This window comes from Flavobacterium sp. 40-81 (genome assembly GCF_001898245.1).
Lineage (GTDB): Bacteria > Bacteroidota > Bacteroidia > Flavobacteriales > Flavobacteriaceae > Flavobacterium > Flavobacterium inviolabile.
In genome coordinates this window covers 115,343-173,013 of sequence record NZ_MKTM01000013.1, presented here as the reverse complement: position 1 = coordinate 173,013, position 57,671 = coordinate 115,343, and the positions used below count along the sequence as shown (strand labels likewise).

Below are 57,671 nucleotides of genomic sequence, written 5' to 3'. Positions count from 1 at the left end.
ATCCTGTGCCTCACGGTTGTTTTCATTGGTATCGAAAGCATAGATCAGGGATTGGGAAGCCGGAACGTTACCCCAAGGTCCCTGCGGCTGTACCAATATCTGATTTGGTCCTAAACCGTTTTCATAGAACTTTCTTCCGTCTTTTAAAATATCTTCCGAAATTTCTCCTAAGTTGAATGTCAGTTTTCCTTCATTGGTAAACAACGACGGGTTATTGGCGCCGTAATAAGGGTCCATCATCCAAAACTGGATGTATTCCACATTCGACTGTTCGAAGTTGGTCGAGTTAATCGCTCTCATGATACCACCCCAGTTGTTTTGCGGATTCGCCAAAGAGTTATCGGCCGGATTTGCAAGCGTACTAAAGTTATAAGGTCCTCTCTCACGAGGGTAGTATGTTAAGTCTAAAGTGTTCACAACCGTACTTTGTCCCTGGGCAATATCGGTTACCGGGTAAAGTTCCTGGCTGAAAATTCTACGGGTTCTGTTTGAAGAAATATCATCTACAGATAAACCTGCCGGTAATTGTGACGAAGCATAAAATGTGGGGTCAATAGAGTACCATGACAATTTCGCTCTTCTGAAGCCATAGTCCGGAGCAGCTAGTTCATCGCCGTAACCAACCGGTGTACTGGCTAATGACCAGGCCTGGGCCGAACGCATGTCTATAGTTGTTTGTGAACCTTCAAAGTCATCAATATAGGTTGTTGCTTCTCCGTTAAACTGGTCGGCTGTTGAAGCGCCCGGTTGCAGGTAAGCAATTTCTCCTCTAAAGGAAAGGTTGGACGGTACATCGGTATCTACATTCGGAAGCTTGTTTACCAATCGGGTAAAGAATGGTACTTCTGTAGAGAAATTAGTATTTAATCCGAAGATCGTATTGTTAACGGATTCCTGTCCGTAGTTTGATTTTTGCGTGAACGGACGTTCCGATAGTCTCAGGAAGGTACCGCCTACCAGGAATTTATCCGAGAATTTATGTTCTACGTTCAATCCGTAGAAACGTCTTGTCTGCTGTCCGAAGATGGCATTGTTTTCCAAAGTTACTTCAATCGGAATGCTGGATGCCTGTAAGGAAGGGTCCAGAATCTGAACACGACCTCTCTGGTAATCAACTGTAAAATCGACACCTTCCACCAATCTTCTTCCTCCGGCTGTTACCACAACAGATCCCTGAGGAACGTTAAAGGCACCAATTGCAATACCGTCGCCTCCGGAAGATTTGAATTTACCTTTTAACTGGAATTTATTTTTATCGCTATCCTGTAATGCGCCGGCCTGTGTTGTTTTATAGAGGTTTCTAAAAACATATTTTTTCTGGTTCGCATTATAGTCGGATCCACTGTTCGGGTCTCCGGTATAGTTTTCTGTTGGTGATACTTTCAGTTTATCGAATAGGTGTTTACCAAATGGTTCTACCGTGGTAAAGATAATCCGTCCGTTTTGCTGATCTACCGTAATCCCCGGTACAAAGTCGAAGAAACCGTCTCCGCCAACCTGCGGGTCATTGGTATAATTCAAACGATCCAGGTTAAATACTTTAATCAACGGTGTATTTTCCACATCTGCCGGTAAAGGAACCGAAGGTTGTGACACCCCTCCTGCCGGAGCCTGAGTGATATAATTTAACGGGGAAGGATCGGTATATAAAATATTAAAACGGAAATCTTCCTGTGTTAACTGGAAAGCTCCCGGAATCTGGTAGATATTTTTCATCATCAAATTCCAGACAGGCTGACTCACATTGGTCAAACTACTTTTCAACATCTTAAGGATAAGACTCTGTGTGTTTACAATTGGCTGATCGCCCTGGTTTGCTCCCGGCTGTACCACAGTACCGTCAATACCGTCTGTACCGAATTCTCCAACCTGGAAAACCTGATCGCCCATTGTATACTGGTAAGCTACCGCCAATACTTCATCGTTTGCCAAACGCTGGTTTAAGGAGATATATCCCAACTGCGGATGGAAGGTATATTCGTTTGAAGTCAGTTTTCTGGCATTTTCCAGTTTCGCAAAATCTTTTCCTTCAACAGCGGTATAAGCCGGAATATTAAAGGCTGTATTTCCACTGGAAATTTCCCTGATACCCGATCCCAAATAGTTCGTACCGATATTTGCAGGGTTGAATTTGTTATTTTTATTGTCTACTGGCGATCCCGGCGGCTGGTTAAAAAATCCTGCCGAAGGAATACCGATAATATCTGTATCATTAACGCCCATCTGCTGTGCCTCCCCTAAATCCTGCAAGGCCATGATGTTTCTAAGGTTATTGTCTGTAGTACTAACCCTGTTCTGTTTGTTCGTTACCCAAACTTCCACACGGGTAATCTGTACACGGCTGTTGATTTGCGGATAGGGTTTTAAAGCATCGTCATAGCGGTTTCTAAAGTACTGTGACAGGAAGTAGTGTCTGTCTGCATCATAATCCATTGCAAATAACTGGAATTCCTGAATGGTTCCTCCGCCCTGGGCCGTAACCGTTTTGGTTTGCGATTTTTGTTCCGAGAAGACTCCCGTTACAGTTGTTTTTCCAAATTGGAACTGGGCTTTAACCCCAAAAAGACTTTGTGCTCCACGAATCAGGGAGCTGTTTAATGGTAAGCTTACGTTACCAACTTCTATTTTTTTGATGATATCATCTTCACCCGGAGCATATTCCAGTTTGATTAAGTTCTGGAACGCAAAGGTTGATTGGGTATCATAATTGGCATTTACGTTTAACCGGGTTCCTACTTTCCCCTGTAAACTCAAACTGATCCGCTGATCGAAATCGAATGTAAATGTCGATCTGTTTCGGGGTGAGAAAGCCGGATTATCCTGTTTGGTGTACCGCATTCCCAAATCGACTTCTACGGAACCTAACGGTTTCACATCGATGGTATTCCCTCCAAAAATGGCTTCGAAGAAGCTTGAATTCACATAATATCTTGGTAATAAATCTTTTTTAGCATTTTCACTTCCGGCTTTCTTGCCGTCAATCGCACTTGATTTTTGCTTGAAATAATCCCGCATTGATTCTCTCAAAACCAATTCTTCATATTCCTGTGGCGTTAGTATAATAGGGTAGTTAATATTAAAACCGTCAAAAGTTTTGGTATAGATATACCGATTCGTAACCGGATCATAGGTATAAGCCTCCAGAATGCTTTTGGGATTCGATATATTAAGTTTCCCTAAGGATGCCCCAGTTTTAATAGAATCTTGTTCTTCTTCGTCTACCTGAGCTTGGATAGAAAAACAAAAGAATAAAACCAAAATTGTAAATCCGGTCTTTGTCTTCTTAAAAAAATCATGAGAGTAAAATGTTTCCAAGAATTATAAGTTTTTTAAGGCTAGTTTAATGATTGACTCCACAGAAGCATCGGGATTGTCCTTTACAATTTTATCGACCACTTTTTCGGCTGATTTTCTCATAAATCCTAAAACCTCCAAAGCTGATAACGCTTCATTTTTATTTGTATTGCTTTCTACAGCAGAAACTTCCTCCAGATTATAGACTTTTAGTACTTTATCTTTCAGGTCCAGTATGATACGCTGCGCCGTTTTAGCGCCAATTCCCTTAATGGACTGAACGGTAGCGACATCATTACCGGCTATGGCATGAATGATTTGCTGAGGTGTTATGGAGGACAGCATGGTTCTTGCTGTACTTGCTCCCACTCCTGAAACGGAAAGTAATAGTTTGAATAGTTCTCTTTCGGCTTTTTCCATAAACCCAAAAAGTGTATGGGCATCTTCTTTTACCTGTAGAAAAGTATAGAGCTTTATGTTTTCTGAATTTGGCAATAACGAAAACGTATGGAGCGAGATATTTATGTGATACCCTACACCATTACAGTCTATAATTACCTCTGTTGGCGACTTTTCAGTTAGTCTCCCTTGAATATGTGCAATCATAATTACGTATTCGTTATTACCAAAAATAAGAAAAATCTTTTATTATCCTAATTTAAAAGGGATAAGTGTCAATTTATCCGATTTAGACCAAATTATCGTTTGGCTTGTTTTACCCTTTTTTCTTTTTCCTGAGCGTCCACTACAGCTACTGCCGCCATGTTTACCATTTCTTCCACACTGGCACCCAACTGGAAAATATGTACCGGTTTGTCCAAGCCCAGCATGATTGGTCCGATAGAAACCGCTTTATCCAGCTCTTTCAATAGTTTATAGGTAATATTCGCAGCATCCAGATTAGGGAAGATTAAGGTATTCACCTTCTTATTCGCTAATTTAGAGAACGGGAATTTGCTTTTCAGCATGTCGGAATTCAGGGCAAAATCGGTTTGTATTTCCCCATCAACAATTAAATCCGGGTAGTTTTTATGTAAATAGGAAACGGCCTCACGAACTTTGGAAGCACTTTCGTTTTTAGACGAACCGAAATTCGAGAAGGACACCATGGCAATTACCGGTTCCATTCCGAACATTCTTACTGTTTTTGCAGTCATTAAGGCAATTTTCGCCAGATCTTCCGATGACGGATTCGGGTTAATTGCCGTATCGGCTAAGAAAAGCGGTCCTCTTTTGGTCATCATCAGGTTGGTAGTCGCCACTCTGGAAACACCATGTCCTTTTTCGATAAGTTCCAGCATTGGTTTTACAACCGTTGGGTAACTTCTGGAATATCCGGTAACCAAAGCATCTGCCTCGCCTTCGTTGATCATCATCGCGGCAAAGTAGTTACGCTCTCTCATCCATTTCTGAGCATCCAGCAAGGTTGTTCCTCTTCTTTGTCTGCTTTTCCAGTATGCTTCTGCGAAACGATTTCTTCTGGCTTCTTCTTCTTTTGTTTTCGGATCAATGATCAGTACTTCCTGTTCAAAACCAATTTCTTCCATCAGTTCCTGAATGGTTTCTCTGTTTCCTAACAAAATAGGTTCACCGATTCCTTCTTCCGAAACAATTTGTGCTGCTTTCAATACATCCAAATGGTCCGCTTCTGCGAAGATGACTTTTTTAGGATCTATTTTAGCACGGTTAATCAGCAATCGCAGCATTTTATTATCGGATCCCATTCTTTCCAGCAATTCCTCGCTGTATCTGTCCCAGTCGGTGATTGGTGCTGTGGCCACTCCGGATTCCATAGCAGCTTTAGCTACTGCCGGCGGTACCTGCGCAATCAATCTCGGGTCGAATGGTTTTGGAATGATATAATCCCTTCCAAAGTTTAGTTTTGTTTCGCCATAAGCGATATTCACCTGCTCCGGCACCGACTCTTTCGCTAAATTAGCAAGAGCGACTACCGCAGCTTTTTTCATTTCTTCATTAATTTTAGTAGCACGAACGTCTAAAGCACCTCTAAAGATAAAAGGGAATCCTAAAACGTTGTTCACCTGGTTAGGATGGTCCGAACGTCCGGTTGCCATAATAATATCTTTACGGGTTGCAATCGCCAGGTCATAATTAATTTCCGGACGCGGATTAGCCATCGCAAACACAATAGGGTTTTCGGCCATACCTATTAACATATCCGGCGTTACGATATCGCCTGATGACAGTCCGATAAATACGTCAGCACCCAGCATCGCATCTGCTAAAGATGCATATTCTTTATCTGTAGCATACACCCGCTGCATTTCCGAAATCTTCGGATCGTCTTTACGCAAGGCTCCTTTACTGTTAAACATGACAATATTTTCCTGCTTCACGCCAAAAGAAACGTATAAGTTAGCACAAGCAATTGCTGCCGATCCCGCACCGGAAACAACCACTTTTACTTCGTCCATTTTTTTCCCGGCAAGTTCAACGGCATTTAATAAGGCGGCACTCGAAATGATAGCCGTTCCATGCTGGTCATCGTGCATAACCGGAATATTCAATTCTTCCACCAGTCTTCTTTCGATTTCAAAAGATTCCGGTGCTTTAATATCTTCCAGGTTGATTCCTCCAAAAGTCGGAGCAATATTTTTTACGGTTTCAATAAATTTATCAACGTCTTTTGTATCAACTTCAATATCAAAAACATCAATATCTGCAAAGATTTTAAACAAAAGTCCTTTCCCTTCCATTACCGGTTTTGAAGCTTCCGGTCCGATATCACCCAAGCCCAAAACTGCTGTTCCATTTGAAATTACAGCTACTAAATTTCCTTTAGCGGTATACTTATAAACATTATTTACGTCTTTCTCAATTTCCAAACACGGTTCTGCTACTCCAGGAGAATAGGCTAAAGCCAGGTCTCTTTGTGTTGCATATTTTTTAGTTGGTACCACCTGGATTTTTCCCGGTGTCGGTTTAGCATGGTATAATAAAGCCTCTCTTCTTTTGCTGTCTTTATGCATAGTTTTTTATTTTACTAACAGACAAAGATAACGGTAAGTGTATAATTTTAGAAACTTTTAACAGCGAATCTTTTAAAAAAACACAACCCTCAAAAAAGCACAAAGGGCTGCCTGAAAAGACAACCCTTTGAGATACAATTAACTAAAATATTAATTAACAGTCATTCCAATCACTTCTTCTACATAAATAACGCATTTTGCCGTTGGTAATGTCGCTACCGTGCCGCCCGGATTAATGAACATAAATTCCACTCTCCAGAATTTATTGTAGTTCACATCGTCAACGGTAAGGGTGTATTGCCGTTTTTCACTGGTGCTTCCGCCGCCCGCCTGGATAAATCCGGATTCACCCCACCATGCCCAGGAGTTAGCAGGCAATGTCCGGGTATTGGGATTCGCCAGATTCGCAGCGGTATTGATAACCGTTCCGGAAGTATAGTTAATGGTTCCGCTGCCATTTCCGTAGTTCATGGCAGCAAAACCTGTTAAGTCGATATTCGATACCGTGTTATTCCGGATCTGAGGTGAAACATTTTCACTGGTCGTTCCACTTACAATATTGGGACTCAACAGTATTCTGAAAGAGAAATCACCAACATTGATACCGTTAGTACTTTGACCGGAGTACGGCCCGACATAGGCATAGGTTTTGATTTTAGCATTACTGCCGTTTGAGTTGGATGTTTCTGCGATATTGACCCATTTTGTACCGTTCCAGTAATGGTAGCCAACCGGCAGTTCATCATCTGTTCCAACGGCAACTGCTGTTGTATTATACACCATCAGGCCTACAGCCGGGTTGGGTATCGTGGCAATATCGGCATTCCCGGATAGGGATACCCGTGATAATAATGTTCCTTTGTTGTTTCCGGCAACATCCAACATAGCCGACTGATCCGGTGTTGCTGTTCCGATTCCTACCTGAGCAAATACGTTTACACAAAAAAGTATTAAAAGGGATACTAAAATTTTGGGGGGACTTTGTTTCATAGGATTATATTTATTAAAATTGCTAAAAATTGCTTATTTCTCAAATTTTAGAAAATAAAGCAAGCACATTATTAATAAATACAACAAAAAGCAGACCAATAATGTCAAGTTTTCATTAATTTAACAAATACTTATGCTATCCGTTTAGTCTTTCAGGAATTTCAGGTTCCGAACCAGTCCCTGGTGTTTTGTTCTTTTAACGGCGGAGTTTTTAAATACTTTTCTGAAGGTGTCTTCCGTTATTTCTTCCCAATCTTTTTTAGAAAAAGAGAGTATGTCGCGATTGGGCTGCAATAGCGGTTCGTTATGAGGTTTTGAGAAGCGGTTCCACGGGCATACATCCTGGCACACATCGCAGCCAAACATCCAATCGTCAAATTTTCCTTTGACTTCCGTTGGAATGTTTTCTTTTAATTCGATGGTAAAATAGGAAATGCATTTACTGCCATCTACAACATAGGGTGCTACGATTGCCTGGGTAGGACAAGCATCCATACAGGCGGTACATTTCCCGCAATGGTCGGTAGTGGCATTATCATATTCCAGATCAAGATCCACAATGAGCTCTGCGATAAAAAAGAAGGAGCCCACCTGTTTGGACAACAGGTTACTGTTTTTTCCAATCCAGCCCAAACCGCTCTTTGCCGCCCAGGCTTTGTCTAAAACCGGAGCCGAATCTACAAAAGCCCTGCCGGACACTTCCCCGATTTCTGTTTCGATAAAGTGCAGCAGTTCCCTGAGTTTTTCTTTTATCACAAAATGGTAGTCTTCCCCGTAAGCATATTTTGAAATTTTATAGCTTCCGAAGCTTTGCTGTTCTGCCGGATAATAATTCAACAGTAAGGAGATAACACTTTTGGCATCATCAACAAGCAGTGTCGGATCCAGTCTTTTATCAAAGTGGTTTTCCATATAGCTCATTTTTCCGTTTCTGTTGTTTTTCAGCCAGTCTTCCAGGCGGGGTGCTTCTTCTGCTAAAAAACCGGCTTGCGAAATACCACATGACAAAAAACCGAGGCGTTTGGCTTCGGTTTTGATGAGATCTGTATATTTTGCTTTATTGTTAATCATGGTCTTAAAACAACCCTCCCTGAATATTGGTTCTTATTCTTCCCAGATGTTTATAGGCTTTATCGGTCACTTCCCGTCCCCGCGGTGTCCGGATGATAAATCCTTCCTGAATTAAAAAGGGTTCGTACACTTCTTCGATTGTTTCCCCGCTTTCCGATACGGCTGTTGCCAGGGTGGACAATCCCACCGGGCCGCCTTTAAATTTATCGATTATAGTAGTTAAGATGCGGTTGTCCATTTCATCCAGTCCATGGGCATCGACATTCAGGGCTTTTAGTGAGAAACGGGCAATTTCAATATCAATTTTTCCGTTTCCTTTTATCTGGGCAAAGTCACGAACACGTCGCAGTAAAGCATTGGCGATACGCGGTGTCCCGCGGCTTCTTCCTGCAATTTCAATGGCCGCTTCCATCGTGATAGGCATCTTCAAAATAGAAGAGCTTCTTTGCACAATGGTCGTGAGCAGTTCGGTATTGTAATATTGCAGCCTGCTCTGGATTCCAAAACGGGCACGCATTGGTGCTGTTAACAGTCCGGAACGTGTGGTTGCGCCTACCAGTGTAAACGGATTCAGGTTAATCTGAACCGTTCTGGCATTCGGACCGCTTTCGATCATGATGTCAATTTTGAAATCTTCCATAGCCGAGTACAGGTATTCTTCAACTATAGGGCTCAATCGATGAATCTCATCAATGAACAAAACATCACGCTCGTCCAGATTTGTCAGCAAACCGGCTAAATCTCCCGGCTTGTCCAAAACCGGACCGGAAGTAATTTTAATGTTCACATCCAATTCATTGGCCAGAATATTAGCCAATGTTGTTTTCCCTAATCCCGGTGGCCCGTGAAATAAGGTATGATCCAGTGCTTCTCCACGCATGTTGGCAGCCTGAACAAATACTTTCAGATTTTCCAGTACCTGATCCTGTCCTGTAAAATCGCTAAATGACAGCGGTCTCAATTTTTTTTCTAAATCGAGTTCCTCTGCATTATATTTTTGGTTTGTTGGATCTAAATGTTCATTCATGCGGCAAAGATAGAAAATGTTTACTTGCCAAACCGTTTATTCGTTCTTCATACTGCTTTACCGTATTAATGTGCCACAATAGTTTCCCATTCCGGATGCCGTTTGATATAGGCCGCCACAAACGGACACAAAGGGACTAACGAAAAACCATTGTCTTTAATATAGTTCAGTGTTTTGAGCACAATTGCATTCCCCACTCCTTTTCCAGCCAGTTCCGGCGGAACTTCGGTATGGATGAGGTATATTTTTTTGTCTTTTATTTTATAATCAATAAAGGCCGTGTAGCCTTCCACTTTCAGTTCAAAGCGGTTTTTTTCCTGATTATTGACTAATTTCAAATGATCATCCATTGTTTTCTTTTTTATTGTAATAAAACGATAAGGCACCCGAAGGACATTGTTCGATCTGATGGATTATTTCTCCGGAACTGGCCTTACGGACTTCGATCCAGGGGGTAATTTTAGGACGGAATACTTCCGGAAGTCCACGAACGCAATTTCCGGAATGTTCACATAATTGTTGCTTCCAAACCACAGTAACTTCTCCGTTGCTGTACTCTTTTACGTTTTCCATAATGTTTTGTTTTTGTCTTTATGAAAGTTACAAAAAAAAGAGCAACAAAACTCATTTTTCATATCTTTAACCCTAATAAATCATTAATTCTATATGCATAACGAAACCCCAACTTTAAAACGAGAATTAGGTCTTCTGGACGGCACCATGCTTGTGGTAGGCTCGATGATTGGTTCCGGAATTTTTATTGTGAGTGCCGGAATCACTCAGAACATAGGCAGTGCCGGATGGCTGATTGCGATCTGGATTGTTTCTGCTTTAATAACCATAACGGCTGCCGTTAGCTACGGAGAGCTGAGTGCTATGTTTCCGCATGCCGGCGGGCAGTATATTTATTTAAAGGAATCCTATAATAAGCTGATTGCTTTTTTATACGGCTGGAGTTTCTTTGCGGTCATACAAACCGGAACCATTGCCGCTGTTGGCGTCGCCTTTTCAAAGTTTACGGCCTATCTGATTCCTGCGGTAAGCGATGAGAATATCCTTTATGAAATCGGTTCATTTAAGCTTAATGCAGCGCAGCTGGTTTCTATAGGAACCATTATTTTCCTGAGTTATATTAACAGTAAAGGGGTTCGAAACGGAAAATACATCCAGACTATTTTTACCATCACGAAGATCGCCTCCCTTTTCGGTTTGATCATTTTCGGTTTTATCCTGGCTGCCAAAGCCGATATCTGGAATGCAAACTGGACGGATGCCTGGAATGCACAGTCTTTCCAGAAAGACAGCAATTCATGGATTCCTGTTTCCGGATATGCCTTAGCATCGGCTATCGCTGCATCCATGGTAGGCTCCTTATTTTCCAGTGATGCCTGGAACGGGGTTACCTTTATTTCCGGAGAGATTAAAAACCCGGAACGCAATGTCGGCTTAAGCTTGTTTTTAGGGACTTTAATTGTGAGTGTCATCTATATCTTAGCCAACGTGATGTATCTTGCCGTAATGCCGTTGCAGGAAATTGCCTTTGCTCCATCGGAAAGGGTTGCCGTAGCCGCATCGCAGCACATTTTTGGCGCGACCGGAACCATAGTCATAGCGATCATGATCATGATCTCGACTTTTGGCTGCAACAATGGTTTGATCATGGCCGGATCCCGCGTGTATTACACGATGGCAAAAGACGGTTTGTTCTTTAAAAAAGCCGCCGAGTTAAACAAAGCCAGCGTACCGGGCTGGGGATTATGGATCCAGTGTATCTGGGCTTCCTTTTTGTGCCTGACCGGAAAATACGGGGATTTACTGGATTATGTAATGATCATTGTAATCATCTTTTACATACTGACGATATATGGTATTTTTATTTTAAGAAAGAAAATGCCGGATGCCAACAGACCGTATAAGGCTTTTGCCTATCCGTTTTTACCGGCTTTGTATATTATCGTAGCATCAGCTATATGCATTGCTTTACTGATCGACCGCACCAGTACGTGTGGTTGGGGCGTACTGATCATGCTTGCCGGAATACCGGTTTATTATATCACAAGACCAAAAGATACGGTATAAAACCATTCAATACAATACAAAAAGCGGTGCTGTAACACCGCTTTTTGTATTACTAAATGACCATTGGTATTATTCTCAATCAGCCAACCACAACCGGAACACTAATCCCATTAACAGCGGTCAATAAAGGCGCTGTAAGGCAGCCAATTCCCCGCGATGGCAAATCCTCCTGCTATGAAAACAATGTCGGTCAAACAGGGCAGAATATTAATCCAATAAAAAAGCCTTTCCGGATTGGAAAGGCTTTTTTAGTATCTTGAATTTTGATAAATCCTAGTGATGTAATTGTTCTTCACCCGGCTTCATTGGTACATTCTGAGGAACGAAATCTTCATCATGTCCTGGTTTGCTATAGTCATAAGACCATCTGTAAACTTCAGGAATTTCACCTGGCCAGTTTCCGTGAATGTGCTCAACCGGAGTAGTCCACTCTAACGTGTTTGATCTCCATGGGTTTTGCGTTGCTTTTTGTCCTTTGAAAATGCTGTAGAAGAAGTTCCATAAGAATACTAACTGGAATGCTGCTCCGATTAAAGCGAACATTGTGATTAATACGTTTACGTCTGCTAAATCATCAAATAAAGGGAAAGCGGTGTTGGTATAGTAACGTCTTGGTAAACCTGCCATACCGATAAAGTGCATTGGGAAGAATACTCCGTAAGCACAAACTGCCGTTACCCAGAAGTGAATATAACCTAAGTTTTTATTCAACATTCTTCCGAACATTTTAGGGAACCAATGGTAGATTCCGGCAAACATTCCGTAAAGAGCAGAAATACCCATTACCAAGTGGAAGTGTGCAATAACGAAATAAGTATCGTGAACGTTAATATCTAATGTACTGTCTCCTAAAATAATCCCGGTTAAACCTCCTGTGATGAATGTTGAAACGAATCCGATACAGAATAACATAGCAGGGTTTAACTGAAGGTTACCTTTCCAAAGTGTTGTAATGTAGTTGAATGCTTTTACAGCCGATGGAATTGCAATTAATAAGGTTGTAAAGGTAAATACAGATCCTAAGAACGGATTCATACCCGATACGAACATGTGGTGACCCCAAACGATAGTAGATAAGAATGCAATTGCTAAGATTGATGTAATCATCGCACGGTAACCGAAGATCGGTTTACGGGCATTCGTAGCAATAACTTCCGATGTAATACCCATTGCAGGTAAGATTACAATATATACCTCAGGGTGACCTAAGAACCAGAATAAGTGTTCGAACAATACCGGAGAACCTCCCTGGTAATGTAAAACTTCTCCGGAGATAAAGATATCCGACAAGAAGAATGATGTTCCGAAGCTTCTGTCGAAAATCAATAATAATGCAGCAGATAATAATACCGGGAACGATACGATACCAATAACAGCCGTAACAAAGAAAGCCCAGATGGTTAACGGAAGGCGTGTCATGGACATACCTTTTGTTCTCAGGTTAATAACTGTAACTACATAGTTTAGTGATCCCATTAATGAAGAAGCAATGAATATTGCCATAGAAACCAACCATAGTGTCATACCTGTTCCAGAACCTGGAATCGCTTGTGGTAAAGCACTTAAAGGCGGGTAAATTGTCCAACCTGCAGATGCCGGTCCGGATTCTACAAAAAGAGAGATAATCATGATAACGGAAGAAAGGAAGAACAACCAGTATGAAACCATGTTCATAAATCCGGATGCCATATCTCTTGCTCCAATTTGAAGCGGAATTAAAAGGTTACTGAAAGTACCGCTCAATCCGGCTGTCAATACAAAGAATACCATGATGGTACCATGGATGGTTACCAATGCCAAATAAATATCATTTCGCATAACTCCTCCCGGAGCAAATTTATCGCCTAAAAGGATTTCAAAGATTTTGAAAGACTCTTCCGGCCATGCAATCTGCATACGGAATAATAGCGACATTATAATACCGATGATACCCATAACAATACCTGTAATTAAGTATTGCTTCGCAATCATCTTATGATCTATACTAAAGATGTACTTTGTGATAAAAGTATCTTTATGGTGATGTTCGTGCCCGTGATCGTGTTCGTGACTGTTATCGTGTCCTACTGCTGACATATTTTTTAATTTATATTAAAAGCAATTATTTTTTTACTACTTGTGCTAAAACTTTAGTTGTATCAGCTACAGGAGCAGTCGCTTCCGGAGCTTTAGCTTCAGATGCAGCAGCCGGAGCTTCCGTTTTGTTAGCATCTTTAATAGCACTAGCTAAAGTAGGTTTCCCTTTTAACCATTTTTTGTAATCTGCTTCGCTTTCAACTACAATTTTCATTTGCATGTTGTAGTGAGAAGGACCACAAATTTTATTACATAATAATAAGTAATCGAAAGTATATGGATCTAAAGCGGTTTCACCTTTAGCAACAAGTTCAGCACTTCTTTTTGCTCTAATCTTATTGATGTTTGCTACTTTTTCAACGATAGCAGGATCCTGACGCATCTGATCTGTAGTTACAGAAGGCGTGAAAGCAAACTGCGTCACCATACCCGGAACACAGTTCATCTGCGCTCTGAAGTGTGGCATATAAGCAGAGTGTAAAACGTCCTGAGAACGAATCTTGAATACTACTTTTTTACCAACCGGCAAGTGTAATTCATTAACTACTTTATCATCTTGTGCATTTGGATCAGCCATGTCAACACCTAAAGTATTCACACCCTGAATGAATCTAACGTTTGCTTTACCTAATGAGTTGTCTTCACCGGCATAACGTGCTTCCCAGCTAAACTGTTTTGCATATAATTCAACGTAGATCACTTCTTCTTCTTCATCAACAAACATGATGTTTGTCCATGCATATAATCCGTAAAGGATTAATCCTGCCAATACAATTACCGGGATAATTGTCCAGATAAATTCTAATTTATCGTTATCAGCAAAATATAATGCTTTTTTGTCTTTACTACCTCTGTATTTGAATGAGAAGTAGTGCAATAATGCCTGGGTGATCGTTTGAACGATGAAAATCAAAACCATTGAAATCATCATCAGGTTGTCATAATGTGTTCCGTGTTCCGAAGCCGGAGTTCCCAGAACCAAATGTCCCCATTTCAATAAAGAGTAGATAGTGAATATATAAATAAACCCTAAGAACCCAAACATTAAATACCCATTAACATTATTATCTCTTTCGTTGGCAATTTCTGATTTTTCAACAGAAGACTGTCCAATTTGAGTTAAATCGAATATCTTAGTCAATTGCCATATAGCAACTCCTAATAAAACTACAACTATAAGTACCAATAAACCTGTCATTTGTTTATTACTTTAAATATTAATAATGAAAATGTTTACTTTCTTCAATTAACGGATTACGTTTTGCCAGTAACGGTGCTTTTGTTAAAGCTGTAAATACTACAAAGATGAATAATCCAAAGAAGAATAATAATGAACTGATCTCAGATACTCCAATAAACCACTGATCTCCAACAGTTGCAGGCATAATCATATTAAAGAAATCAATATAATGTCCAGTTAAAATAAGAATACCAGCCATTACTACAACCCATGTCAGACGTTTGAAATCTGTATTAATTAAAATTAATATCGGGAATACAAAGTTAAGCGCTAACATACCGAAGAATGGTAATTTGTAGTTCTCAATTCTTGTAATAAAATAAGTAACCTCTTCCGGTATATTAGAATACCACATTAACATAAATTGTGAGAACCATAAATACGTCCAGAATACAGAGATACCAAACATGAATTTTGCTAAATCGTGGATGTGGCTTGTATTTACATATTCTAAATGTCCTTTTGATTTTAAGTACAAAGTAACGAATGCAATAGTCGTAATACCGCTTACAAAGAAACTTGCAAACACATACCATCCGAATAATGTACTATACCAGTGTGGGTCTACAGACATAATCCAGTCCCAGGAAGCAATAGATTCTGTTACGATGAAGAATACTAAGAATCCAGCCGCTAATTTGAAGTTCTTTTTGTAGAAAGAATCATCATTAGCATTGTCCTGTGCAAGGGAATTTTTTCTTGACAAGAAACGGTAAAGATTCCAACCTGCTAAGAAAATAGCAGCTCTGATCAGGAAGAAAGGAACGTTTAGGAATCCAACTTTACCCTGAATCAATTCATCGTGTTTTACTACTTCCGGATCCATCCAGACAAACAAGTGGTTTAAATGCATTCCGCTTGCAATTAACAGGATAAAGAAAATGATCGAACCCGGTAATAAATAACTGGTGATCCCTTCCATAACTCTGAAAAGTACCGGAGACCATCCTGCCTGTGCAGCCCATTGGATTGCATAGAAAGCAAGTACTCCAACAGAGATTAACATGAAGAAGATACAGGCAACATATAAGGCAGCCCATGGTTTGTTTTGCAACTGGTGTAAAACGTGTTCTAAATGTTCTTGATGTTCAGCATGTGCATCAGCTCCCTCATGTCCATGAGCAGCTTCAACTTTGTGATTATCGTTATGGTGCTCGTCAACTACAGGTGCAGCTGCGGCTTTAACAGTATCTTGTGCTGTTGTTTTTAATGAATCTGAAACTACCGCTTCAGTTTTAGCAGCCTCGTGGTGTGCCACATCGGTTGCAGCATGCTCATCGTGCGATTCATGTGCTACAGCCTCTGTATGATGTCCACCATGATGACTATCGGCTAAAATTTTCTCTACGTCTTCAACGGTCTTAGGTGCAGTCAAAAAACCAAATGCAATCCCTACTAACCCTAAAGCCATTAAGACAAATGCAAAAGTTTTTAATTTGCTTGAAAATGTGTACATATCTAATACTTTCAAATGTGTTCTACAATTATAATCCTGCTTTTAATTTCAACACGTGATCCACAACTTGCCAGCGTTCTTCCTGGTTCAATTGGTTTGCGTGAGATCCCATGGAGTTCAAACCATAAGTAATTACATGGAAAACACTTCCCTCTGTAACTTGTCTGTCAGCGTAACTTGGTACCCCTAAGAATTTTTCTCTTTTAACCAATTTCCCTTTTCCGTCTCCGTTTTCACCATGGCAAATTGCACAGTAAATATTAAAAAGTTGTGTTCCTCTTTCAGAATCAATGGTTGTAGAATCCAAAGGAGATTTCAGGTTTGCTTTAGCTAATTCATAGCCTGCTGTTGAATTTTCATATTCATAAGGTGTAAATCCTCTTGGGATAGAACCTTTTGCAGGTAACTGACCTTCCTTACCATTTTTGAAAGCTGCAGATTGTGAATACGTTTCATAAGCTACAGACTCGTACATATTTGGAAAGAACTGATAGTTAGGCTTTGATTTGTTAAAACAAGATGTTGTAACAATCGATACACCTACTAATGCTACTATTTTATATAAGGCTTTCATATCTTCTATTAATGCTTATCAATTACTTTAACTTCTACAGCACCCGTGTTTTTGAAGAAAGAAACCATATCTTCTTCGCTTCCGTGAAGTGCAACTTCCATTAAGAAGTGATCATCTGTAGTTCTTACATCAGGGTTTTCAGCTGCTTTGAAAGGCCATAATTTACTTCTCATATAGAAAGTAATAACCATTAAGTGGGCAGCGAAGAACACTGTTAATTCAAACATAATAGGCACAAAAGCAGGCATATTATCAATGAAGCTGAAACTTGGTTTTCCACCAATATCTTGTGGCCAGTCTACAATCATTACATAATTCATTAATGATGCAGCAACAGATAGACCAACTAAACCGTAAAGGAAAGAAGCGATAGCAATTCTTGTAGGTGCTAATCCCATTGCTTTGTCCAACCCGTGAACCGGGAATGGCGTGTAAACTTCTTCAATATGATGATGAGCGGCACGTGTTGCTTTAACAGCATCCATCAGGATGTCATCATCATTGTATATAGCATGTATAACTTTATTACTCATGATCTATTAATGATTATGTGAATTATGTCCTTCTTGTTCTCTTTGTCTCTTGTAATTATCTCCGGATGTTTTCAAGATTGTTTTCACCTCTGCCTGAGCAATTACCGGGAAGCTTCTTGAATACAATAAGAATAATACAAAGAAGAAACCGATTGTTCCGATATAAATACCAGCATCAACAAATGTTGGCTGGAACATTGTCCAAGATGAAGGAAGGTAATCTCTGTGTAACGAGGTAACGATAATTACGAAACGCTCGAACCACATACCGATGTTTACAACGATAGAGATAATGAATGAGAACATGATACTTGTTCTTAGTTTTTTGAACCACATGAACTGTGGAGAGAAAACGTTACAAGTCATCATCAACCAGTATGACCACCAGTAAGGTCCTGTTGCTCTGTTTAAGAAAGCATATTGCTCATACTCTACTCCGGAATACCAGGCAACGAATAACTCTGTAATATACGCGATACCTACGATAGATCCGGTAATCATTACAACGATATTCATTAATTCGATATGCTGAACAGTAATGTATTCTTCAAGATTTGAAACTTTTCTCATGATGATCAACAAGGTATTAACCATTGCGAATCCGGAGAAAATCGCTCCTGCAACGAAGTACGGAGGTAAGATTGTCGTGTGCCATCCAGGAATAACTGAAGTAGCAAAGTCAAAGGATACGATCGTGTGTACAGAAAGTACAAGTGGTGTTGCTAATCCGGCTAATACTAAAGATACTTCTTCAAAACGTTGCCAGTCTTTTGCTCTACCGCTCCATCCGAAAGACAGGATAGAATAAACTCTTTTAGTAAAAGGTGTTACCGCTCTGTCACGTAGCATGGCAAAGTCAGGTAATAAACCAGTCCACCAGAAAACCAATGATACTGATAAATACGTTGAAATCGCGAATACGTCCCAAAGTAACGGTGAGTTAAAGTTCACCCAAAGAGATCCGAACTGATTCGGGATTGGTAATACCCAGTATCCTAACCATGGACGACCCATGTGAATAATTGGGAATAAACCTGCTTGTACTACCGAGAAGATAGTCATCGCTTCCGCAGAACGGTTAATTGCCATTCTCCACTTTTGACGGAATAACAATAATACTGCAGAAATTAGAGTTCCGGCGTGACCGATACCAACCCACCAAACGAAGTTAGTGATATCCCATGCCCAACCTACTGTTTTATTTAATCCCCATGTTCCGATACCTGTAGTAATGGTGTAAGTCATACAGCCAACTCCCCAAAGGAATGCTGTTAAAGCGATAGAAAAAACTATCCACCATTGTTTGTTTGCTCTACCTTCAACCGGTCTAGCCACATCTACTGTTACATCGTGATAAGTTTTATCACCTATAACCAAAGGTTTTCTAATGGGTGCTTCGTAATGAGACGACATAATCCTTTATATTGATTCTTAATTAATTTATTTTACTTTTTTAGGTATTTCTAACTTTTACGTGATAGAATACATTTGGTTTTGTTCCGATGTGCTCCAATAAATGATACATTCTGTCATCTTCAGCTAATTTAGCTACTTTGCTTTCTTTATCATTTACATCACCAAAGATCATGGCACCACTTGAACAAGCTGCAGAACAAGCTACATCAAATTCATCTTTACCTACTGCTCTGCCTTCGCGTTTCGCTTTAAGGATAGTAGCCTGAGTCATTTGGATACATAGTGAACATTTTTCCATTACCCCTCTTGAACGAACGTTAACATCCGGGTTCAATACCATACGACCTAAATCGTCATTCATGTGGTAATCGAATTCGCTGTTTTTGTTGTATAAGAACCAGTTGAAACGACGTACTTTATAAGGACAGTTGTTTGCACAATAACGAGTACCAACGCAACGGTTGTATGCCATGTGGTTTTGTCCCTGACGACCGTGTGATGTTGCCGCTACCGGACAAACTGTTTCACAAGGTGCGTGGTTACAGTGCTGACACATTACCGGCTGGAATGCTACCTGTGGATTTTCTGACGGATCTTCCATACCTGTAAAAGTATCGATAGAGTTCATTAATCCGGAAGCACCTTCTTTTAATTCCACATCACCTTTGAAGGTATCCTGAGAAGAGTAGTATCTGTCAATACGCAACCAGTGCATATCACGGCTTCTTCTTACCTCTGATTTACCAACAACAGGAACGTTGTTTTCAGCGTGACAAGCAATAACGCAAGCTCCACATCCTGTACAAGCATTCAAATCGATCGATAAGTTAAAGTGGTGACCGATAGAACGGTCGAAAGAATCCCAAAGATCTACTTTAGTTGCAGGTGTTTCTTTGTGATCTAAAGATACCATTGGAACAATATTCCACTCTGCAGCATCTTTAGTATTGAATATTTCAAGGGTAGTTTCTTTGATGATATCACCTCTACCCATTAATGTTTTTTGTAACTGAACACAAGCAAACTCGTGATCTCCGTTAGCTTTAGTAACCTTAGCTACCTGGTCGGATTTCATACCTGCATAAAGCGCATAAGCATTAACCCCAACCTGCATTTCCTGCTTCATTGCTTCTTTACGGCCATAACCTAAAGCAACTCCGATTGTTCCAACAGCCTGACCTGGTTGAATAATTACAGGAACGTTTTCTAACTTAACACCGGCAACTTCAATAGTTGTATAACTTCCGTTCAAACCTCCGTTTGCAACATTGTAGTTTACCAATCCTAATTTTTCAGCATCTTTTTTAGCTACTGTTACATAGTTATCCCAAGACACACGGGTAATCGGATCCGGGAACTCTTGTAACCAAGGGTTATTTGCCTGTTGCCCGTCTCCCATTCCGGTTTTAGTATACAATACTAATTCTAATCCGCCAGCATTTTTAGCTTGTGCTAATTTTCCGGCAGCAGAACCGAAATCAGCAGCAGAACCTGCAAGAGGTGCTACTTCCGAAACAAAAACACCATCGTGTACCAAGCTATTCCAGGTTGTTCCTGTAGCGATAGCAGCGCTGGTTGCTTTTAGGAAATCATAATAAGAAGCCGGATTTCCTGTCCAGGACAATAATGCTTCCTGGAATTGTTTTGTATCAAACAACGGACGAATTGTTGGCTGCGTAATACTGTAGTGACCTTTGGCGATGGTTACATCACCCCAGGACTCCAGGTAGTGCGGCACAGCAACTGCGACAGCTGATTTTGAAGCTGTTTCATCTTCTTTTAATGAAAATGCAACCGATAATTTTACTTTATTAAGTCCTTCCAAGAAGTCTTTTGCATTTGGTAAAGCATAAACCGGGTTAACACCGTTCATAATCAAAGTATGAACTGCTCCCGATTTCATATCGTTAACCAATTGCGCTACCGCTTTAGCATCCCCCTTACGGATTAAACGGGTTGCAGCCGTGTTGAACGCTTCAGAACTTAAAGCTCTGTTAATAGCCAATACTAATAATTGTGCATTAACATCGTCCAATCCTGAAACTAAAACTCCTTTTCCTGCAGCAGCTTTTAATTGCTGAGCAGCTTTCATTACCGCTTCTTCATTGGCAATTTTTGAAGTTGCAACAGAAGCACCGGTAACTACATTGAATATTTTTACTAAAGCAAGTTTTTGATCTGTAACAGTCAAAGGAATACGCTTGTCTGCATTTGCACCCGCTAAAGACATGTTTGCCTCAATCTGGATGTGTTTCGACATTTTCCCGTTTTTAGGAATACGTCCTTTTGCATAACCTGCATCATATCCTCCACCTTGCCAATCTCCTAAGATATCAGCACCAACAGAAACAATAACATCTGCTTTTGAGAAATCATAATTTGGTAATGCTCTTTCTCCATAAACCATTTGGAAAGCATCAAGAGCATCAGAGCTAGACACTGCATCATAAACAACGTGTTTAGCCGTTGGATTTTTTGCAATGAAATCAGCAATCAATTTATCTGTTGACGGGCTTGCCATAGTTCCTGTTAAAAGAACGACCTGACCACCTTTAGCTTTTGCGTCTGATAAAGCTGCTCTTACTTTCGTATCTACTTCAGACCACGAAGCATCTTTACCTGCAATTTTTGATTGCTTTAAACGAAGACTATCATACAGTGACAATACAGAAGCGTGAACTCTTGCATTAGCACCGGTTATAGCATTTGGTAAGTTATTATTTTCTACTTTAATAGGACGACCTTCGCGGGTTTTGATCAGGATGTTTGCAAAATCAAAACCATCAGCGATAGTAGTTGCATAAAAATCTGCAACACCAGGGATGATTTCCTCAGGTTGAACTACATAAGGAATAGACTTGATTACCGGACCTTCACACGCAGCTAAAGAAGCTGCTGCTGTAGAAAATCCTACGTATTTCAAAAAGTCACGACGAGTAGTTGATGAAGTCGATAAAGTATCTTTATCTCCTAAAAATTCATCTGTTGGAATTTCTTCAACAAACTCATTGTTTCTTAGCGTCTCAACAATAGAACTATTTTCGTTTAGTTCTTCAACACTTTTCCAGTATTTTTTGTTTGATGCCATTGTATATAGATATTAGCTTCTTAATTTATTTATTAATAGTGACATTTACCACACTCTAAACCTCCCATTTGTGCAGCAGTCAATTTATCTACACCGTATTTTTTAGAAAGTTCTTCGTGTATTTTTTTGTAGTATTCGTTACCTTCAACCTTAACATTGGTTTCTCTGTGACAGTTCACACACCATCCCATTGTTAACGGAGAATGTTGTCTCATAATTTCCATAGTCTCAACAGGACCGTGACATTTTTGACATTCAAGACCAGCAACAGAAACGTGTTGTGAGTGATTGAAGTACACAAAGTCAGGAAGATTATGAACACGAACCCATTTAACAGGTTTCACTTTTCCTGTATATTTTTGAGCTGTTTTATCCCAACCTACCGCATCGTAAAGTTTTTGAATTTCAGCAGTATAGAATTCTTTTGTATGATCCACATAAGTAGAATCTGCATCCCCCTGGAATTCATTAATATTTTTATGACAGTTCATACAAACATTCAACGAAGGAATACCTGAAGTTTTACTTACTCTGGCAGAAGAGTGACAGTATTTACAATCAATACCGTTATCACCAGCGTGAATTTTGTGAGAGAAATGGATTGGCTGAATCGGCTCATACCCCTGATCTACACCTACCTGCATTAAATATCCGTAGATAAAGTAAGCTCCTACCAAAAGCATAAGTATTACAGAAACAAGCACTAAGAACTGGTTTCTGGCAAAAGCAATCCATAACGGAATTGATTTTTCTTTTACCGGCAGCTCTACACCGTTAGCCTTTGCAATCTTGTTAAGTACATTCTTAACAAACAGCAACATCGCTACCAACATAGCCAATACTACACCCAATACTCCTAAAACCAGATTGTTAGAAACTCCGCCTTCCTGAGCAGCTCCCGTAGCTCCTGCTGTTGCAGCAGCCGCTTTAGGCTCTTCTTTAGGCTGAGAAGTATACGCTAAGATATTATCAATATCCGCATCTGACAATTGAGGGAAAGCAGTCATCGCTACTTTTCCATTTTCTTCAAACACTTTGATAGCCTTAGCATCACCTGATTTGATTAATTCCGGACTGTTTTTAATCCATTTATGCAACCAGGCTTTATCATATTTTTCCGCAACATTACGAAGCGCAGGCCCCGTCATTTTTGCGTCCAGCTTATGACAAGCGGCACAGTTAGAATTAAAAAGCGCTTTACCTGCAGCCGCATCCTGAGCTTTTGAGGTAAAAGAAAAAGATAGCACAAATGCTAAACTGAACAATAAAATCTTTGAAAACGATTTATGGTTACCCACTTTTTTCATAGTTAAAATGATTATCAACTAAATTTGGCATGATTTTATCAGAAACCTAATTTCAGATAAATAAATACCTTATTTATAAACTCCGACAAAAATACGACTTATGTATTATTCTAAAAACCTTAAATTTGTCTTAATTGTAATTTATACCCATTCTAAATAAACCTGAGAAAATTCTTTTAATTATATAATTGTATTTTTGCAGTAAACAGACTTCATTATGAGAATCTTAAGAGTAAACAAAAACCACTTCCTTCCTTTAATAGCACTATTTTTAGGATACACTTCCAACGCGCAGACCGCAAAAATTAACATTGATCAGGACCCGAAATTTGAGCAACTCCTGAATGAGAAAAGAAAAATCAATTCCTCTATAACCGTTAACGATCGCTATAAGATTCAAATTTTTTACGGCACTAATGAAGAAGCCAAAAAAACACTGGCGAGTTTCAGAAAAGAATTCCGGAATATAGACGGTACGATCGTTTATAACAATCCAACCTACAAAGTATGGATTGGCAGCTTTAAGACCCGCATAGAGGCCGAAAAGAACCTTAACGACATTAAAAAGAAATACCCGAACGCTCTTTTAATACGTCCGAATAAATAATGACCAGTCTAAAACAGGCTGATATGTTTTACAATATCATTTACAGTAACCAGTCAGGATTTCCCGGCTGGTTTTTTTAATGCATAACGTTAGGTGTTTGTACAGATAAACCCCAATGAGGTCATGTATGGTTTTAACAGTTATAATCTGCTTCAGGGATTTTAACCGGCTTTTTCGTCATTTGCTTCAATTGCTTAGCAAACGGATCAAAGAAATAAGTGTCGTCCTCAATAAAAATGTCCCGATAATTTTCTGTTTTAAGATGAACAATAAAAACTGCATATCCGGATCCTTTTGCAGGAAGAACATTCTGAAATGTAAAATATTCAATTTTTTCAAGGTCCAGAATCAATGCAGTGTCTATTCCTGCAAATCCGATTTTATTATTAGCACTATCGAGCCAGATACCACTTTTCTCTTTCAGTAATGCTTTTACTTTTTGTGGAATATGTTTAACGTCATCATTATCAATATACCTGACTTTCAGATCCAATTTATTATGGAAGGATATTAATCCGGATATTTCCATTACTTCTTCATACTCTTTATTTTCCAAAAAATACCTGTATTCCCGTTTGTTATAAAAATGAAGCGATGTACTGCCATCGTCATAAGCAGACCCTTTATCGTAGGTATAACAAATAGAAACATCTATACCTTTTGCCAAAGCAAATTGCAGATAACACTGGTCTTCTCTTTCATAGCCGTATTGATTAATATTAATATCAACATCGTCACCGATCCAGAGTCTGCGTAGTTTTTTATAGCTCTCATCGGTATTGGTTGCATCATACAGGTATACGAAAAACTCCTGTACAGGGCGATTAGTACTGGCGTTGCCTGCATATACTTCTAATTGATCGATAAGAATACCTTCTATTCTAACCGGATATTTGAATCTTAAATATTTAGCGCCGTAATCGGTAAAATAAACTGCGACACAACCCGATGCTTCCAATTGCTCGTAAGTAGTATCCCAGGATATCATCTGTCTGGGCGCTGCATATACTTCGTAGCCAGAATCACCATCATCCGGATATTCGTCCAGAATCTGATAATTTTGAGGCATTTTTTTTGCCCAGATTTTTACTTTCTCATCTTCTTTTCTTGCTTTGCATACTGCAAAAAAGGTTTTGTCATCAAAACAAAACCGATCTGACAGTTCGCGATACACCTCTTCAAATCCCTGTAATTCAGTGGATATATAGTGTTGATAATCTGCAACAACAAACAGAAAGGCTATATTTCCTAAAACCTGTACATAAGCATATTTTAGTGAATTAATATTTGCTTTTTCGATGTTGCCATGATATTTGTAAAAAAGTGTATCTCCTTCTATCCAGGTTTCTTTATTTACCATTTACTGTTCTTTTATATATTTAGTAAAATCATTATCAACATCTTTATTAATAAGCACCACTCTATAGCCTGTGCTTTACAGGAAAAAAGGAGAGAAACTAACAGTATTGTGAATATAGTTTTCATTACGGTTGTTTTATCAAAACATATTCACCGTATGGAACACGCATTTCATCCGGAGAGCCTTCTGGTTGCATGATAGAATTATCACTCTTATATATTTTGGCTATTATTTTTTCGGTTCCATTGTCATTTTTATATCGCAAAATAACAGAGCTGCTTAAATATCTTCTTTCAGGGTCATAAATTGAAAGCTTAATACGACGTTCATTCTCCGCACAATCACTACATACAGGGTATAGATTTTTTGTCCAAATCAAATTTCCGGAAATACTATGATCGTCGCCACTTAGCGAATTATCAGCAAGTAATGATAATGTGTTTATGATTTCAGTCCCGTTGTTGATGTATTTGTATTCACCAACTAACAAATCCTGATAGTAATTTTTATATTCGAAGTACTCGAATGTTATTTTGGCAAAAGAAATTGTAAGTGATGTATTTCCGTTTTGGTATTTCCATGTACCAATATATTTAATGAAATCATTATCAACATCTTTATTATAAGTACCACTGGTATATGCCACATCGCTATCTTCGGCAATTGGCACTACAACCTGTGCTTTACAGGAAAAAAGGAAAGATACCAACAGGATTGTGAATATAGTTTTCATTACGGTTGTTTTACTAAAATATACTCTCCATAAGGAACACTAAAGCTATTTATGTTTGTTGAAGGACCATCCATTGTGTTTAATGTTTCAAGACCGTGTCCGGTATAGACAAATTGTACTTTTAGTTTTTCCTGTCCGTTTTCAACAAATTTTCTGATCACAAAGTTATTGCCTATCCCATTCCAAATATTTCTACGCGAGGGCTCATTAAAAAACATTAACAGCCGCTTTTCATTCTCCCCACATTCCGGGCATAAAGGGTATGAATCCTTTTTCATCATAGCCACCGAATACAAATTATAGTCCCTAATATTTGAATAAGAATTACTTAAATTAGCTAATGTGTTAACCTTTTCAACTCCATTTTCTATATATTGAAATTCTCCGGCTAAATAGTCCTCGTAATAATTTTTAAAACTTGACACATACATCATCGGTTTTTTAGCAAAAACAACTTTAAACATCTTATTACCGTTAGAATAAATCCAGGTTCCGACGTATTGATTCAGAAAACCATTAACATCTTTATAGTACGCATTTTCAACCATACCTAAACTCTCGCTTCCAAATCTATCAATCACCGGGCTTTGAGCGCACCCGTAAAAAGTGATCATACCTGCTATTGAACTATATAAGTATTTTTTCATTTTTCTCATTTTTAAAAGGAACAAAATTTTCTATTATGGACATGGTGTGTTTGCTATTTTCCCTTTGCTTATTGACAATTCACCCCATTTAAAATTAGTACCGGCTAAATCACTAACCGTTAAACCAGCACTACCCTCATACAACCCGATTCCATCCCGGGGCAGGAAGATGGTTTGGGAGAAAACTTTTTTCGGATCTGAGTATCCTACAGAATATCCGATATAGCTATCAAGGCGTTAAAAATCTTATTCTTAAGCTTCTCATCAGCCAGTTCTTTCTCAAGTCTTTTGGATAAACTGAACAGGAGTTTATTTAGATTTAGACATGGTTTAAGATAGACTTTTCAAATAAGACAGCCTATGGCTGTTTTATCAAAGTGTATTTATCAATAGGTACGGGCTCATATCCGGCCGGCATTGCTGGCAATTCTCCTGTATGAACATAAGTATCTGGTTTTAGCCCGATTTTTATTTTTTCAACACCATTTTCGATAAAATACTTTACACTCATTTGAGAGTTTAAATAACTTACGACCGGGTCATTAAAAAATAGAAATACCAAGTTTTTTGCGCCTGCAGGACATGCATCACATTTACCTAATGTTGTCCCGTAGATGTTATTATTACCATAGTCCGCCGAATTTGCTTCCATTAAACTTATGGTATTGGTCTGCTGAATACCATTGTGAATATAGCTATACTCACCAATGAGCATATCTGTTGTAAAGTTGCGGAAAGGATTAACCACCTGTGTTTTTTTTCTCAGTACAATGGTTAATGAAGTTGAACCATTAGTGTACTTCCACGTTCCCTGAAATTTATTCAGGTCATTATCTATATCTTTGTAGTATTTTCCAGATTCCTGACTGTGTGCCAGATATAAAGGTAAAGTTTGTGAACAACCGGAAATTGATAATAATAAAATCGTTATTATAAATATATTTTTCATTACGGTTGTTTTATCAAAACATATTCACCGTATGGAAGCCGCATTTCATCAGGAGCGTTATCAGGTGGCATAAATGAAGTACCGTTTTTAAAGATTTTTGCAATTATCTTTTCAACACCATTTTCATTTTTATAACGTAATACAATTGCATTATCCAAATACTCTCGTTCAGAATCATTTATAAAAAGAATAACTCGTTTTTCATTTAAAAGGCACTCAGGACATTGTGGATATACTCCCCTATGGACAATACGATTCCCATATATATTATATCCTCCCGTGGTTGATGGAGGATTGCTAAGGATACTTAAAGTATTAACTTTCTCTATTCCATTTTCTATATATTTATATTCTCCAATCAGTAAGTCCTCGTAATAATTTTTCTTTTGGTAGTAGTCAAAAATAATTTTCTTAAACACAATAGTTAAAGTCGTATTCCCTTGTTGAAACTTCCATGTACCTGTATATTTATCAAATTCATTATCAACATCTTTAGTGTAAGTATTCGATTTATGATACATATCACTATGATCTTGTGAAAGAGGTACGATGGTTTGCGCCTTGCATGAAATAGCAATAAAAAAATAAACAGTAAATACAAATATATTTTTCATGATAATTTAATTACAGTTAGTCTTTATTATAGGTTCGTTGGTGTTGGTATTCGAATCATTATTAAGAGATAATTTAGTCCAACCAGTTAAATCATCATTGGCATTATATAATGATATATTCAAATCATTTTCTTTTAAAAATTCTAAAAAAGTTTTCTGATAATTCTGTAAATAACCTATAGGTAATAATGTATTTTCATCAGCTAATTTATCATATCTTTTTCCAATATCGTTAATAAATTTCTTTCTTGAATCTTTATTCGAATAAATATCTAATAACTTTTGTATACTAACATGATCATCTGCACTGATAGCATAAATTCCTTGATTAGTTACTACAATATGTACTGGAATCGTTGGATCTGCAACTCCATTATTCCCTATAAAATTATGACGGGTATAAAAACCACTTAGTATAGCAACATCGTCATGAGAAAACATGGGAGCATGGCTACGGAGATGACAATGAATCCCTCCAAAAAGCATGGCAGACTGAGAATACCGAACAGAACTCTCTCCTGTACTCTGATAAGGCACTTCGGTTGCTATTAGTTTATTTTGCGGGTTTAGCGCCAGGTTATAGCCTTTTTCTTTAGTGCCGCCAAAAACCTGTTCACTATTCAGGGCACGAATAGCATTTTTAACAGCTGCACTTTTTAAAAGCCCTTTTAATTTGTCACAATGCAAAGGCGGCTCTGTCCATTCCTCAACTGGTGTCGTCACAAAAACAGGACATCGCGGGCAATGATTAGGAGGTGTAAGTCCCCCTCCTGTTGAAGGATCACCGTCTCCGCCACCGCCGCCACTGCCGCCGCCATCGTCACCAATAGGAACAGTTACCCCCGGATCACCATCACCGCCGCCACCAATATCGCCATTAGTAGTATAACAAGTCGTAACCGGAGAGTAAAATAAATGGTTCTGGTCATTACATTCATTGGTAGCAACGTGTACACCGGTGTTGTCCGGACTCCACGCCTGGTCGCACATCAATATTTGTGCGGTAACACAAATGGTGGTTTTATCCATTTCCGAAGCATTATAAACAATCGGCGTAATTTTTACCTGTCCTTTGAATGCAAATGAACCGTGAGCGCTCAGAGATAATGGTTCACTTGGTGTGTACTTTAGGACATAGGCACTTGGCTGTCCTAAACTGTCTACGTTAATTACAAGGTTTTCAAAATAGTCCGGGTTAGAGATTTCTCTTGTAATCTTAAACGTATAAGAAGTTTTACTGCCATCTTCAATGACTTTCGCACCGTGTGGTACAATTGTAAAATTATACTGTCCTTCCATTACCGTACGGGATTTCTCTCTGTTCGCATAAACTGCGTTATAGGCATTTACAAACTTGTTTTCACGAAGCAGTTTTTCAAGTGATGCCTCCCTGATATTGATTTTATTCGTATCGCTTTCCCTACGGATTACTTCCTCGTTCAGCTCACAACTAAAAAGAGCAAACAGCATAAAAATTAAAACAGGAAAGCAGGCATGTAATTTACTATTCTTCATATTGCCACATTTTATTACTGCAAATCTTGCGATTTTATCGTAATGACAATTACAGAAATCCACAAAAAACAAAAATTGAGTATAAGTGCGTATATAACACCCATATTTACACTCACATAATACAGGGAATAGCATAAGTATTATTATGCCTCAAAAACAATTTGAGTATGTTTTGTGGATATCCATAAACTTACTTTACTTAAAATTTCTTCAAAAAAAGAATAAAAATACAAACCCATATGAAAATGCTATAGCAGAAAGGGTCAAAATGGAATATTGAAAAGATGCGTTCTGACCATAGGATAAATGTGAAGCCATCAAACAAGCAGGAGAGCCCGCCCGGGAGAGTATTGAGATTTACAACCACTAAGGCCGCACATGGGTTGTTTGGTCCTTACACCAAACCAAATGCATCAGCAGCACAGAATACAACGAATATCCTTTAAAAAGAAAAAGTTCAAACATTTTAAAAATGTTTGAACTTTTATCAAATTTATAGAATCAAAAATAGTCAGCCTATTTTAGAACTCGTTATTATAAAATCAACTATTTCAGTTTCTTTTTAACTTCTACTTGCTGGAATCCTTCAATAATATCCAATTCTCTGATATCATTGTAGTTTTTGATCTGCATACCGCAATCGTATCCTTTGGAAACTTCTTTCACATCGTCTTTGAAACGTTTCAGTGTTGACAATTCACCGGTGTAAATTACAACGCCTTCACGGATTAAGCGTATTTTAGAGTTTCTGAAGATCTTACCATCGGTAACCATACATCCTGCAATAGTTCCCACTTTCGAAATCTTGAATGTTTCACGAATTTCAGCTGTTCCGGTAATTTCTTCTTTCATTTCCGGAGACAACATACCTTCCATTGCATCTTTCAGATCATCAATTGCATCATAGATGATGGAGTAGCTTCTGATATCGATTTCTTCCTTGTCTGCCAATTGTTTTGCACTTCCGGAAGGACGAACGTTAAATCCGATAATAATCGCATCGGAAGCAGACGCTAACAATACGTCCGATTCTGTAATCGCTCCAACTCCTTTGTGAATAATTCTGATTTGAATTTCTTCTGTAGACAATTTAGAGAAGGAATCCGATAAGGCTTCTACCGAACCATCCACGTCTCCTTTAAGGATAATGTTCAATTCCTTGAACTGACCTAAAGCAATACGTCTTCCGATTTCTGCAAGGGTAATGTGTTTCTGAGTACGAACAGACTGCTCACGCATTAATTGCGTACGCTTAGCAGCAATTTGTTTCGCTTCTCTTTCGTCTTCAAAAACATTGAATTTATCACCTGCTGTCGGCGCTCCGTCCAAACCTAAAATAGAAATCGGGGTTGAAGGACCTGCCTCTTTAACGTTATGACCTCTTTCATCATGCATCGCTTTCACTTTACCATGATGCTTACCGGCCAATACGTAATCTCCGATTCTTAAAGTACCTGCCTGAACCAATACTGTCGAAACGTATCCGCGTCCTTTATCAAGGAATGCCTCTACTACTGTACCTACAGCTGGTTTATTAGGGTTTGCTTTTAAATCTAAGATTTCAGCTTCTAATAATACTTTTTCTAATAGTTCTTTAACTCCTAATCCTGTTTTTGCAGAAATATCATGGGATTGGTATTTTCCACCCCAATCTTCAACCAACAAGTTCATACCTGCCAGTTTTTCTTTAATTTTTTCAGGATTAGCCGTTGGTTTATCCACTTTATTGATTGCAAAAATCAAAGGTACACCTGCTGCCTGAGCATGGCTGATAGCCTCTTTTGTTTGTGGCATGATATCATCATCCGCCGCAATCACGATAATTACAATATCCGTTACCTGAGCTCCACGGGCACGCATCGCCGTAAAGGCCTCGTGACCCGGTGTATCCAGGAACGTAATTTTCTGACCGTTGTCTAATCGAACACCATACGCTCCGATGTGCTGCGTAATACCTCCGGACTCACCCGCAATAACGTTTGCTTTACGAATGTAATCCAATAAGGACGTTTTACCGTGATCCACGTGACCCATTACCGTAACAATCGGCGCTCTGTGGATCAGATCTTCCGGTCTGTCTTCAATAATTTCAATTGCTTCTTCAATATCCGTGGTAATGAATTCTACCTCATAACCAAACTCGTCTGCAACGATAGAAAGCGTTTCCGCATCCAATCTCTGGTTCATGGTTACCATGATACCCAAAGACATACACGTTCCGATAACTTTGGTAATTGGCACATCCATCATGGTTGCAATTTCACCAACCGTAACGAATTCTGTTACTTTCAGTACTTTGCTTCCTTCTTCGATAGCTCTTTGCTCATCATCCGATTTCTGACGGTGAGAATCTCTCTTGTCTCTTCTGTACTTCGCCGCTTTCGATTTATTTCCTTTACCCTGAAGTCTTTCTAAAGTCTCCTTGATCTGGTTTTTAACTTCTTCTTCCGTTGGCTCAACTTTTGCTACGATAGCAGGACGGTTTCCTTTCTGGAATGACGGCTTGTTCGCCGTAAATTTACCTGGTCCTCCCGGTCTGTTAGCATTGTTGCCACCCTGGTTGTTATTACCGCCCTGACCCTGGCCCGGTGTACCCGGAGCTCCCGGTTTGGTCGGAATACGTTTTCTCTTGTTCTTATTATTATTCGAATTGTTCGAATTCTGACCCTGACCTTGTCCGGCATTCTGGTTGTTACCAGTATTCGGCTTGTTTCCGTCTTTCTTAAAGTCTTCTTTCTTCTTTTTCGGTTTATTGAACTGAGAAAGGTCAATGGTCTGACCTGTAAACGTAGTACCGCTTAATTTCTGGTACTGTGTTTCGATTCTCTCTTCTTCCACTACAGGCTCTGCAGTTGCTGCTTTTTCAACCTGAGGTTTCTCTACAGGAGTGATTTTAACAACTTTTTCTTCACGAATAACCTTCTTCTCTTCTTCCTTAGGTTTCACTTCCTCTATTTTTTCAACAGGTTTCTCTTCAACAACAGGTTTCTCCTCCACAACAACAGGCTTCGTTTCCGGTACTGAGACTTTCTCCTCTACTACTTCTGAAGATGGTTTTTCAGTAACAACTTCAGCTTTTTTAGGATTCAGGTCAATTTTACCAATAGCTTTCGGACCAGACAATGTGGCTTTTGCTTTAATGATTTCTTGACGTTGTTTCTCTTCCTCTTGTTTGCGTTTCTCTTCAATCTCGCGCTCTCTTTCTACACGTAATGCCTCTTTTTCTTTCTTTTTCTCTTCACTCACCTCCAGAGAAGCTACTTTTTTACCCTTATCAGCAGAGAATTGACCGCACAAGATAGAATATTCCTCATTAGAAATTTTAGCATTCGGACTTGATTCAATGGTATGCCCTTTTTCTTTCAAATAGTCCACAGCTCTATCCAGAGAAATGTTTAATTCCCTTAAAACCTTGTTTATTCTTATTACTCTTTCTTCAGACATATAATCTTTTTAATATTATCGTAATGCGTGTTGTGTTGTTGTTGTTTGTTGTAATACTTAGGTTATTCTTCGAACTCTTCTCTCAGAATTCTGATAACTTCTAAAATTGTTTCCTCTTCAAGGTCAGTTCTTCTCACTAAATCGGCAACATCCTGATTCAATATGCTTCTCGCAGTATCCAATCCAATTTTAGCAAACTCCTCGATTACCCATCCTTCAATTTCATCTGAGAATTCTGTTAATTCAACATCGTCCTCTTCCTCTGCAATATTACCTTCACGAATTACATCCAGCTCATATCCTGTTAGTAATCCTGCCAGTTTTATATTATGTCCTCCACGTCCGATAGCTTTTGAAACTTCTTCCAGTTTCAAGAACACTTCTGCAGATTTACCTTCTTCATCAATTTTAACCGAAGAAACTTTAGCCGGGCTAAGCGCTCTGGTTATATACAATTGTGTATTGGTTGTATAGTTGATAACATCAATATTTTCATTTCCAAGCTCACGAACGATACCGTGAATACGGGAACCTTTCATCCCCACACAGGCACCAACCGGATCAATTCTGTCATCATACGAATCTACGGCAACTTTCGCTTTTTCACCCGGGATTCTCACAACTTTTTTAACCGTGATCAAACCGTCAAAAACTTCCGGAATTTCCTGCTCAAATAATTTTTCCAGGAATTTCTCTGAAGTTCTGGACATAATGATTTGCGGCTTATTCCCTTTCAACTCCACATTCTCAATAATTCCTCTAACGTTATCTCCTTTACGGAAGAAATCGGAAGGGATTTGTTTTTCTTTTGGCAATACAATTTCATTTCCTTCATCGTCCACCAAAATAACTGCTTTTGGACGCACGTGATGTACTTCTGCTGTATAAATATCTCCGATTAAATCTTTAAATTGCTTGTAAAGATTTGTATTATCGTGCTCATGAATTTTAGAAATCAGATTTTGACGCAATGCTAAAATAGCTCTTCTTCCTAATTGAATTAATTTTACTTCTTCAGAAACTTCCTCTCCCACCTCAAAATCAGGCTCAATTTTTCGCGCTTCCGATAACGAAATTTCAGAATTTGAATCTTCCACCTCTCCATCAGCAACTACAATACGATTTCTCCATATTTCCATATCTCCTTTATCCGGATTTATAATAATATCGAAGTTATCATCTGAACCATATTTCTTTTTCAATGCATTTCTAAACACATCTTCTAAAATTGCCATTAAGGTAACTCTGTCGATTAGTTTATCGTCTTTAAACTCTGAAAACGATTCGATTAATGCAATATTTTCCATGCAAACTCTTTATTTAAAATGTTATTATAACAATTGCTTCCTTGATATCTGAATAAGGAATTTCTACCTTTTTGTGAACTGTTTCTTTACCTTTCCCGATTTGTTTTGGCTCTCTTGCTGTCCATTCCAAAACAATAAACGCATCTGTTGCTGCTGTCAATGCGGCTTCGATTTTCTCGGTAGCCGTAGTTACTTTCAGCGTTCTGCCGATATTCTTTCTGAACTGTCTTGGCAATTTCAACGGACTGGTTGCTCCCGCAGAAGCTACTTCCAATGAAAAATCCTGTTCTTCGCGATCCAAATTATGCTCTATAGCACGGCTAATATCAATACAGTCCTGAAGACTAACACCGTTATCACCGTCTAAAGTTACAATAATTTTATAAGAATCGGTTATTGCCAAATCAATTAAAAAAAGAGACGGTTTCTGCGACAACCCCTCATTCAGCAACGCGCTAACTTTTTCTTTAAATGCCATATTAGTATAAAAAGAGGGGACTTATTGCCCCCTCATTATTTAGTTCATTAATAAATAACGGCGCAAATATAGTGTTATTTTTTAAATATTGAAAATCAATTGTGTATTGTAATTTAAATTCCTACCTTTATAAAACAGATTTTAACAAATAAACCACAGCAAATCACTACAAATTATTTATTATGAAAAAGATTTTAGTACCAACTGATTTTTCCGATCATGCAGAATACGCCCTAAAAGTTGCCGCTCAAATTGCAAGAAAAAACGACGGAGAAATTGTTTTACTTCACATGCTTGAACTACCACATGAAGGAAGCGACGCTATTGGCAGCGGCCACGAAATCCCTGAAATCATGTTCTTCAAAAAGAAAGCAGAAGAAAGACTAGACGAAATCGCAAATTCTTCCATTTTATCCGGAATAAATGTAACACAGATCACCAAACTGGAAAGAGCTTTTGACGGTGTTCTGGACATCAGCAATAAAAACGAAATCGACTTAATCGTTATGGGTTCTCATGGCGCCAGCGGTTTCAAAGAAATGTTCATTGGTTCCAATACCGAAAAAGTGGTACGTCATTCAGAAGTTCCGGTACTGGTAATCAAAAAAGAATCTGACAATTTTAATGTAGACAAATTTGTTTTCGCTTCCGACTTTACAGACGAGGTTAAAAAACCGTTCGAAAAAGTAGTGGAGTTTGCCAATCAGTTCAATGCTAAAATACATCTACTGATGGTCAACACGCCGAACAACTTTAAATCTACAGCTGTTGCCGAAAAAATGATGGCTGATTTCATCACTCCTTTCAGCATTAACAACTACAGCACACACATTTATAATGATGTAAACGTTGAAAAAGGTGTTTTACACTTCGCCAAAAACATTGATGCCGACTTAATCGGAATCAGCACACACGGAAGAAAAGGAATTTCCCACTTCTTTAACGGAAGTATCAGTGAAGACCTGGTAAACCACGCGAAACGCCCGGTAGTAACTTTCAAAATATAACAAAAGATACCTAAAAGAAAAACCTCTCCGATCGGAGAGGTTTTTTTGTTGGCCTACTAGGACTCGAACCTAGAACGACTGAACCAAAATCAGCTGTGTTACCATTACACCATAGGCCACTAAATCAGTATTGATTTTTTCAGAGGGGCAAATGTAAAATATTTTTTTTATTCTCCAAACAAAGCCGGAAAATTTAACCCGGAAAATCCACTTTCAAAAACACACAAATCCCACACCCCTTAAAACAAAATAACCTCTCAAAATTGAGAGGTTATTTGTTGGCCTACTAGGACTCGAACCTAGAACGACTGAACCAAAATCAGCTGTGTTACCATTACACCATAGGCCACTAAAACCGGCATCATTACTGATTTCCGGGTGCAAATGTAGGACATTTTTTTTACAATCCAAATTTTTGATAAAAAAATATTAAAAAAACATTTTCAGCTTTCTTTCTCCAAAAAAATAGTTTCTTTGTAAAAGAAATTAATCCGAAAAAATAGACAAGTATATATGGTAACATTTAACTTTAAAAAATGGAACACGATCTTAGGATGGTCAACATTTGCAATTGCCTTAATTACTTATTCGCTAACCGTTGAACCCTCGTTAAGTTTCTGGGATTGCGGTGAATACATTGCCACTTCTGCAAAACTGGAAGTAGGTCACCCGCCGGGAGCTCCGTTATTTCAAATGATCGGTGCTTTCTTTGCGATGTTCGCAACAAGCCCTCAAAAGGTCGCTTTAATGGTGAACATGATGTCTGTTTTTTCGAGTGCTTTCACTATTTTATTCATGTTTTGGTCAATGACCATCCTTTTAAAGAAAATTGTTTCCGGCTTTACCGAGTTTGACAAAAACAATGCAATCGTTGTTTTAGGAAGTGCTTTTGTCGGTTCCCTTGCCTTTACCTTTTCAGACAGTTTCTGGTTTAGTGCTGCCGAAGCAGAGGTTTACGCCATGGCATCACTGTTCATTGCAGTATTGTTCTGGCTTGGCCTGCGATGGGAAGAAGACATGCACAGCCCGAGAGGAAACAGATGGCTTTTATTGATTTCGCTAATGATCGGACTTTCTTTCGGTGTCCACTTCATGGCTTTATTAACCATTCCGTCTTTAGGATTACTGTATTATTTTAAAAATTACAAAACCGTTACCATAAAGAACTTCATCATTGCCAATGTGGTAATTGTGGTGATCTTATTCTTTGTCTTTAAGTTCCTGTTACCGTACACACTGGCTTTCTTCGGAAAAATGGAGATTTTCATGGTAAATTCTTTAGGATTGCCGTTTAACTCCGGAACCATTTTTGCAGCCTTGTTAATCATTCTTTTCTTCTATTTCGGATTGCGTTATACAAAAAAGAAGGAAAAACCGCTTTACAACACCTTATTACTTTGTGTCTTATTCGTTTTAATCGGATTCTCTACCTGGTTAATGCTGCCGATTCGCGCCAATGCCAATGTGGTTATTAACGAAAACAGACCTTCGGATGCTGCAGAGGTTTTAGCCTATTACAACCGTGAGCAGTACGGAGAACAAAAAACATTCTACGGTCCGTTGTTTACCGAAGCCTATGTTGGACTGGACGAAGACAAACCGTATGAAGACGAAAAACCAAACTACGAAAGAGATTATAAAACCGGCACCTACAAAATTGTAAACAACTATGTTAATGCCCGACAAAATACCAGCGACACCCAGAAAGGCTTCCTGCCAAGAATGTGGAGTCCGGACAATGCGGTGAACTACATGACTTTTACACAGCCTGTAAAATTCACCATCAACCCGGAATATTCCCATGAAGACGAACTGGTACAGGTGGTAGCCGAATTCCGTAACGCTTACAGTTCCGGAAAATTAGGGATTGAGGAATATGATAAATTCTTAAAATCTTACGGCGAATACCTTATCATCGAAAAACCGTCCTTTGTTGACAACATGAAATTCATGTTCGAATACCAGTTTGGTTATATGTACTGGCGTTACTTAATGTGGAACTTTACCGGTCGTCAAAACGACATCCAGGGTAAATATGACACCCAAAACGGAAACTGGCTGAGCGGTATCAAGTTTATAGACGAAATCCGTTTAGGCTCTCAGGACAATCTTCCTGCTGATGTATTAAACAACAAGGCAAGAAATACCTATTATTTCCTTCCTTTTATCTTAGCCGTTATCGGTATGATTTTTCATGCCAAAAAGGACCTTAAAAGCTTCTATGTATTACTGGTTTTATTCTTATTCACCAGTTTGGCACTAAAAGTATTCCTGAACGAAAGACCGTTTGAACCGCGTGAAAGAGATTATGCGCTCGTAGGCTCTTTCTACATCTTTGCCATGTGGTTAGGATTCGGGGTTTATGCGATATACGACGGAATCAAAAATTATTTACAGCCAAAAATTGCAGGACCGGTTGTGATAACTGCCTGTTTACTGGCGGCTCCGGTTTTAATGGCCAAAGAAAACTGGGACGATCACGACCGTTCGAACCGTTATACGGCTGTAGCAATGGCTAAAGCCTACCTGGATTCCTGCGAACCGAATGCGATTTTATTCACCATTGGTGACAACGACACCTTCCCGCTTTGGTATGCTCAGGAAATCGAAGGCTACCGAACAGATGTGAGGATCGTAAACACCCAGCTTTTCACACAAGACTGGTACATCGACCAGATGAAATCGAAAGCATATAATTCCGATCCGCTGCCTATTTCGTTCACACACGACCAATATGTAAAAGGAAAACGCGATTATATGTTCTTCCAGGAATTAACAAAAGAACGCATCGACATCAAACAGTTCATTGACTTTATTAAGAGTGACGATGAGCGAACGCTGTTTACAATTCCAAGAAGCGGACAAAAGATCCACTTCTACCCTACCAATAAGATCCGAATTCCGGTTAACAAGGAAACCGTTATTAAAAACAAAGTGGTAGCGCCACAGTTAAACGATTCTATTGTTTCGGCAATTGATGTGGATATCGAAGGCAGTGCTTTATACATTAACCGTTTAATGATGCTGGATCTGGTTTACAACAACAACTGGAAACGCCCTATCTATTTTACAGGCGGTAGTTTTGGTGACGACGATTATATCTGGATGAAAGATTACCTGCAGCTGGATGGAATGGTGTACAAACTGGTTCCGGTAAAAACACCGATACCGAAAAACGGAAGTCCGCTGGATATGGGTAATATCGATACGGAAAAAATGTACAAAATTGTAATGTCATGGGATTGGGGCAACAGTGGTGATCCGAAAATCTACCACGATCCTGAAACCCGTAAAAACAGTATTTCCTACCGCACGAATTTAGCCCGTTTAACAGAGAAGTTAATCGCAGAAGGCAAAAAGGATAAAGCGAAAAATATTATCGATTTAGCAATGGCTAAAATGCCGATTGACGAATTCGGATTCTATACGTTCGTAGAACCTTTCGCTTCCGGGTATTATGAAATCGGAGAAGTAAATAAAGCCCGTGCGATCTTAACCAAGTTAGCCGGAAAATACCAGGAAAACATCCGTTACTATAAAGGATTAAAGAGTGCCGAACAAAACGATATGTATGTAGACATCGTTACCGACATCGAAAGATACCGTGCGCTTCTGGACATCATGAAACAATATGACAAAACGTTTTACGAAACCAACAAAGTCAAATTCAACAGTTATAACAAAATGTTTGAACGTTTCGCAAGAGACATGGAATAACAACCCGATACAATATGCCAATGAGATCCATTGGCATATTGCTTTTATACCATCATTACAATGAGTTTCTGGATAAAAACGAACCGCTTTATAAAAGCCATTTTCTTTAATCAGGTTTGGGATGTCCCGAATACAGAGAACAGGATATACCTTACTTTCGACGACGGACCTACTCCCGAAATAACGGAATGGGTTTTAGCTGTTTTACAGGAACACCACATCAAGGCCACCTTTTTTTGCATTGGCAACAACATCGATAAACATCCTGATATTTTCAGGAAGCTCATCGCTCACGGGCACACGATTGGCAACCATACCTACAACCACCTGAAAGGATGGCAAACAAAACAATCGGAATATATTGAAAATACGGAAGCCTGCCGTAAAGCCATACTAAAGCACTCCGGCACCAAAACAGCCTCCTGCCTGTTCAGACCGCCTTATGGCAAAATAAAGCCGTTACAATCGCGCCAATTGCGAAAATCAGGCTACAAAATAATCATGTGGGATGTGATCAGCATGGACTTTGACAAGACCATTACACCGGAACAATGTCTCGAAAATGTAGTTAAAAACACGACACCGGGAAGTATAGTCGTATTTCACGATAGCGTAAAGGCTTTTAAAAACCTCGAACATACGCTGCCAAAAGCCATACAGCTTTTAAAAGAAAAAGGATTTGAATTTGGTGTATTAAATTAGTATTGCTCCTGAACCAGCGCAATGATCGTATTGGCATCCAGCTCACCGGATTGTCTCCATACCATCTGTCCGTCTTTATAAATCATTAAAGTCGGTAGCCCTTTAATACGTAGCGCTTCTGCCAGTTCCTGGTTTTTATCGATATCAATTTTAATCACTTTGGCTTTATCACCCAAAGCGGCCGCAACATCTCTGATAACCGGATGCATCGAAACAGAAGGTTCGTTCCAGTCCGTATAAAAATCAATCAGCACTGGTACTTGTGCATTGATAAGTTCTCCAAATTTTGACATAGCTTACAAGTTTAATATACTTTAAAGATACTTTTACAATCTATTATCTATACAAATGTAGCATTTTTAACGAATTACGCTACTTTTTCGCCTTTTTTTAGTTCGATAACCGTTATTTCCGGCCAGATGCCAACCCGTCCCGGATAGGCGTGGAATCCGAATCCGCGGTTCACATAAACATATTTACCAACCTCTTCATACAATCCGGCCCATTGTTTGTAAACGTATTCAATTGGACTCCATTTAATTATACCCGGAATTTCAATTCCGAACTGCAAACCGTGCGTGTGTCCGCTCAGCGTTAAATGGAAATGTTTGTCATGTTGTTTCACCTCGGCATCCCAATGCGACGGATCATGGCTCATCAGAATTTTAAAGTCCTCTTTTACCAATCCTTCCGAAGCTTTGTTTAAATCGCCCGCCTGTTTGAACTTTACACCCCAGTTTTCAACACCAACAAGCGCTATTTCATCGGAACCTTTTTTGATTTTTACATTTTCATTAAGCAACAGCCTGAAATCAATTTGACGGTGTAAATCCTTAATCGCCTTGAAATTTTCATCTTTGGCTTTTTGCGAAGGCCAGTCAACATATTCCCCGTAATCATGATTCCCCAAAACGGAATATTTCCCTAATGCCGGTGTTTTAATTTTCCGGAAAGTCTCAATCCACGGATGCATTTCTTCGGCATGTGTATTCACAATATCCCCGGTAAACAGGACAATATCCGATTGCTGTTCGTTTATCAGATCGATCGCATAACTGATTTTTTCAGGATTATCAAAACTGCCGCTGTGCACATCCGAAATTTGCGTGATCGTAGTCCCGTCAAAACTATCCGGAAGATCCGGGAAAAATATCGTCTGGCGGATCACCTTGAAATTGTATTTCCCTTTCGTCATACCATACAGCAAAGAGCTGAAAGGAATCAGCGCTACCATAATGGCAACCTGGCTTACAAACTTTCTTCTTTCCGGAATGGCTTCTTTTATATTGTCAACCTGAGTGAAATAGTTGATCACGGTGGCGAACATACGGAAAATATCTTCTCCTAATAATATGATCGCGATCAGCAGTTTGGGTAAAAGCGTTATCAAAAGCAGTCCCATCGTAAAGAGCGTCTGTCTGTTCTGCCCTGTTCTTTTATCAAACTGGCTGAAGGAGTAAATCAGATACACAAAAATCAGCAGGCTTATCACCTGATAAGCAATCAGTATCCATCGCTCTTTTGTAATTGTTTTAAATGCCTGGAAAGCATACAGCTCAACCAGTAGTAAAATTATCCCTATAAAAACTAAACGCATCATCATAAATTAATAAACAAAGTAACAAAGAATGCCCTTACTCTTGGTTTTATATTAGCAATATTTTAACTATACCCCATCATTACTCCGGACTTATCAAAATACCCGCAAAGAGACTATCAATATACATTTTGTTTTAACAAAAATCAAACCGATTAATCAGCATAAGCCAAAATGATTATTTTTGCCGCAAACTTTACAAAATGAGAAAAATCCTATTTTTACTTTTTGCTTTTAGCCTGACTTCAGCCTATTCGCAAGAAGTATTGACCGCACAGTCCAGAGGACGTGTTTTCAATGCCGGCAACCAGCGCCTGACCACAAGTGAAGTCCGCAACCTGATGCAGACCAATGCAGAAGCATTAAAATTGTATAATGCCGGAAGAAATAAAAAAACATTCGGAAACATCCTGATTGCTGCCGGATCCGGAATGATTGCCGGAAACCTTTTGTACAACCTTACCACCGACAGCGATTCTAAAGTGACCCAGCATAATTTTGGTGCCGGGCAAGTCACTACCGTTGAAAAAGAAAAACAAAAGTTCACAGTAGCCGCCATTGGTCTGGCCGCCATAATTGTGGCCATCCCGATAAAAATAGGCTATACCAAAAAAGTCAAAAAAGCCGTAGATATGATGAATACTGATCTTAAAAATCCAAAACAGGGTTTTATCGAATCTTCTGCTATTATTGCCAATGGCAACGGATTGGGTATTCAGCTTTCCTTCTAAGCACACACTTTTCAATACAAACGATACAACCAGAGCATTTTGCTCTGGTTTTTTTATACAATCCGTTCCTGCCCAATCCAACCAAACCAAAAATATTAACCTATAATTTTATTCAGAATACAATCTAACCGTTAAATAATTCCGCATCCCAAAAATATATTTCCAATATTATCACAAAAAGCTAAAAAATGGTCTCTGTTATTTTTATTTAATCTAAATAAATAAATTTGCAAAGACTTAATTAAATGATTTATGAAGAAAATATACTTACTCTTTACTGTCGTTTTCCTTTCCCAGCTGGATTGTAAAGCACAGTTATTAACGCAAAACAGTGCTGTGTTTACCGGAGTATTTTATGGCGACTGCGTGGCAGCCGACTTTAACGGTGACGGTAAAAAAGAAATGCTGGTAACGGGTGCCTTACCCGGTTATGACAGTTTTACAGCCTTATACGAATTGGGTCCTGACGGATTTGTAATGAATACAGCAAACAATTTTACGCCAATAATGTATTCTGCAGTAGCTGTTGGCGATATCAACAACGACGGACACCTTGACTTTGCCATTACCGGTACCGAGTCTATTAACGAAACCCAGGTTTTTGAAATTTACTATGGCAACGGTAACAATACATTCAGCAAAGTAGCAATACCTTCCATAGTCCCTACCAATTACGGTTCTATCGGATTAGCCGACCTGAATCAGGATGGTCACATGGACATCCTGGTGAACGGTATCAACGATACAGACAGTGTCACCAAAGTGTACTTCCAGACCGGAAATACCGGTGTTTTCGAACCGTCAAACATCAATTTATTAGGAACAAACTTTAGCGCGACCAAAATATTCGATGCTAATTCAGACGGATTACCAGACATATTGGTAACCGGATACAGTACAGCCTATGTACCGGAAACAAAACTATACATCAATCAGGGAAATGGTCAGTTTACCAGCCATAACAGCAGTTTAAACTCGGTTTATTTCTCTTCAATTGATACCGCAGACATTAACGGCGACGGTCATTTAGATATCTTATTATCCGGAATGAGCGACACGTTCGAACCGATACTGCACGCATATTTAAACGACGGAGCCGCACATTTTGCACCAATTGGCTCCTCTTTCTTAGGAACTTATTACGGCAGCTCCCGCTTTATTGACTACAACAACGACGGTCTTCTGGACATCTTTACCATGGGTTCCAATGCTGACGGAGACAACAAACTGGCTTTATACAAAAACAACGGCGACGGAACATTCAGCCAGGATGTTACAAACGCTGCTCCGCTGAATCCTTTAACCATGTCGCGTGCTTTATGCTTTGACTATGACAACGACGGCGATACCGATTTGTTTATCATGGGATATGAAGACAATGATCTGGCAAAATCGATCCTGTACACCAACAATTCCGTTCAGGACTGTACTCCGGTATTCCAATACAATGCCGACAGTAATATGATTACCAATGTTACATTCGGTACGATTAACAATACTTCTCCTTTCCAATCGGGAACAACACCGGTATATGAAGATTTCACCAACATCAGCACACCGGTTATCAAAGGACAAACCTATCCTATCGCAGTAAAAGGGCCATCCAGTTCTTTTCCGAGCGATGTAATGCTATATATCGATTTCAACCAGAACGGCAACTTTAATGATGCCGGCGAAGGTTTCTATATTGGCCAGCTTGCTCCGGCAAATCCGGCAAATGCCAATACCCTAACGGCCAATATTGCTATTCCGGCGAATGCCGCAACCGGAACTACGAAAATGAGAATCATCAAGAATACGAATGTAGCGGCATTGGGCAATCCAGCTGCGCCAAACACCATTAACGATCCTTGTGACACCACATTAAGAGCCGGGCAAACAGAAGATTACAGTATTGCCATTGAAAGCGCTGTGGTTTGCCAGGAACCGGCAGAACCGGTAGGATCATTAGGCTGCGTAACGTTTACTTACCAGGGCAATACGGTTACTTATACTACCGTTAGAGGTGCCGACAGAAACATCTGGCTACAGCAAAACTTAGGAACGCCTGCTGTAGCAACTTCTTCGACCGATGAAAACTCTTTTGGAGATTTATTCCAATGGGGACGTTGGGACGACGGACACCAATTGAGAACTTCTTCAACGGTTTTATCGCCGGCAGCAAACAATCCTTCAGGAATCGGAACCGGAACCCCGAACTTCTTTACATCCGGACCGGCATGGTGGAACGGCAACATTTTGACAGATGAGTGGACTGCCGCAACACCGGCAGCAGCAACCAGCACAAAAGGTTGTGACCCTTGTAAAGCATTAGGTAACGGATGGCGATTGCCAACACAAACAGAATGGGAAGAAATTGCCGTGAAAGAAGTGATTACATCACCCGGAAAAGCGTATGACAGTAATTTAAAACTAACCGTAGGCGGAAACAGAGATACCAGCGGAAATGCTAACTATAAAGGACAAAGAGGTTATTACTGGAGCAGTACCACAAGCAGTATCGGAGCGAAATACTTCTATTTCAGCAGTGCGATAATCAACCCGTCTGCCGGAGGACCACGTGGTCAGGGATCGGCAGTGAGATGTTTCAAACAAGGTACTAATTTAGGCCTGCACGAAACCGCTAAAGCCCGTTTCACGGTTTATCCGAATCCGACAAATACAATCGTAAATATCGATACGGAACAAACGGATATCACTGTAAAAATATTCAACCAGCTTGGACAGCAGATCATCGTTGCAAAATCGAAATCAATCGACCTTTCCAGTCTGGCAGCAGGAATATACATCCTGAAAATAGATGGTGAAAACGGTGAAACCTACTCCCAGAAAGTAGTAAAACAATAAAGGTGAAAGAAAACACCTCAAATAAAAGAGGCTGATTGTACAATCAGCCTCTTGATATTTTATAGCGAGAAAAACGATTATTTTTTCTCTGATTTCATTTTTGAATTCTCTGCTTTAGCATCCGTTTTTTTAGCCTCTTCTTTTTTAGCTTCAGCTTTCATTTCGGTTTTAGCGTGTTTGTGTGTTTTAACTGTTTTTGCTGGTTCAGTTTGAGCGAAAGTCATTGCTGCAGATCCTAGTAATACAGCAACTAGCATTAATTTTTTCATGATATAAAAGTTTTAATGATTAATTTATGAGTCAAAGTTATATCGCGAAAATGAAGCTAAAATGAAGATTTACCCTTCCCTGAAAAATTAACTTTTATTTAGCTTTTTGCCGGTAAATGGAAAAGCAGTGAAAAAGTACTGCCGCTATCCGGCTCTGAGGTTACCGCAATCTCAATATGATGAAAATGCGCTATCGTATGCGCAATAGCCAGCCCAAGTCCTTGTCCTTCCACTTTTAAATTCATCCGGGCAAAACGATTAAAAAGCTTCGAAACCTGTTCCGGATCAATTCCGCAGCCGGTATCGGAAACCGAAAACCGGTATATCCCGGATTCAAAAGCATCCGAAAGAATTATCTTTCCGCCTTCTTTATTATACTTTATAGCATTCACCAGTATATTGAACAGTAAGATATGAATAAGTGTTTTATTCCCCTGGAATGAATAGGACGTACTCATTGTATTTATAACGGTAATGTTCCGGTCCCTGATCCGGTCCTCCAGTTCCAAAAGCAATTCTTCCAGCAATTCCTGCAACGCGATCGTTTCATCGGCCTGAAACTGATTGTTCTCAATCCTCGAAATCAGCAACAGATTGTTGATAATCTTTTTTAAGGTATCCAAAGTCCGAAGCGAACTGACTATTTTGTCGAGCCCTTCATCGTTAATCGATTCGTTTACCAGCAGGTTTTCAAACCGGCTTCTCAGGATCGCGATCGGCGTTAGCAATTCGTGCGACACATTCGCAATAAACTGTTTCTCTTTATTAATAACATCCTGCATTCTGCCCATCATCTGATTCAAGGCCGTATCCAGTTCTTTAAAATCATCGGAATGGGACGGAATCATTTCATAATTAAACGCTTCCGGATTATCAATATACCTGATTTTTCTGTCGATAATACGGTAAAACGGCCGTAGCAGGTAATCAATAAAAAAAGCCTCAAACAAAAAGGTCAGCAAGACCAGACCTATCAGTACGGCTACGGTAAAAGAACGGATCACAAAATACAGATCCTTTACCTGAGCCAGGTTATTCCCTATTTCCAGCAGATATGATTTGCCTTCATATTTAAAAAAATACTGCAGTATGCGGTATTCGTTCTTTTCCTTTTCAATAATTCTGGGTGCCGTTATAAAAACCGTTTTCGGTTCCACCTTTACACTGTCGGGAATACGGGACAGCTGCAAAAACTCGCTGTGCAGGTTGGAAAAACTCGCATAGGTATCGTCCATTGTATTGTTCGACAAAAAATCATTGATCTCCTCATTATTAAGGTTCTTGATAAACTTCTGCTTTTTCTCCGTTAAGCTGGTCGTGATATGCCGGAAAACCACTTTTTCAACCAGTATCGGCAAGGCAAACCACAACACTACAATAAGTGTAATTCTGGTGAGAATACTAAAGGTCGCGATCTGATGTTTAAACTTCATCGGCTGTTCATTCGTTAATGCGATATCCTACATTCCGGACCGTTTCAAACCAATCCAGCTTTTCGTGTTTTTCCAGTTTTTTTCTCAGGTTCCGGACATGCACGTCTATAAAATTAGAATCGGAATTGATTTCCAGTATATCGCCCCAGATATGCTCTGTGAGCTGCAAACGGGTAACCACCCTGTTTTTGTTGAGCACCAGGTACTGAAAAACGTCAAATTCCTTTTTTGTTAAGCTAATCGACTGTTCCCCGTGCCGGACTTTATAATCCTGCAACTGAATCCGGAAACCGTGAATAGGCAGTTCATTCATTGTAAAACCGTGTATCCGGCGGATCACGGCAAACAAACGGGCGCTCAATTCCGTCAATGCAAACGGTTTGGTCAGGTAATCGTCTGCTCCCAGATGAAAACCATTGATCCGGTCATCCAGTTCTCCTCTGGCAGTGATTACAATAATGCCCATCTTCGATTTATTCTTCCGGATGGTTTTTAGCAAATCCAGACCGTCGCCGTCCGGCAGTCCTAAATCCAGCAACATCACATCATATTCGTTTCTGTCAATTTCATCGAGTGCCGCTTTGCAGTTCTTTTTTACCGTACAGATATAGCCGCTATCGGTCAGGAAACGCATAAGCTCCCCGGCTAATTCCTGATGGTCTTCCACAACAATAATATTCATACGGATAATAGCATTAAAATCTATTAAAATTACAGAATAATCCCCATAATAAATGCAGTTGCCAATAAAATTTCCGGGGTATTGAATCCTATAAATATTGGATTCCTTATTTTTACATTCAAATATCATTATCATGTCACAACAAAAACGCCTTTTTCTTCTTGATGCTTATGCATTAATCTTTCGCGGCTATTATGCTTTTATCAAAAATCCCCGCATAAACTCCAAAGGATTAGACACTTCGGCTGTTATGGGATTCATGAATTCCCTGATGGATGTTATTAAAAGAGAAAAACCGGGTTATCTGGCTGTTGCTTTTGACAAAGGCGGAAGTGATTTCAGAAACCAGATGTTTCCGGAATATAAAGCCAATCGTGATGAAACTCCCGAAGCGATAAAAATTGCCGTTCCCTACATACAGGAAATATTAAGAGCCATGCACATTCCCATTATGGAATTACCGGGTTATGAAGCCGATGATCTGATCGGAACACTGGCAAAACAAGCCGAAAAAGAAGGCTATACGGTTTATATGGTTACGCCCGATAAAGATTTTGCACAGCTGGTTTCCGAAAATATTTTCATGTACCGTCCGGCACGAATGGGGAATGATATCGAGATCTGGGGTGTTCCTCAGGTACTTGAAAAATTTGAAATTGAAAGACCGGAACAGGTAATCGACTTCCTGGGCATGATGGGTGATGCTGTCGACAATATTCCGGGACTACCGGGAGTGGGCGAAAAAACAGCCAAAAAATTACTGAAAGAATACGGTTCTATGGAAAACCTCTTGGCCAATACCCATGAGCTGAAAGGAAAAATGAAAGAGAATATCGAAGCCAATGCCGAAAAAGGGATCATGTCCAAAACACTGGCAACGATCCTTTTGGACTGCCCGGTAACTTTTGATGAAAAAGACTTTGAACTGTCCCGTCCGGATGTTGAAAAAACGGAAGCCATATTCCAGGAACTGGAATTCCGGAGAATGAAAGAACAGTTCGACAAACTATTTGCCGACGGATCGGAATTTGACGAAATCAATACCAATAATTTAGAACCTTCGGCATCGACAGTTTCCAAAACCACTCGGAAATCGGCTAAAAACGAAGACCAGTTCTCATTATTTGGTGAAGCGGCTCCGGCCGAAACAGCAGCTGCGGCACACAACAGTTACTACAATACATTAGAAAACACCAGTCATAATTACCAGATTGTACAAGGCGATCTGGGCATTAAACTAATGCTGCAAAACCTGCTACAGCAATCGGAAGTATGCTTTGATACCGAAACAACAGGCCTCGATGCCTTACATGCCGAACTGGTTGGAATTGCCTTTTCTTTCGAAAAAGGAAAAGGATTTTATGTACCGTTTCCGGAAAACCAGGACGAAGCAAAAGCACTGCTTGAAAAACTGCTGCCGTTCTTTGAAAACGAAAACATTACCAAAATAGGGCAAAACCTGAAATACGATTTAAAAGTATTGTCCAATTATGATGTGGTTGTAAAAGGAAAACTTTTTGACACCATGATTGCCCATTACCTGATCAATCCGGATATGCGTCACAACATGGACGTACTGGCGGAAACCTATTTAAAATATTCGCCGAAATCCATTGAAACCCTGATTGGTAAAAAAGGAAAAAATCAAAAATCCATGCGCGATGTGGAACTGGAAGACGTTAAGGAATATGCTGTGGAAGATGCCGATATTACGTTGCAGCTAAAAGAACTATTCTCGGAACAGCTGGATAAAACAGGTACTAAAAAACTGTTTGACGACATTGAAATCCCATTGGTTACCGTTCTGGCAGCTATGGAACGCGAAGGAATCCGTCTGGATGTTGATTTTCTGAAATCGCTATCGAAAGAACTGGATAACGATATTAAAGTTTTTGAACAGCAAATCTATGAAACTGCCGGGGAGAAATTCAACCTGGCTTCTCCGAAACAATTAGGAGATATCCTTTTCGATAAATTAAAGATTGGCGGAGCCAAACAAAAGAAAACCAAAACCGGACAATATGCAACCGGTGAGGAAGTACTGAGCTACCTTGCCAACGAACATGAAATTGTCAAAAACATTCTGGACTGGCGCCAATTGGTTAAACTTCAGAACACCTATATTGATGCGTTACCAAACCAGGTAGACAAAGTAACCCAGCGGGTGCATACTGATTATATGCAAACGGTTGCCGCAACCGGCCGATTGAGTTCGAACAATCCGAACCTGCAAAACATTCCGATCCGTACCGAAAGAGGCCGTCAGATCCGGAAAGCTTTTGTAGCAAGAGATGAAAACTACACACTGGTTTCTGCCGATTACTCTCAGATAGAACTGCGCATTATCGCGGCCTTAAGCGGAGAACAAAACATGATCAATTCGTTCCGGAACGGAGAAGACATTCACGCTTCCACAGCTGCAAAAGTATTCAACGTGCCTCTGGAAGAAGTAACCCGCGAACAGCGTAGCCATGCCAAAACCGTTAACTTCGGGATCATATATGGTGTATCTGCTTTTGGTTTGAGCAATCAGACCTCTCTGAGCCGTTCCGAAAGTAAGGAACTTATCGACACCTATTACCAGACCTATCCAAGACTGAAAGCCTATATCCAGGAACAAATGGAATTTGCCAGAAATCACGGTTATGTACAAACCGTTTTGGGCAGACGCCGTTATTTAAAAGACATCAATTCTGCGAATGCCGTTGTGAGAGGTGCCGCCGAACGAAATGCCGTTAACGCCCCTATTCAGGGTAGTGCTGCCGATATTATCAAGATAGCGATGATTAATATTCACAAACGCCTGATTGCCGAAAACTGGAAAAGTAAAATGCTGCTGCAGGTACACGATGAGCTTGTTTTTGACGTGCACAACAGTGAACTGGAGAAAATTCAGCCAATGATCAAACACGAAATGGAGAACGCTTTTATACTCGAAGTTCCTTTGGAAGTAGAATTAGGTCACGGAAAAGACTGGCTACAAGCCCATTAGAACAATCCCTTGCCGTTTCCCAATTATTTCATACCATATCATCAAAAAATTAATATTTAATAAAAGATTTTGCTAATTTTAATACGGTTCAACAAACATATTATTAATAGCAAAATCTTTTACTTTGAAGATATTAAAGCCTATTCTCTATTTTTCGATTTTTAATCACCCTCTGAAATTAGAGGAAATCTATTCTTTCTCCGATCATGAGAACAGAAATGATTTTGACTGCGAAATAGAACAGGCTTTAGCAAGCGGAATCATCACCAAAACCGATTCCTACTACCATATCAACCTGACTTCCGAACACATTAAAAGACGCGAAACCGGGAACCGGAATGCCGTCAAAGCACTGGGAACCGCACAAAAAAAAGCCCATTTTATCAGTTCGTGGTTTCCTTTTGTAGAAGCCGTTGCCATTTCCGGATCGCTTTCAAAAGGATATTTTGACAGCAAAAGCGATATCGACTATTTTATAATCGTTAAACCGGAACACCTCTGGACCTGCCGGACTTTCCTGGTAGCCTATAAAAAATTATTCCTGTTCAATTCCAGGAAATATTTCTGTATGAATTACTTCATTACAGCCGACAATCTTGAAATAGAAGAAAAAAACAGGTTTACAGCCACCGAAATTGCTACTTTAGTACCGTTACACGGAAAAGAAATGCTGACCGCTTTTTTTGAACAGAACCGCTGGGTAACCGACTATTTTCCAAACCATCAGAAAAAAGACGCAGAAATAAAACCCGTTGTTAAAAAACGAATTGTCCGCGCCGTTGAAAACCTGCTTTCCGGTTCCTTTGGAAAGAAAGTAGAGAAAATGACCTTTACCACTACTTTTTCATTTTGGAAAGTGAAATTCGAGAAAAAACTGGCTTCCGAATTTTCCATCGCTTTCAAATCATCAAAAAGAGTGTCCAAACACCATCCTTCCAATTTTCAGAAAAGAGTCATTGACGCTTTAAACCGGAAATACGAAGAATTATATACCGCACACAATATCCAATTAACCAAAGAACATGTCTAACATCCTTTTTTCGCATTCTTATTATTACAGGCTGGATCCGAAGCAATGGAAAAACAAAACGCCTTTTCCGCCTTTGGGAACGCTTTATGCAGCTTCGTTAATGCGACAGAACGGCTATAAGGTTGACTTGTTCGACACCAATTTATTAGACAGTCCGCTGTCTGTCATTCCCAAATTACAACAGTTTCAGCCCGATTACCTGGTTATTTATGACGACGGTTTCAATTACCTGACCAAAATGTGCCTCACTAAAATGAGAGAAGCCTGTTTTGAAATGATCGCCATCGGGAAACAACATCACGCCATTGTGATTGTCTGCAGTTCCGATTCGACGGATCATTATGAAAAATACCTGGAAAAAGGCGCCGATTATATTCTACAGGGTGAAGGCGAATACAGCCTGCTGGAGCTTATAAAAGCTTTAGACAGCAAACAAACGGCTGCCAGCCTGAACGGGATTATTTTTAAAGATCCCGACACGCAGCACACCCGTATAAACCCCAAAAGAACAGTTATTCAGCACCTGGACGAATTGCCGCAGCCGGCATGGGACCTGGTAAATATTCCTGACTATAAAGCCATCTGGCAAAAAAGCAAATATCCTTTTACCCTGAATATTGCCACCACCAGAGGCTGTCCGTATAAATGCAACTGGTGTGCCAAGCCAATTTACGGCAATCGCTACAATGCCCATTCGCCGGAATATATCGTGCAGCAGATCGCTTATTTAAAAGAACAGTTCGGGGTTTCCCGATTCTGGATGTGCGATGACATTTTCGGATTAAAGCCCAATTGGGTACAGGAATTCGGAAAAGAACTGGACAGGCAGAAAATCACCATCCGCTACTACATACAGAGCCGGGTGGATTTATTATTAAAAGAAGATACGATTTCTGTCCTGGCAAAATCCGGTCTGGAAGAAGTATGGGTAGGTGCCGAAAGCGCTTCCCAGAAAATCCTGGATGCGATGGACAAAGGCACTACGGTAGCCCAGATATATGAAGCGACCCGATTGCTCAAAAGCAAAAAAGTGAGCGTGGCGTTCTTTCTCCAGTTTGGCTACCTGACCGAAAACCAGCAGGACATTCAAAAAACCATTGCGATGGTTAAGGAACTGCTGCCGGACAATATTGGCATTTCGGTATCCTACCCGCTTCCGGGAACGAAATTTTACGACAAGGTTAAAGATGACCTGAAACTCAAATCCAACTGGTCCGATTCTGATGATTTAGACATGATGTTTCACGGCACCTACTCTTCCGAATATTACCGGAAACTGCAACGCCTGGTGCATAAGGAATACCGCATCAGTCAGGGCATCAGTTTTCTGAAAAATATATTTAACGATTCCGTAAACCGGACACAACTCAAATCCATATTAAAATTAGGGTATTATATCCCCAGTACCTATATTGATCGTTACCGGATAAAAGCATTGGCAAAATCATGAAGGCAACATTCGACATAGCCGCATCAACCTATGATGTAACGTTTACCAATACGGTCATTGGCAAATTACAGCGCAGTTATGTTTACGGTCACCTCAGCAATTGCTTAAACAACCAATCTGTCCGGTCTGTTCTGGAAATAAACTGCGGTACCGGTGAAGATGCGTTCTGGCTTGCCGGGCAAGGTTACCGGGTTACGGCTACCGATATTTCGGAGAAAATGATACAGGTTGCCCAACAAAAAAAGCAGGCTGAGAATATCACTTTCCGCCAGGCCGACATTAATGCGTTGCCGGCGGTTTTCCCTTCGTCACAATTTGATTGTATCTTTTCCGATTTTGGCGGTTTAAACTGTTTGTCGCCCGGAGAATTAAAGAATTTCTTTGCTAATGCAGCATCCTTATTGCCCCGAAACGGAAGCCTGTTTCTGGTGATCATGCCCAAAAACACCCTTTGGGAGCAGGGCTATTTTCTTTTAAAAGGGCAATCCGGCAATGTTTTCCGCAGAAAACAGGAAAAGGTTCTTGCCAATGTGGACGGAGAAAAGATTGCCACCTATTATTATAATCCAAACGATATTAAAAAACTGTCGGAAGAACATTTTACCATAACCACGGTAAAACCGGTTGGGTTGTTTGTTCCGCCTTCTTATCTGGAAACATTCATAAGCGGTAAGCCCAAAACAACCGCCTTACTGAACTATCTGGAAAACAAGGCAAAGAACCTCAGCTTTACCGCCCGTTATGCCGACCATTATTTTATAGCATTACAAAAGCGATGAGTATTCTGCTGACACATGGGTACTATCTTACCGATGACCCGAAAGAACAGAAAATAATGAAGCCCTATCCGCCGTTAGGGCTGCTCTATATTTCTGCCTATTTGTTAGAACGCGGCATCGACAACAAAGTGTACGACAGCACTTTCTATACCCAAACAAAACAGCTTCGCTTTATTGCCGGAATGCAGCCGAAGGTCATTGCGATCTATACCAATCTGATGACCAAAATTGAAGTCATTCAGTTGATCCGGATCTTGCTTACCGATTCCCGCTACGGATTCCCGAAAATCATACTGGGCGGTCCGGACATTACCTATAACTGTGAGAACTACCTGAATACCGGGGCTCATTTCCTGATCATTGGCGAAGGAGAAGAAACCGCATACCAGCTCTACAATGCGATCATGGACAACACCGGTTATTCCGGTATTGACGGCATTGCCTATCTGGAAAACAATGTCGTAGTTAAAACCAAAGCCCGGACAAAGTTCAAAGAGCTTAACGAATTGCCGATACCCAACCGGGAAGCCGTTCCTATTGAAAAATATTTAGAAACCTGGAAAACAAATCACGGCAAAAGCTCGATGACCATTTCCACCCAGAGAGGCTGCCCTTACACCTGCAAATGGTGCAGTACGGCCGTTTACGGGCAAAGCTACCGCAGAAGGCCGGCACAGCAGGTTGCGGCAGAAATGCTGCTGTTAAAAGAAAAATACAATCCGGACAGCATCTGGTTTGTAGACGATGTATTTACCGTGAGCCACAAATGGCTGACGGAGTTTCACGATGAGGTCATTGCCCAAAAGGCGGTTATTCCTTTTGAATGCATCACCCGTGCCGAAAGACTCAACGATGCGATATTGACCCTCTTGAAAGAAGCCGGCTGCTACCGGATCTGGATTGGCGCCGAAAGCGGTTCGCAGAAAATAATCGACCTGATGGACCGCCGTGTTGATGTTAACGTCGTAAAAGAAGCCATACAGAAAACAAATGCACTGGGTATCGAAACCGGAACGTTTATTATGGTGGGCTATCCGGGTGAAGACAAAACCGATATTTACAAAACCATTCAATATTTAAAAGAAGCCAACCCGACAGAATATACCATAACGGTGGCCTACCCGATTAAAGGGACATCCCTTTATGACGAGATCGAAAGCGATATTACCATCAAACCGGACTGGGAAACCTCAACCGACCGGCAAATTGATTTTAAAAGAACCTATTCCCGGAAATTCTATGATTATGCCGTGAGCAAAGTGGTTAACGAAGTCGAATTTTACCGCGAGCTCATTAAAAAGGAAAACAGGAATCCCGTTAAGATTTTAAAGCTGAAGGTAAAATCCCTTTTGGCCGGAGGACTAATGATGATTAGCAAATAGTATAAACAGACACTGATGATAACGGAAAAAGCCGAAGCAAAATACCTGATCTGTATTATAGCATTGTACTTTGCTGTAAGCCTTATTGGTATTCTCCATCATGAGCTCTGGCTGGACGAAGCACATCACTGGCTGTTGGCACGGGATAGCAGCAGTTTTTCGGAATTGTTGCAAAACAGGAAAAACGAAGGGCATCCCGTTGCTTGGAACATACTCCTTTTTATGATTAGCCGTTTTACTGCAAATCCGTTCTGGATGCAGTTTTTTCATATTGTTGTATCCACTATTGCCGTTAGCGTTTTTGTAAAGAAAGCCCCTTTTTCATTGGTCTTTAAAACCCTTTTTATTTTCGGGTATTTCTTCCTGTTCGAATACAACATTATCAGCCGGAATTATAACATCGGGATATTATTCCTGTTTTTAGCCTGCAGCATTTACAGGCAGCGAAACGAAAAGTTCACGCTGTACTGCCTGTACCTCATCATCGCGGCAAATATTCATCTTCTGTTTGCAACAATCAGCTGTGCGCTGCTGCTGACCTTTATCTATGAAAACAGAAAAATAAAAACGACGCATTATTGGGGATATACGATATTCTTTTTAGGATTGCTGCTGCTATTCATACAGGTAGTCCCTTCCGATCTGCATGCTTTTGAGCGGAGAGTAGCCGACATTCCTTTCTATGAAAAATTCATCAAAGGTTTTATCTCGCTGTTCAAAGGCATCGTCACCATCCCTGACTTTAGCACCATTCATTTCTGGAATTCCAACTGGATTGTAAACACAAGCAAAACGCTGGCTTTATTAGTAGGTGCTTTACTCTATTTCCTGCCGCTATTGTTTTTCTACAAAAGAAAAAATACGCTATTCTTTACCTATACCGCCTTAATTGGCGTGCAGTTCTTTTTCTTCGTTACCCAGACAGGTGCCACGCGGTTTGACGGAATCACCTACCTCATTATTATCATTGCCTTATGGATCGACCGCTATTATCAACAGGCCGGAGCTTCCGGAAACATTACGGTACAGCTGTTAAAAAAAACAACTGTTTACACAATATTGATCATTCAGTTTTGCAGCGGTATCCTGGCCTGTACCATCGATTATAAAGAACCTTTTTCCTCCGGTAAAGCCGTAGCCGGTTTTTTAAACCGGAACAAACTGTCCCATCTGGAAGTGGTAACCCTGTTTTGTGAAGGAACCATCATCGCGCCTTACCTGAATCAGAAACCTTATTTTGTTTGCCAGAAAAGCCGTCAGAGTTTTTGCGACTGGAGTTTCCGGTGTGACACGCAGCTTTCCGGCGAACAAATCCTTACGATACTCTCGGCCGATACAAACATCAGCACGCCTTTTATCTTTATCAGCAAAAAAAACATCCTTGAAAATCCGGCCAGCATCAGCGACCGGCATCATTTAAAAGTGGAGCAATTAACAAAACTACAGGAAGCTATTGTCCGGAATACCGATTATTACCTTTACAAGATTAGCAATACCCGCCATAACCCGCAACAACAATGAAAAAAATAATACTCCTTTTTAGCTTTATATTCCTCTCCTGTGTTAGTGAGACCTATTCGGATCTATTGGAAACCAACGACCCGTCCTTATTCCTGAAATGGAATAAAGCTTATGAAAATGACGACATCCACACTTCCGTTATCGGCCTGAAATGGGCATTATCCTATATAGGCGCCAAACTGCCTGCCAATGCTAATGGTATAACCGCCAGCGGCAATCGCATTGCGATAGATCTAAACAAACTGGGGTTTTCCGAAAATGCAAAAAACAAACTCCATCAGCTGCATGAAACTTTAAAAAACACTCCCGAATACCAGCTTACCGGCACAATCGACTTAGGACGGTATGTATCGCTGCTTTTAGGATCATCCGAACATTACTATAAAATTGCCGGAGTACCGGAAAATCTGAATACACTTCTTAACAAGTACACCCTAAAACCCGAAAAAGGATATGTAAACGATTCGGGCGTTTCACTGGAGCACCGGATAATCCGGTTTTCAGAACAAAACGGCTTAAACCAGTTGTTTGTTTCTTCCGAAATTAATCCGGCAGACGGAACGGTACTGGAATATGAAACAATAGAACTACTGGAAAACGGGCAATTGCGCTTTGGCATTTTTGACCCGAACGGACAGCGAAAAAACAATGCCGATCCGGCACACTCAAATGCCGGCAAACCAGCCAAATGCATGTGGTGTCATGAATCCTCCATACAGCCGCTTTTTAGTATTCAG

Annotated in this window: 44 protein-coding genes and 2 tRNA genes (2 of these 46 running past the window's edge); 14 read left to right on the top strand and 32 right to left on the bottom strand. The window is 39.9% G+C overall.

Translation table 11 applies throughout. The annotated features are described in order from the left end of the window. From sov to BGO42_RS05100, 8 genes are all read right to left on the bottom strand, one after another. A protein-coding gene (gene sov, locus BGO42_RS05135; protein WP_273246453.1) for a T9SS outer membrane translocon Sov/SprA crosses the window boundary here: on the bottom strand, positions 1-3,315 show its beginning. It extends 3,930 nt beyond the left edge of the window; 3,315 of the gene's 7,245 nt are visible here — the first part of the coding sequence; the start codon lies at positions 3,313-3,315; the stop codon falls past the left edge of the window. 3 nt (positions 3,316-3,318) lie between these two features. Beyond that, a complete protein-coding gene (ruvA, locus tag BGO42_RS05130) occupies positions 3,319-3,900 on the bottom strand; it encodes a Holliday junction branch migration protein RuvA (RefSeq protein WP_177731678.1) in 582 nt (193 codons plus the stop codon). 92 nt (positions 3,901-3,992) lie between these two features. Beyond that, entirely contained in the window at positions 3,993-6,284 is a 2,292-nt protein-coding gene (locus BGO42_RS05125; RefSeq protein ID WP_273246454.1) for an NADP-dependent malic enzyme, read from the bottom strand. A 150-nt stretch (positions 6,285-6,434) separates the two neighbouring features. Beyond that, positions 6,435-7,274: a phage tail-like protein gene (locus BGO42_RS05120; protein WP_177731671.1), complete on the bottom strand. Its 840-nt coding sequence runs from the start codon at positions 7,272-7,274 to the stop codon at positions 6,435-6,437. A 144-nt stretch (positions 7,275-7,418) separates the two neighbouring features. Continuing rightward, entirely contained in the window at positions 7,419-8,345 is a 927-nt protein-coding gene (queG, locus tag BGO42_RS05115) for a tRNA epoxyqueuosine(34) reductase QueG (RefSeq protein WP_177731668.1), read from the bottom strand. Between the two features lie 4 nt (positions 8,346-8,349). Next, entirely contained in the window at positions 8,350-9,372 is a 1,023-nt protein-coding gene (gene ruvB, locus BGO42_RS05110) for a Holliday junction branch migration DNA helicase RuvB (RefSeq protein WP_177731665.1), read from the bottom strand. A gap of 65 nt (positions 9,373-9,437) precedes the next feature. Next, on the bottom strand, positions 9,438-9,722 hold the full coding sequence (locus BGO42_RS05105; protein ID WP_273246455.1) for a GNAT family N-acetyltransferase: 285 nt from the start codon (positions 9,720-9,722) through the stop codon (positions 9,438-9,440). Further along, positions 9,715-9,945 (bottom strand): (4Fe-4S)-binding protein, encoded by a 231-nt coding sequence (locus BGO42_RS05100; protein ID WP_177731660.1) that lies wholly within the window; start codon positions 9,943-9,945, stop codon positions 9,715-9,717. The genes BGO42_RS05105 and BGO42_RS05100 overlap by 8 nt, the downstream gene beginning before the upstream one ends. Before the next feature lie 93 nt (positions 9,946-10,038). On the opposite strand from BGO42_RS05100, the gene BGO42_RS05095 reads away from it, so the two are divergent. After that, positions 10,039-11,451 carry an APC family permease gene (locus BGO42_RS05095; protein ID WP_273246456.1) on the top strand — a complete coding sequence of 471 codons (1,413 nt, stop codon included), beginning with the start codon at positions 10,039-10,041 and terminating at the stop codon, positions 11,449-11,451. A gap of 273 nt (positions 11,452-11,724) precedes the next feature. On the opposite strand, the gene BGO42_RS05090 is transcribed toward BGO42_RS05095, so the two are convergent. Genes BGO42_RS05090 through BGO42_RS05055 form a run of 8 tightly spaced genes read right to left on the bottom strand, consistent with a single transcriptional unit; the run spans position 11,725 to position 23,141 of the window. Further along, a complete protein-coding gene (locus tag BGO42_RS05090; RefSeq protein ID WP_177731649.1) occupies positions 11,725-13,527 on the bottom strand; it encodes a cytochrome c oxidase subunit I in 1,803 nt (600 codons plus the stop codon). A gap of 25 nt (positions 13,528-13,552) precedes the next feature. Then, a complete protein-coding gene (locus tag BGO42_RS05085; protein ID WP_177731646.1) occupies positions 13,553-14,725 on the bottom strand; it encodes a cytochrome c oxidase subunit II in 1,173 nt (390 codons plus the stop codon). A 19-nt stretch (positions 14,726-14,744) separates the two neighbouring features. Further along, complete coding sequence (locus BGO42_RS05080; RefSeq protein ID WP_273246457.1) at positions 14,745-16,223, bottom strand: quinol:cytochrome C oxidoreductase; 1,479 nt, start codon at positions 16,221-16,223, stop codon at positions 14,745-14,747. 28 nt (positions 16,224-16,251) lie between these two features. After that, entirely contained in the window at positions 16,252-16,797 is a 546-nt protein-coding gene (locus BGO42_RS05075) for a c-type cytochrome (RefSeq protein ID WP_177731640.1), read from the bottom strand. Between the two features lie 8 nt (positions 16,798-16,805). After that, positions 16,806-17,330, bottom strand: coding sequence for a DUF3341 domain-containing protein (locus BGO42_RS05070; RefSeq protein ID WP_177731637.1), 525 nt, complete (start codon positions 17,328-17,330; stop codon positions 16,806-16,808). Between the two features lie 6 nt (positions 17,331-17,336). Continuing rightward, complete coding sequence (gene nrfD, locus BGO42_RS05065; RefSeq protein ID WP_177731634.1) at positions 17,337-18,743, bottom strand: NrfD/PsrC family molybdoenzyme membrane anchor subunit; 1,407 nt, start codon at positions 18,741-18,743, stop codon at positions 17,337-17,339. 40 nt (positions 18,744-18,783) lie between these two features. Beyond that, positions 18,784-21,834: a TAT-variant-translocated molybdopterin oxidoreductase gene (locus BGO42_RS05060; protein ID WP_273246458.1), complete on the bottom strand. Its 3,051-nt coding sequence runs from the start codon at positions 21,832-21,834 to the stop codon at positions 18,784-18,786. A 32-nt stretch (positions 21,835-21,866) separates the two neighbouring features. Then, entirely contained in the window at positions 21,867-23,141 is a 1,275-nt protein-coding gene (locus tag BGO42_RS05055; protein ID WP_273246459.1) for a c-type cytochrome, read from the bottom strand. A 217-nt stretch (positions 23,142-23,358) separates the two neighbouring features. Between BGO42_RS05055 and BGO42_RS05050 the strand changes: the two genes are divergently transcribed. Continuing rightward, a complete protein-coding gene (locus BGO42_RS05050; RefSeq protein ID WP_273246460.1) occupies positions 23,359-23,748 on the top strand; it encodes an SPOR domain-containing protein in 390 nt (129 codons plus the stop codon). 133 nt (positions 23,749-23,881) lie between these two features. Here BGO42_RS05050 and BGO42_RS05045 read toward each other — a convergent pair whose 3' ends face one another. From BGO42_RS05045 to rimP, 9 genes are all read right to left on the bottom strand, one after another. Next, the gene (locus tag BGO42_RS05045) at positions 23,882-25,108 is read right to left on the bottom strand and encodes a hypothetical protein (RefSeq protein WP_273246461.1); all 1,227 of its coding nucleotides are present in this window, start codon (positions 25,106-25,108) and stop codon (positions 23,882-23,884) included. 124 nt (positions 25,109-25,232) lie between these two features. Then, on the bottom strand, positions 25,233-25,841 hold the full coding sequence (locus tag BGO42_RS05040; protein WP_273246462.1) for a DUF6705 family protein: 609 nt from the start codon (positions 25,839-25,841) through the stop codon (positions 25,233-25,235). Further along, on the bottom strand, positions 25,841-26,488 hold the full coding sequence (locus BGO42_RS05035) for a DUF6705 family protein (protein ID WP_273246463.1): 648 nt from the start codon (positions 26,486-26,488) through the stop codon (positions 25,841-25,843). Before BGO42_RS05035 ends, BGO42_RS05040 begins: the two co-directional genes overlap by 1 nt. 358 nt (positions 26,489-26,846) lie before the next feature. Continuing rightward, positions 26,847-27,437 carry a DUF6705 family protein gene (locus BGO42_RS05030; protein ID WP_273246464.1) on the bottom strand — a complete coding sequence of 197 codons (591 nt, stop codon included), beginning with the start codon at positions 27,435-27,437 and terminating at the stop codon, positions 26,847-26,849. Then, entirely contained in the window at positions 27,437-28,051 is a 615-nt protein-coding gene (locus BGO42_RS05025; RefSeq protein ID WP_177731609.1) for a DUF6705 family protein, read from the bottom strand. Before BGO42_RS05025 ends, BGO42_RS05030 begins: the two co-directional genes overlap by 1 nt. A gap of 6 nt (positions 28,052-28,057) precedes the next feature. Next, a complete protein-coding gene (locus BGO42_RS05020) occupies positions 28,058-29,566 on the bottom strand; it encodes a hypothetical protein (protein ID WP_286748779.1) in 1,509 nt (502 codons plus the stop codon). A 546-nt stretch (positions 29,567-30,112) separates the two neighbouring features. After that, entirely contained in the window at positions 30,113-33,010 is a 2,898-nt protein-coding gene (gene infB, locus BGO42_RS05015; RefSeq protein WP_177731603.1) for a translation initiation factor IF-2, read from the bottom strand. A gap of 62 nt (positions 33,011-33,072) precedes the next feature. Then, on the bottom strand, positions 33,073-34,317 hold the full coding sequence (gene nusA, locus BGO42_RS05010; protein WP_177731600.1) for a transcription termination factor NusA: 1,245 nt from the start codon (positions 34,315-34,317) through the stop codon (positions 33,073-33,075). 13 nt (positions 34,318-34,330) lie between these two features. Next, a complete protein-coding gene (gene rimP / locus BGO42_RS05005; RefSeq protein WP_177731597.1) occupies positions 34,331-34,795 on the bottom strand; it encodes a ribosome assembly cofactor RimP in 465 nt (154 codons plus the stop codon). A gap of 182 nt (positions 34,796-34,977) precedes the next feature. On the opposite strand from rimP, the gene BGO42_RS05000 reads away from it, so the two are divergent. Further along, positions 34,978-35,802, top strand: a complete 825-nt coding sequence (locus BGO42_RS05000) for a universal stress protein (RefSeq protein ID WP_177731594.1) — start codon at positions 34,978-34,980, stop codon at positions 35,800-35,802. A gap of 48 nt (positions 35,803-35,850) precedes the next feature. Here the strand turns inward: BGO42_RS05000 and BGO42_RS04995 are convergent. Both BGO42_RS04995 and BGO42_RS04990 read right to left on the bottom strand, forming a co-directional pair. Continuing rightward, positions 35,851-35,921: transfer RNA gene (locus BGO42_RS04995), tRNA-Gln, on the bottom strand. 159 nt (positions 35,922-36,080) lie between these two features. Then, a tRNA-Gln gene (locus BGO42_RS04990) sits at positions 36,081-36,151 on the bottom strand. Positions 36,152-36,315: 164 nt separating this feature from the next. Here BGO42_RS04990 and BGO42_RS04985 point away from each other — a divergent pair. Beyond that, positions 36,316-39,519 (top strand): glycosyltransferase family 117 protein, encoded by a 3,204-nt coding sequence (locus tag BGO42_RS04985; protein WP_273246467.1) that lies wholly within the window; start codon positions 36,316-36,318, stop codon positions 39,517-39,519. A gap of 60 nt (positions 39,520-39,579) precedes the next feature. Beyond that, on the top strand, positions 39,580-40,221 hold the full coding sequence (locus BGO42_RS04980; RefSeq protein WP_273246468.1) for a polysaccharide deacetylase family protein: 642 nt from the start codon (positions 39,580-39,582) through the stop codon (positions 40,219-40,221). Here BGO42_RS04980 and BGO42_RS04975 read toward each other — a convergent pair. Beyond that, positions 40,218-40,514: a thioredoxin family protein gene (locus BGO42_RS04975; protein WP_177731584.1), complete on the bottom strand. Its 297-nt coding sequence runs from the start codon at positions 40,512-40,514 to the stop codon at positions 40,218-40,220. The two genes, BGO42_RS04980 and BGO42_RS04975, sit on opposite strands and share 4 nt — an antisense overlap. A gap of 74 nt (positions 40,515-40,588) precedes the next feature. Beyond that, complete coding sequence (locus BGO42_RS04970) at positions 40,589-41,824, bottom strand: metallophosphoesterase (protein ID WP_177731581.1); 1,236 nt, start codon at positions 41,822-41,824, stop codon at positions 40,589-40,591. Between the two features lie 197 nt (positions 41,825-42,021). On the opposite strand from BGO42_RS04970, the gene BGO42_RS04965 reads away from it, so the two are divergent. Continuing rightward, entirely contained in the window at positions 42,022-42,549 is a 528-nt protein-coding gene (locus BGO42_RS04965; protein ID WP_273246469.1) for a hypothetical protein, read from the top strand. A gap of 252 nt (positions 42,550-42,801) precedes the next feature. After that, complete coding sequence (locus BGO42_RS04960; RefSeq protein ID WP_273246470.1) at positions 42,802-45,396, top strand: FG-GAP-like repeat-containing protein; 2,595 nt, start codon at positions 42,802-42,804, stop codon at positions 45,394-45,396. A 77-nt stretch (positions 45,397-45,473) separates the two neighbouring features. Here the strand turns inward: BGO42_RS04960 and BGO42_RS04955 are convergent, their stop codons facing one another. From BGO42_RS04955 to BGO42_RS04945, 3 genes are all read right to left on the bottom strand, one after another. Continuing rightward, positions 45,474-45,665 carry a hypothetical protein gene (locus BGO42_RS04955; RefSeq protein WP_177731572.1) on the bottom strand — a complete coding sequence of 64 codons (192 nt, stop codon included), beginning with the start codon at positions 45,663-45,665 and terminating at the stop codon, positions 45,474-45,476. A gap of 98 nt (positions 45,666-45,763) precedes the next feature. Further along, on the bottom strand, positions 45,764-47,098 hold the full coding sequence (locus BGO42_RS04950) for a sensor histidine kinase (RefSeq protein WP_273246471.1): 1,335 nt from the start codon (positions 47,096-47,098) through the stop codon (positions 45,764-45,766). Between the two features lie 7 nt (positions 47,099-47,105). After that, complete coding sequence (locus tag BGO42_RS04945; protein ID WP_177731565.1) at positions 47,106-47,780, bottom strand: response regulator transcription factor; 675 nt, start codon at positions 47,778-47,780, stop codon at positions 47,106-47,108. 133 nt (positions 47,781-47,913) lie between these two features. On the opposite strand from BGO42_RS04945, the gene polA reads away from it, so the two are divergent. The 7 genes from polA to BGO42_RS04910 all read left to right on the top strand — a co-directional run. Then, positions 47,914-50,772 carry a DNA polymerase I gene (gene polA, locus BGO42_RS04940; RefSeq protein ID WP_273246472.1) on the top strand — a complete coding sequence of 953 codons (2,859 nt, stop codon included), beginning with the start codon at positions 47,914-47,916 and terminating at the stop codon, positions 50,770-50,772. Positions 50,773-50,896: 124 nt separating this feature from the next. Then, positions 50,897-51,802 (top strand): nucleotidyltransferase domain-containing protein, encoded by a 906-nt coding sequence (locus BGO42_RS04935; RefSeq protein ID WP_177731559.1) that lies wholly within the window; start codon positions 50,897-50,899, stop codon positions 51,800-51,802. Next, positions 51,795-53,252, top strand: coding sequence for a B12-binding domain-containing radical SAM protein (locus BGO42_RS04930; protein ID WP_273246473.1), 1,458 nt, complete (start codon positions 51,795-51,797; stop codon positions 53,250-53,252). Before BGO42_RS04935 ends, BGO42_RS04930 begins: the two co-directional genes overlap by 8 nt. After that, positions 53,249-54,031: a class I SAM-dependent methyltransferase gene (locus BGO42_RS04925; protein ID WP_273246474.1), complete on the top strand. Its 783-nt coding sequence runs from the start codon at positions 53,249-53,251 to the stop codon at positions 54,029-54,031. Before BGO42_RS04930 ends, BGO42_RS04925 begins: the two co-directional genes overlap by 4 nt. Next, positions 54,028-55,413: a B12-binding domain-containing radical SAM protein gene (locus tag BGO42_RS04920; protein WP_273246475.1), complete on the top strand. Its 1,386-nt coding sequence runs from the start codon at positions 54,028-54,030 to the stop codon at positions 55,411-55,413. Before BGO42_RS04925 ends, BGO42_RS04920 begins: the two co-directional genes overlap by 4 nt. 15 nt (positions 55,414-55,428) lie before the next feature. Next, on the top strand, positions 55,429-56,934 hold the full coding sequence (locus BGO42_RS04915; RefSeq protein ID WP_273246476.1) for a hypothetical protein: 1,506 nt from the start codon (positions 55,429-55,431) through the stop codon (positions 56,932-56,934). Next, positions 56,931-57,671, top strand: partial view of a hypothetical protein gene (locus BGO42_RS04910; RefSeq protein ID WP_273246477.1) — the 5' portion only. The gene runs 378 nt beyond the window's last position; 741 of the gene's 1,119 nt are visible here — the first part of the coding sequence; the start codon lies at positions 56,931-56,933; the stop codon falls past the right edge of the window. Before BGO42_RS04915 ends, BGO42_RS04910 begins: the two co-directional genes overlap by 4 nt.

Coding starts and splice junctions, on each gene's coding strand:
- nrfD (WP_177731634.1), bottom strand. CDS start 18,743: ATGTCGTCTCATTACGAAGCACCCATTAGAAAACCTTTGGTTATAGGT.
- BGO42_RS05030 (WP_273246464.1), bottom strand. CDS start 27,437: ATGAAAAATATATTTATAATAACGATTTTATTATTATCAATTTCCGGT.
- BGO42_RS05040 (WP_273246462.1), bottom strand. CDS start 25,841: ATGAAAACTATATTCACAATCCTGTTGGTATCTTTCCTTTTTTCCTGT.
- BGO42_RS04930 (WP_273246473.1), top strand. CDS start 51,795: ATGTCTAACATCCTTTTTTCGCATTCTTATTATTACAGGCTGGATCCG.
- BGO42_RS05045 (WP_273246461.1), bottom strand. CDS start 25,108: ATGGTAAATAAAGAAACCTGGATAGAAGGAGATACACTTTTTTACAAA.
- BGO42_RS04970 (WP_177731581.1), bottom strand. CDS start 41,824: ATGATGATGCGTTTAGTTTTTATAGGGATAATTTTACTACTGGTTGAG.
- BGO42_RS04975 (WP_177731584.1), bottom strand. CDS start 40,514: ATGTCAAAATTTGGAGAACTTATCAATGCACAAGTACCAGTGCTGATT.
- BGO42_RS05095 (WP_273246456.1), top strand. CDS start 10,039: ATGCATAACGAAACCCCAACTTTAAAACGAGAATTAGGTCTTCTGGAC.
- BGO42_RS04955 (WP_177731572.1), bottom strand. CDS start 45,665: ATGAAAAAATTAATGCTAGTTGCTGTATTACTAGGATCTGCAGCAATG.
- BGO42_RS05050 (WP_273246460.1), top strand. CDS start 23,359: ATGAGAATCTTAAGAGTAAACAAAAACCACTTCCTTCCTTTAATAGCA.
- BGO42_RS04915 (WP_273246476.1), top strand. CDS start 55,429: ATGATAACGGAAAAAGCCGAAGCAAAATACCTGATCTGTATTATAGCA.
- BGO42_RS05020 (WP_286748779.1), bottom strand. CDS start 29,566: ATGAAGAATAGTAAATTACATGCCTGCTTTCCTGTTTTAATTTTTATG.
- BGO42_RS04945 (WP_177731565.1), bottom strand. CDS start 47,780: ATGAATATTATTGTTGTGGAAGACCATCAGGAATTAGCCGGGGAGCTT.
- BGO42_RS05000 (WP_177731594.1), top strand. CDS start 34,978: ATGAAAAAGATTTTAGTACCAACTGATTTTTCCGATCATGCAGAATAC.
- BGO42_RS05025 (WP_177731609.1), bottom strand. CDS start 28,051: ATGAAAAATATATTTGTATTTACTGTTTATTTTTTTATTGCTATTTCA.
- queG (WP_177731668.1), bottom strand. CDS start 8,345: ATGATTAACAATAAAGCAAAATATACAGATCTCATCAAAACCGAAGCC.
- BGO42_RS05125 (WP_273246454.1), bottom strand. CDS start 6,284: ATGCATAAAGACAGCAAAAGAAGAGAGGCTTTATTATACCATGCTAAA.
- BGO42_RS04925 (WP_273246474.1), top strand. CDS start 53,249: ATGAAGGCAACATTCGACATAGCCGCATCAACCTATGATGTAACGTTT.
- BGO42_RS05060 (WP_273246458.1), bottom strand. CDS start 21,834: ATGGCATCAAACAAAAAATACTGGAAAAGTGTTGAAGAACTAAACGAA.
- infB (WP_177731603.1), bottom strand. CDS start 33,010: ATGTCTGAAGAAAGAGTAATAAGAATAAACAAGGTTTTAAGGGAATTA.
- BGO42_RS04980 (WP_273246468.1), top strand. CDS start 39,580: ATGAGTTTCTGGATAAAAACGAACCGCTTTATAAAAGCCATTTTCTTT.
- BGO42_RS05105 (WP_273246455.1), bottom strand. CDS start 9,722: ATGGATGATCATTTGAAATTAGTCAATAATCAGGAAAAAAACCGCTTT.
- BGO42_RS04920 (WP_273246475.1), top strand. CDS start 54,028: ATGAGTATTCTGCTGACACATGGGTACTATCTTACCGATGACCCGAAA.
- ruvA (WP_177731678.1), bottom strand. CDS start 3,900: ATGATTGCACATATTCAAGGGAGACTAACTGAAAAGTCGCCAACAGAG.
- BGO42_RS04985 (WP_273246467.1), top strand. CDS start 36,316: ATGGTAACATTTAACTTTAAAAAATGGAACACGATCTTAGGATGGTCA.
- BGO42_RS05055 (WP_273246459.1), bottom strand. CDS start 23,141: ATGAAAAAAGTGGGTAACCATAAATCGTTTTCAAAGATTTTATTGTTC.
- BGO42_RS05100 (WP_177731660.1), bottom strand. CDS start 9,945: ATGGAAAACGTAAAAGAGTACAGCAACGGAGAAGTTACTGTGGTTTGG.
- BGO42_RS05080 (WP_273246457.1), bottom strand. CDS start 16,223: ATGTACACATTTTCAAGCAAATTAAAAACTTTTGCATTTGTCTTAATG.
- BGO42_RS04950 (WP_273246471.1), bottom strand. CDS start 47,098: ATGAAGTTTAAACATCAGATCGCGACCTTTAGTATTCTCACCAGAATT.
- BGO42_RS05075 (WP_177731640.1), bottom strand. CDS start 16,797: ATGAAAGCCTTATATAAAATAGTAGCATTAGTAGGTGTATCGATTGTT.
- BGO42_RS04960 (WP_273246470.1), top strand. CDS start 42,802: ATGAAGAAAATATACTTACTCTTTACTGTCGTTTTCCTTTCCCAGCTG.
- BGO42_RS05090 (WP_177731649.1), bottom strand. CDS start 13,527: ATGTCAGCAGTAGGACACGATAACAGTCACGAACACGATCACGGGCAC.
- BGO42_RS05085 (WP_177731646.1), bottom strand. CDS start 14,725: ATGACAGGTTTATTGGTACTTATAGTTGTAGTTTTATTAGGAGTTGCT.
- polA (WP_273246472.1), top strand. CDS start 47,914: ATGTCACAACAAAAACGCCTTTTTCTTCTTGATGCTTATGCATTAATC.
- rimP (WP_177731597.1), bottom strand. CDS start 34,795: ATGGCATTTAAAGAAAAAGTTAGCGCGTTGCTGAATGAGGGGTTGTCG.
- ruvB (WP_177731665.1), bottom strand. CDS start 9,372: ATGAATGAACATTTAGATCCAACAAACCAAAAATATAATGCAGAGGAA.
- nusA (WP_177731600.1), bottom strand. CDS start 34,317: ATGGAAAATATTGCATTAATCGAATCGTTTTCAGAGTTTAAAGACGAT.
- BGO42_RS05120 (WP_177731671.1), bottom strand. CDS start 7,274: ATGAAACAAAGTCCCCCCAAAATTTTAGTATCCCTTTTAATACTTTTT.
- BGO42_RS04965 (WP_273246469.1), top strand. CDS start 42,022: ATGAGAAAAATCCTATTTTTACTTTTTGCTTTTAGCCTGACTTCAGCC.
- BGO42_RS05035 (WP_273246463.1), bottom strand. CDS start 26,488: ATGAAAAAATACTTATATAGTTCAATAGCAGGTATGATCACTTTTTAC.
- BGO42_RS05070 (WP_177731637.1), bottom strand. CDS start 17,330: ATGAGTAATAAAGTTATACATGCTATATACAATGATGATGACATCCTG.